The 57671-nt window shown below is 40.3% G+C and carries 42 protein-coding genes (2 of these 42 running past the window's edge); 23 read left to right on the top strand and 19 right to left on the bottom strand.

What is annotated here, in order from left to right; all coding sequences use genetic code 11:
• The 6 genes from ACHUE3_RS01250 to ACHUE3_RS01225 all read left to right on the top strand — a co-directional run.
• Positions 1–1291, top strand: the 3' portion of a protein-coding gene (locus ACHUE3_RS01250) for a TonB-dependent receptor plug domain-containing protein (RefSeq protein ID WP_394189383.1). Its footprint begins 1247 nt before the window's first position; 1291 of the gene's 2538 nt are visible here — the last part of the coding sequence; the start codon falls outside the window, past its left edge; the stop codon is at positions 1289–1291.
• Between the two features lie 170 nt (positions 1292–1461).
• Positions 1462–1650 carry an alternative ribosome-rescue factor A gene (locus ACHUE3_RS01245; protein ID WP_394189381.1) on the top strand — a complete coding sequence of 63 codons (189 nt, stop codon included), beginning with the start codon at positions 1462–1464 and terminating at the stop codon, positions 1648–1650.
• 421 nt (positions 1651–2071) lie between these two features.
• Positions 2072–5248: a glycosyl hydrolase family 18 protein gene (locus ACHUE3_RS01240; protein ID WP_394189379.1), complete on the top strand. Its 3177-nt coding sequence runs from the start codon at positions 2072–2074 to the stop codon at positions 5246–5248.
• A gap of 67 nt (positions 5249–5315) precedes the next feature.
• Positions 5316–6929 (top strand): lytic polysaccharide monooxygenase, encoded by a 1614-nt coding sequence (locus ACHUE3_RS01235; RefSeq protein WP_394189377.1) that lies wholly within the window; start codon positions 5316–5318, stop codon positions 6927–6929.
• A gap of 65 nt (positions 6930–6994) precedes the next feature.
• Positions 6995–9628: a glycosyl hydrolase family 18 protein gene (locus ACHUE3_RS01230; RefSeq protein ID WP_394189375.1), complete on the top strand. Its 2634-nt coding sequence runs from the start codon at positions 6995–6997 to the stop codon at positions 9626–9628.
• A 168-nt stretch (positions 9629–9796) separates the two neighbouring features.
• Positions 9797–10513: a substrate-binding periplasmic protein gene (locus ACHUE3_RS01225; RefSeq protein WP_394189374.1), complete on the top strand. Its 717-nt coding sequence runs from the start codon at positions 9797–9799 to the stop codon at positions 10511–10513.
• Positions 10514–10517: 4 nt separating this feature from the next.
• On the opposite strand, the gene ACHUE3_RS01220 is transcribed toward ACHUE3_RS01225, so the two are convergent.
• Positions 10518–12023 carry a phospholipase effector Tle1 domain-containing protein gene (locus tag ACHUE3_RS01220; RefSeq protein ID WP_394189372.1) on the bottom strand — a complete coding sequence of 502 codons (1506 nt, stop codon included), beginning with the start codon at positions 12021–12023 and terminating at the stop codon, positions 10518–10520.
• A 704-nt stretch (positions 12024–12727) separates the two neighbouring features.
• Here ACHUE3_RS01220 and hepT point away from each other — a divergent pair.
• A complete protein-coding gene (gene hepT, locus ACHUE3_RS01215; protein WP_394189370.1) occupies positions 12728–13507 on the top strand; it encodes a type VII toxin-antitoxin system HepT family RNase toxin in 780 nt (259 codons plus the stop codon).
• A 407-nt stretch (positions 13508–13914) separates the two neighbouring features.
• Here the strand turns inward: hepT and ACHUE3_RS01210 are convergent, their stop codons facing one another.
• Together ACHUE3_RS01210 and ACHUE3_RS01205 are read right to left on the bottom strand one after the other, a co-directional pair.
• Positions 13915–15120, bottom strand: coding sequence for a type II toxin-antitoxin system HipA family toxin (locus ACHUE3_RS01210; RefSeq protein WP_394189368.1), 1206 nt, complete (start codon positions 15118–15120; stop codon positions 13915–13917).
• Positions 15110–15409 carry a helix-turn-helix domain-containing protein gene (locus ACHUE3_RS01205; RefSeq protein WP_087534702.1) on the bottom strand — a complete coding sequence of 100 codons (300 nt, stop codon included), beginning with the start codon at positions 15407–15409 and terminating at the stop codon, positions 15110–15112. The genes ACHUE3_RS01210 and ACHUE3_RS01205 overlap by 11 nt, the downstream gene beginning before the upstream one ends.
• A 903-nt stretch (positions 15410–16312) precedes the next feature.
• Here ACHUE3_RS01205 and dptF point away from each other — a divergent pair.
• Genes dptF through ACHUE3_RS01185 form a run of 4 tightly spaced genes read left to right on the top strand, consistent with a single transcriptional unit; the run spans position 16313 to position 26061 of the window.
• Positions 16313–17905 (top strand): DNA phosphorothioation-dependent restriction protein DptF, encoded by a 1593-nt coding sequence (dptF, locus tag ACHUE3_RS01200; protein WP_394189365.1) that lies wholly within the window; start codon positions 16313–16315, stop codon positions 17903–17905.
• 3 nt (positions 17906–17908) lie between these two features.
• Positions 17909–19207, top strand: coding sequence for a DNA phosphorothioation-dependent restriction protein DptG (gene dptG, locus ACHUE3_RS01195; RefSeq protein WP_394189363.1), 1299 nt, complete (start codon positions 17909–17911; stop codon positions 19205–19207).
• Entirely contained in the window at positions 19188–24233 is a 5046-nt protein-coding gene (dptH, locus tag ACHUE3_RS01190; protein ID WP_394189361.1) for a DNA phosphorothioation-dependent restriction protein DptH, read from the top strand. The genes dptG and dptH overlap by 20 nt, the downstream gene beginning before the upstream one ends.
• A complete protein-coding gene (locus ACHUE3_RS01185) occupies positions 24226–26061 on the top strand; it encodes a DUF262 domain-containing protein (RefSeq protein WP_394189359.1) in 1836 nt (611 codons plus the stop codon). Before dptH ends, ACHUE3_RS01185 begins: the two co-directional genes overlap by 8 nt.
• 153 nt (positions 26062–26214) lie before the next feature.
• On the opposite strand, the gene dndE is transcribed toward ACHUE3_RS01185, so the two are convergent.
• The 6 genes from dndE to ACHUE3_RS01155 all read right to left on the bottom strand — a co-directional run bounded on the left by dndE (position 26215) and on the right by ACHUE3_RS01155 (position 33580).
• On the bottom strand, positions 26215–26565 hold the full coding sequence (dndE, locus tag ACHUE3_RS01180) for a DNA sulfur modification protein DndE (protein WP_394189357.1): 351 nt from the start codon (positions 26563–26565) through the stop codon (positions 26215–26217).
• A 1-nt stretch (position 26566) separates the two neighbouring features.
• Positions 26567–28558: a DNA sulfur modification protein DndD gene (dndD, locus tag ACHUE3_RS01175; protein ID WP_394189355.1), complete on the bottom strand. Its 1992-nt coding sequence runs from the start codon at positions 28556–28558 to the stop codon at positions 26567–26569.
• Positions 28555–30180 carry a DNA phosphorothioation system sulfurtransferase DndC gene (locus tag ACHUE3_RS01170; protein ID WP_394189353.1) on the bottom strand — a complete coding sequence of 542 codons (1626 nt, stop codon included), beginning with the start codon at positions 30178–30180 and terminating at the stop codon, positions 28555–28557. Before ACHUE3_RS01170 ends, dndD begins: the two co-directional genes overlap by 4 nt.
• A complete protein-coding gene (dndB, locus tag ACHUE3_RS01165; protein WP_394189351.1) occupies positions 30177–31262 on the bottom strand; it encodes a DNA sulfur modification protein DndB in 1086 nt (361 codons plus the stop codon). Before dndB ends, ACHUE3_RS01170 begins: the two co-directional genes overlap by 4 nt.
• A 114-nt stretch (positions 31263–31376) precedes the next feature.
• A complete protein-coding gene (locus ACHUE3_RS01160; protein WP_394189349.1) occupies positions 31377–33410 on the bottom strand; it encodes a DNA phosphorothioation-associated putative methyltransferase in 2034 nt (677 codons plus the stop codon).
• Positions 33407–33580 carry a hypothetical protein gene (locus ACHUE3_RS01155; RefSeq protein ID WP_394189347.1) on the bottom strand — a complete coding sequence of 58 codons (174 nt, stop codon included), beginning with the start codon at positions 33578–33580 and terminating at the stop codon, positions 33407–33409. Before ACHUE3_RS01155 ends, ACHUE3_RS01160 begins: the two co-directional genes overlap by 4 nt.
• A gap of 884 nt (positions 33581–34464) precedes the next feature.
• Between ACHUE3_RS01155 and ACHUE3_RS01150 the strand changes: the two genes are divergently transcribed.
• The 7 genes from ACHUE3_RS01150 to ACHUE3_RS01120 all read left to right on the top strand — a co-directional run bounded on the left by ACHUE3_RS01150 (position 34465) and on the right by ACHUE3_RS01120 (position 44223).
• Positions 34465–35562 carry a Fic family protein gene (locus ACHUE3_RS01150; protein ID WP_394189345.1) on the top strand — a complete coding sequence of 366 codons (1098 nt, stop codon included), beginning with the start codon at positions 34465–34467 and terminating at the stop codon, positions 35560–35562.
• A gap of 1457 nt (positions 35563–37019) precedes the next feature.
• Positions 37020–37340 (top strand): helix-turn-helix domain-containing protein, encoded by a 321-nt coding sequence (locus ACHUE3_RS01145; protein WP_394189343.1) that lies wholly within the window; start codon positions 37020–37022, stop codon positions 37338–37340.
• A complete protein-coding gene (locus ACHUE3_RS01140) occupies positions 37324–38712 on the top strand; it encodes a HipA domain-containing protein (RefSeq protein WP_394189341.1) in 1389 nt (462 codons plus the stop codon). The genes ACHUE3_RS01145 and ACHUE3_RS01140 overlap by 17 nt, the downstream gene beginning before the upstream one ends.
• A gap of 514 nt (positions 38713–39226) precedes the next feature.
• Positions 39227–39964: a hypothetical protein gene (locus ACHUE3_RS01135; protein WP_394189339.1), complete on the top strand. Its 738-nt coding sequence runs from the start codon at positions 39227–39229 to the stop codon at positions 39962–39964.
• A gap of 99 nt (positions 39965–40063) precedes the next feature.
• Positions 40064–40912: an MBL fold metallo-hydrolase gene (locus ACHUE3_RS01130; protein ID WP_394189337.1), complete on the top strand. Its 849-nt coding sequence runs from the start codon at positions 40064–40066 to the stop codon at positions 40910–40912.
• A gap of 204 nt (positions 40913–41116) precedes the next feature.
• A complete protein-coding gene (locus ACHUE3_RS01125; protein ID WP_394189335.1) occupies positions 41117–43000 on the top strand; it encodes a propionyl-CoA synthetase in 1884 nt (627 codons plus the stop codon).
• Positions 43001–43134: 134 nt separating this feature from the next.
• Positions 43135–44223: a hypothetical protein gene (locus ACHUE3_RS01120; RefSeq protein ID WP_394189333.1), complete on the top strand. Its 1089-nt coding sequence runs from the start codon at positions 43135–43137 to the stop codon at positions 44221–44223.
• Between the two features lie 22 nt (positions 44224–44245).
• Here ACHUE3_RS01120 and ACHUE3_RS01115 read toward each other — a convergent pair whose 3' ends face one another.
• The 4 genes from ACHUE3_RS01115 to ACHUE3_RS01100 all read right to left on the bottom strand — a co-directional run bounded on the left by ACHUE3_RS01115 (position 44246) and on the right by ACHUE3_RS01100 (position 46575).
• Positions 44246–45019: a substrate-binding periplasmic protein gene (locus ACHUE3_RS01115; RefSeq protein ID WP_394189331.1), complete on the bottom strand. Its 774-nt coding sequence runs from the start codon at positions 45017–45019 to the stop codon at positions 44246–44248.
• A 148-nt stretch (positions 45020–45167) separates the two neighbouring features.
• Entirely contained in the window at positions 45168–45551 is a 384-nt protein-coding gene (locus tag ACHUE3_RS01110; protein ID WP_394189329.1) for a response regulator, read from the bottom strand.
• Between the two features lie 35 nt (positions 45552–45586).
• Positions 45587–46129, bottom strand: a complete 543-nt coding sequence (locus ACHUE3_RS01105; RefSeq protein ID WP_394189327.1) for a DUF6942 family protein — start codon at positions 46127–46129, stop codon at positions 45587–45589.
• On the bottom strand, positions 46126–46575 hold the full coding sequence (locus tag ACHUE3_RS01100; RefSeq protein ID WP_394189325.1) for a YaiI/YqxD family protein: 450 nt from the start codon (positions 46573–46575) through the stop codon (positions 46126–46128). The genes ACHUE3_RS01105 and ACHUE3_RS01100 overlap by 4 nt, the downstream gene beginning before the upstream one ends.
• 154 nt (positions 46576–46729) lie before the next feature.
• Between ACHUE3_RS01100 and ACHUE3_RS01095 the strand changes: the two genes are divergently transcribed.
• Complete coding sequence (locus ACHUE3_RS01095; protein ID WP_394189323.1) at positions 46730–47272, top strand: lipocalin family protein; 543 nt, start codon at positions 46730–46732, stop codon at positions 47270–47272.
• Between the two features lie 483 nt (positions 47273–47755).
• Here the strand turns inward: ACHUE3_RS01095 and ACHUE3_RS01090 are convergent, their stop codons facing one another.
• From ACHUE3_RS01090 to ACHUE3_RS01080, 3 genes are read right to left on the bottom strand one after another with little or no spacing between them, the layout of a single operon-like run.
• The gene (locus ACHUE3_RS01090) at positions 47756–48091 is read right to left on the bottom strand and encodes a DUF3325 domain-containing protein (RefSeq protein WP_394189321.1); all 336 of its coding nucleotides are present in this window, start codon (positions 48089–48091) and stop codon (positions 47756–47758) included.
• Entirely contained in the window at positions 48088–49698 is a 1611-nt protein-coding gene (locus ACHUE3_RS01085) for a PepSY-associated TM helix domain-containing protein (protein ID WP_394189319.1), read from the bottom strand. Before ACHUE3_RS01085 ends, ACHUE3_RS01090 begins: the two co-directional genes overlap by 4 nt.
• On the bottom strand, positions 49695–50039 hold the full coding sequence (locus tag ACHUE3_RS01080; protein WP_394189317.1) for a hypothetical protein: 345 nt from the start codon (positions 50037–50039) through the stop codon (positions 49695–49697). The genes ACHUE3_RS01085 and ACHUE3_RS01080 overlap by 4 nt, the downstream gene beginning before the upstream one ends.
• A gap of 319 nt (positions 50040–50358) precedes the next feature.
• Here ACHUE3_RS01080 and ACHUE3_RS01075 point away from each other — a divergent pair, with 319 nt between their 5' ends.
• The 3 genes from ACHUE3_RS01075 (at position 50359) to ACHUE3_RS01065 (ending at position 52433) form a co-directional block, all read left to right on the top strand.
• Positions 50359–51099 (top strand): ferredoxin--NADP reductase, encoded by a 741-nt coding sequence (locus tag ACHUE3_RS01075; protein WP_394189315.1) that lies wholly within the window; start codon positions 50359–50361, stop codon positions 51097–51099.
• 80 nt (positions 51100–51179) lie between these two features.
• Positions 51180–51953, top strand: coding sequence for a nuclear transport factor 2 family protein (locus ACHUE3_RS01070; protein WP_394189313.1), 774 nt, complete (start codon positions 51180–51182; stop codon positions 51951–51953).
• A 159-nt stretch (positions 51954–52112) separates the two neighbouring features.
• Positions 52113–52433 carry a hypothetical protein gene (locus ACHUE3_RS01065; RefSeq protein ID WP_394189311.1) on the top strand — a complete coding sequence of 107 codons (321 nt, stop codon included), beginning with the start codon at positions 52113–52115 and terminating at the stop codon, positions 52431–52433.
• Here ACHUE3_RS01065 and ACHUE3_RS01060 read toward each other — a convergent pair.
• The 3 genes from ACHUE3_RS01060 to ACHUE3_RS01050 form a co-directional block, all read right to left on the bottom strand.
• Positions 52430–53320: a tetratricopeptide repeat protein gene (locus ACHUE3_RS01060; RefSeq protein WP_394189309.1), complete on the bottom strand. Its 891-nt coding sequence runs from the start codon at positions 53318–53320 to the stop codon at positions 52430–52432. The two genes, ACHUE3_RS01065 and ACHUE3_RS01060, sit on opposite strands and share 4 nt — an antisense overlap.
• Positions 53321–53769: 449 nt before the next feature.
• Positions 53770–54552, bottom strand: a complete 783-nt coding sequence (locus ACHUE3_RS01055; RefSeq protein ID WP_394189307.1) for an EAL domain-containing protein — start codon at positions 54550–54552, stop codon at positions 53770–53772.
• Between the two features lie 466 nt (positions 54553–55018).
• Positions 55019–56323 carry an NAD(P)/FAD-dependent oxidoreductase gene (locus ACHUE3_RS01050; protein ID WP_394189305.1) on the bottom strand — a complete coding sequence of 435 codons (1305 nt, stop codon included), beginning with the start codon at positions 56321–56323 and terminating at the stop codon, positions 55019–55021.
• A gap of 298 nt (positions 56324–56621) precedes the next feature.
• Here ACHUE3_RS01050 and ACHUE3_RS01045 point away from each other — a divergent pair, with 298 nt between their 5' ends.
• Positions 56622–57671, top strand: the 5' portion of a protein-coding gene (locus ACHUE3_RS01045; RefSeq protein WP_394189303.1) for a RecQ family ATP-dependent DNA helicase. 888 nt of this gene lie beyond the right edge of the window; only the first 1050 of its 1938 coding nucleotides appear in the window; the start codon lies at positions 56622–56624; its stop codon lies off the right edge, out of view.

Raw genomic sequence — 57671 nt, 5'->3', positions numbered from 1 at the left:
ATATTTAGCTGTAGGCGCAGAATACCGTAAAGAAAACTATCAAATAGTGCCAGGCGATGAAGCATCTTATGCCTGTGGATTAGCAAACACGGACACCTCTTATCCTGCGGTAAACGATGTAAGCCAATTTGCAGAATGTGGCTTCCAAGCTTACAACGGGCTTCGCCCAGAAGCATCAAATAAACAAGGGCGTGAAAGTTATGCCATTTATATTGATGCAGAAACCATGGTAACGGATGAGTGGAATATTAGTGCAGCGTTGCGCTATGAAGACTTTTCAGATGCGGGTGATGACTTAATTGGTAAAATAGCCTCACGCTATGAATTTTCAGATGACTTTGCAGTACGCGGTGCGCTTTCGACTGGCTTTAGAGCGCCGTCATTGCAACAAAGTGCATACACTGCTTACACCACTAACTTAGGTGCTGGCGGTGTACTTGAGCAATCATTTATTGCCACAGCAGGCTCTGAGTTTCCAGCAGCACTCGGGGTAGAGAGTTTAGCGTTAGAAAGCTCTGAAAATATCGGCTTTGGTTTTGTTTATGATGTAAGTAGTGAGCTGTCATTAACCGTTGATTTTTATCATACCGCCATAGAAGACCGCATTACTCTGGGGAGCTTCTTATCGGCAAGTGACGTAGCCTTTAGCCCTGATGCCGTGGCTGCTTTAGCAAAAACCGGTGCTGATCAAGCTGCTTACTTCTCAAACTCAGTGGATTCAACGACCAAAGGTGTGGATATTATTGCCTCATATCGAACTGATTTATATGACGGTAATTTTTCCGCAACGTTCGCAGGTAACTTAAACACAACTGAAATAGATAATGTAAATGCGCCTGCGGGAATACCACAAAGTATTGCCTTGGATGACATTCAACGCAGTTTTTTAACCAATGGACAACCGGGCGAGCGGGGTACTTTAACATTTGATTATCAACGAGATGCAATCAGCACCATGCTGCGCTTTAACTACTTTGGTGAAACAGATGTTAAATACTTTGGTAATGATCATATTGGTTTACCTAATGAGTTATCACCTACAGGTGAATTTAAAGCGACCAGTGTTGTGGAATCGGCGGTGTTAGTTGATGTTAATGTTGGCTATGAGTTAAATGAATCGCTGACGTTAAACATGGGTGTAGATAACTTATTTGATGTAACGCCAGATGAGTTAGGTCAAGACGAAGCGCTTGATTTTATTACCAACCAAGCGTTTAAATATCCTGTTAGAGCATTACCTTACGGCTTTGATGGCATGACCTATTACGCAAAAGTGAGCTTTAGTTTTTAATAACTAAGTTTTAATCATTCACCACATAATTTTAAGCGCAGTATTTACTGCGCTTTTTTCGTAAAATAAAGCGCTAAAACGTATTTAAAACACTTGCGCAGTTGAAAATTAAGCCTACAATCGCCATCTAAATCCCCTGGATTAATAGCCCTAATATTTAAAGGAACAGTATGAGTAAAAAAACCAAATCAAACAGCAAATTAGACACCGGTCGTGGGGTTATTCGTGACAACGCGTTAGCCGCATTAGTTACATCAAAAGTGTTTAAGCCACAAGTTGTTAAAGCTAAAAAAGGCAAAGGTTCTTACAGCCGCAACAACAAACACGTAGGACGAGAGTCTTATTTAATGGCTGCTTAAAAAAGCAGTAATCAAATAAGGCTTTTTGCCAAATAATAATAAAATTAAGCCCCGCTTAGATAACTTTTTTCTAATGTGGGGCTTTTTGGTTATATAAAGCACAATTTATCCCCAGAATGTGCTTTTTACGTTAGCGTAAACCTCAGCTCAAGCCCGCGCAAATACTCATAAAGTAAAGTTAATTTAATGTTAACTTAATGTTCAGTTAAGGTATGTCACATTATCTCAAATATAAGCTAATTACCTGCTAACTTAATACTTTGTAACTATAAAATTTAAAATTAAAAGTCCTTTTTTATTTGTTTTTAGCCTGTATTTGTACCTTTATTTTCGAATATTTAGTTGACGTATGTGTAAACTGTGTTAATTTTGAATGCAGTTGTAAAATAAATGTTATTTTAACCCCTGGGCGGAGGAGCAGATGAGCTCACGTAATATATTAATAAATGCCTTTAAGTTAAGTGCTCTATCACTTAGCGTTATTGGCCTAAGTGCGCATGCAGCAGTTGACTGTAGTGCGCTAACTTCATGGCAATCAGGTCAAATACATACTGGCGGAAGCCAAGTGCAGTCACAAGGAAGCGCGTATGAAGCCAAGTGGTGGACGCAATCAAACCCTGTGGAGAATGCAGGTGACTGGCAAGAGTGGAAATTATTGGGTCGATGTGACAGCGCTGTCACTGAAAATGAAAGCCCATCGATTTCAAGCTTAAGCCCTGCTGATGGATCTCAATTTGCTGATAAAGACAGCGTTGTCATATCGGCTTCAGCGACAGATCCAGACGGCACGGTCACAAATGTAGAATTTTTTGTTGATGGCACTTCAGTGCTCGTTGATACCACTGCACCGTTTAGTGCAAATTGGCAGGCTACCCCTGGTTCACACCAGATAAGTGCGGTTGCAACAGATGACCAAGGTGCAAAATCGCCACAAATTACACAAACAATTAGTGTGAGCGATGCCGTTGTAGTTGACCCTGTAAATCAGGCGCCTGTAGCCGCTATTTCGTTTAGTACGCTACCGGAGCAACTTATTGTTGGTTCGCAGGTTGTGTTCTCACTTTCTGGTACAGATAGTGATGGCCAAGTAACCGCCCTAAGCTTTGCTGCAAACGGGGTGGATGTTCATCAATCAAGCTCAGCTGCAAGTAGTTTTGCATGGCAAGCAACGGCGCTCGGTCAGGCAACTTTTACTCTAACAGTAACAGATAACGACGGTGCAACAGCGCAAGTAACAAAAGTATTAACGGTTGTTGACGAAAATACCGGTCCAGTTACGGGCAGCGATTGTCGTCCACAAGGTTTGTATCAAACACCTGGCGTAAACACGCCTTACTGTACGATTTATGATGCAGATGGTCGTGAGATCATGGGCCCAGATCACCCACGCCGTGTGATTGGATACTTTACTAGCTGGCGTAATGGCGCAAATGGTCAACCTAGCTATTTAGTTAACGATATTCCGTGGGATAAAATCACCCATATCAACTATGCATTTGCCCATGTTGATGCAAACAATAAAGTATCAATTGGCGATCCTGCGTCAGCAAATAACCCTGCCACTAATATGGAATGGCCAGGCGTAGTCGGTGCTGAAATGGACCCAGAGTTTAACTACAAAGGTCACTTTAACCTGTTAAACAAATACAAAAAACAACACCCAGATGTAAAAACACTCATATCTGTAGGCGGTTGGGCTGAAACCGGCGGTTACTTCGATGAAACAGGCCGTGTTGCCAGCGGTGGTTTTTACACTATGACCACCAATGCTGATGGTTCAGTTAACCATGCAGGTATTAACGCATTCGCGCAAAGTGCTGTTGAATTTATTGAAAAGTATGGCTTTGATGGGGTTGATATCGATTACGAATATCCATCATCAATGAACGACTCAGGCCATCCTGATGATTTCCCAATTTCAAACGCACGTCGTGGTGGTTTAAATGCCTCATATCAAGTGCTAATGAAAAAAGTACGTGAGGCTTTAGACCGTGCAGGTGAAGCTGCAGGCAAGCACTACTTATTGACAATTGCTTCTCCGTCATCAGGCTATTTACTTCGCGGTATGGAAACATTCCAAACTGTTAAATACCTCGATTACGTTAACATTATGTCGTACGACTTACATGGCGCATGGAACTCACACGTAGGCCATAACGCGGCATTATTTGATACCGGGTTAGACTCAGAGCTTACGCAATGGAATGTATACGGCACCAAAGAGTTTGAAGGTATTGGTTATTTAAATACTGATTGGGCAGTGCGTTACTTCCGTGGTGCGATGTCAGCAGGTCGTATCAATATTGGTTTACCGTATTACACCCGTGGCTTCAAAGATGTATCAGGCGGAACAAACGGTTTATGGGGCCAAGCGGCGTTACCAAACCAAGCTGATTGCGCTAAAGGTACTGGCGTAGGTGAGAAAAACAAATGCGGTAATGGTGCACTAGGCATTGATAACCTTTGGCATGATAAGAACGATGCAGGTCAAGAAATGCCAGCCGGTTCAAACCCATTATGGCATGTTAAAAATCTTGAAAATGGCATTGTTGGTTCGTATTTAGGCGTGTATGGCTTAACACCAGATACCGACGCAGATGATCGCTTAACGGGTACTTACACTCGTCACTATGACAGCGTTGCCGTTGCACCGTGGTTATGGAACGCAGATAAAAAAGTATTTTTATCAATTGAAGATGAAGAGTCGATGGCTACAAAAGTTGACTACGTTATCAACAATGGACTAGGCGGTATTATGTTCTGGGAGCTGGCAGGTGACTTTGACTATGACTCAGCCAAAGGTGAGTACTTCATGGGTTCTACATTAACCTCACTTGCTTACGATAAGTTTAATCAAAGCGGTGTTGCATATGATGTGCATGGCGGAAATCCAAACTTTACAGTGCCTGCTGAAGCAGTAGATGTAACATTTGCAGCAAAAGACTTCCCAATTGGCGATGATAACTACCCAATCAGCCCAACGTTTGCATTTACTAATAACTCTAGCCTTGATTTAAGTGGTGCAAAAATTTCATTTGATGTGCCGGTATCAACCTCAGCTATTTTTAAATCTAACTGGAATGCGCAAGAAAAATTGGGCATGGCAGTAGAGGTGAATGGGTCGAACGCAGCCGGTAATAATATTGGTGGTTTTGAGAACGAATTCCACCGTTTCTCAATCACATTGAACAATGAATGGGGCGGTCAACCTAAAGACTTTAGTGCTGGAACAACTGTTAATGCGCAAGTTATGTACTACATGCCAATTACAGGACCTAGCAACTTCACCATTGAAAAAGATGGCAAAACTTACGCATTCAAAGCTGAATACCCAATGCTACCAGATGCAACACCAGGTAATGGCGGTGGTGACACTGGCGGCGGTACAGGAGGTGGTGACACGTCAGGTACATGTGAAGGTGTAGCCATTGCTGATATTGCGGTTTATCCAAACTTCCCTCAAACCGACTGGGCAGGCAACCCAAGCCATGCTGCTGGCGGAGACCTAATGGTGCACAACAATGCTGTGTATAAAGCCAAATGGTGGACCAGCTCAGAGCCTGGCACTGCCGATTGGAGCAAAAGCTGTAGCCTGTAAATAATAACAATAAAAGAGGGTGAGCATTTACTCACCCTCGTACAGAGTCTTTTAAAAGGACAACACAATGACATCAATCAAATTAAATACACTGTCGCTATCTGCAATTGCAAGTACAGTACTTTTAAGTATAGCGCCAGCACATGTTAATGCGCATGGTTACATGGACAGCCCTAAAGCCCGCCAAGCATTTTGCCAAGCCGATGGCGGTTATTGGTGGCCTAAAGATGGCAGTAGTATTCCAAACTTAGCATGTCGTGCTGCGTACTTAGAATCAGGCACCGTACAGTTTGTACAAGAAATTGAGTTTTCAGTTAATACTCCTGATTACTTAAACCAAGCCGCCGTTGAGGCAAAAGTACCGAACGGGCTGTTATGTGCCGGTGGCGATAACGCAAAACGCGGTATGGATTTACCTTCACCACACTTTCAGCGCAGCGATGTTGTGCCCAATGCCAATGGTGATATTCAAATACGTTACCTTGCATCAACCCCGCACAACCCAAGCTTTTGGCAGTTTTACATCACCAAGCCAAGCTTCAACAGCGCAACTGATGTACTCACTTGGCAAGACCTACAGCTAGTGCAAGAGCACGACAATATTGAGGTTGTTAAAGACCCCGACGGTAAACGTTATTACGAAATGAATGTAGCCATACCGCAAGGTCGCAGCGGCGAAGCCATTTTATATAGCCGTTGGCAACGTAATGATGTGGTAGGTGAAGGTTTTTATAACTGTAGTGATATCAACATAGTAAATGACGCAGGCCCGACTGATCCAAATTCATGGACTAGCGTGGGTTACTTTGTTCGCCAAGGGCAAAACGCTATTGCAGGCGACACTGTATGGGCACGTTTATTTGACGAAACAGGTCAAGAGGTGATCAATCAACAGCTTAAAATCAATGCCGACAATCAAGCAAATTGGCAACAAGCATTGGCAGAGCAGCTTAACCTTGATTACGCGCATTTAGTGCAAGTTGGGGTGCAAAACCAAGCAGGCGACATTGCTTTTGATGCAACCGACGTACTGATTAACCAAGTGTACAGCAGCGATGCAAATTACACTTACGCCTTAAGTGTGCAAAATGCGCCAACAAACACCGCACCCATTGTACACACCCCAGATAACCTAGTGGTGGATGAAAACACCACAACAGCGATTCATCTGCATGCCTTTGATGATGAGCAAACTGAATTAACTTACAGCTGGACAGTACCTGCACCTCTTAGCTTTACAGGCTCTGGTGCCAATATCAATTTAACCACAGCAGAAGTTTCAGCAAATACCGATTACACCATTGCAGTATCAGTGTCGGATGGCCAATTAAGTACCCAAACGAGCTTTAGTGTCACGGTTAACGATGTATCTGTTGTAGATCCAATAGATCCTGTTGATCCAACAATCCCTGAATGGGACAGCACTCAGACCTATCAAGCAAACGACAAAGCACGTTTTGCTAACGTAATTTACACCGCTAAATGGTGGAATAAAGGCCAACAACCAGATAGCTCAGCGGCATGGGAGTCAGCCTCGCAAGCTGACACAACGGCCACTTGGAATACCAGCAAAGCCTACCAAGGTGGCGCAGAAGTAACGTATCAAGGACAGCGCTACCGCGCTAAATGGTGGACCCAGGGTGATACGCCAGGGCAAGCCAATGTATGGAGCAAACTTTAATAAAGCCTAAGTTTTGCAGTTCAAACTTATTAAATAATTACATAAATAATGGATAAGAGAGACTTATGAATATCAAACAACTAAGCGCAGCCATTGGTGTTGCTTTATTTGCAAGTACCGCAGCAGCAGCACCCTCTACACCAAGCATTAATTGGGAACCACAACAGTATTCATTTGTACAAGTGGATTTAGAGGGCACGGGTTCATATAAGCAACTTGTTTCACGCGTTGATGAAGTAACCATCAACATTGAGTGGAGTGCCTGGAGTGGTGACGGTGGCGACAGCTACAAAGTATACTTTGATGACATGCTAGTAAATGAAGGCGCACTTGCAGCAGGTAGCAAAAAAGGCACTATTTCATTCCCATATGATAAAGCAGGCCGTCATACAATGTATGTTGAGCTATGTGAAGGCGGCACAACGTGTGCGCGTAGTGCAGGCAAACCCATTGTTATTGCAGATACGGACGGCGGCCACTTAGCGCCACTACCAATGGATTATGATCCTAATAACCGCGACATTGGCACTAAAGAAGGCCTTGTAACAGGCGCTTACTTTGTCGAGTGGGGTATTTATGGCCGTGATTACGATGTAACGAATATGCCAGCCCAAAACTTAAGCCACATTTTATATGGTTTTATTCCAATTTGTGGTGAAAACGCATCATTAACTGGTGGCCCTAAGCGTGCACTTGATACAGCGTGTGCCGGCTCTGCTGATTACGAAGTGGTAATTCACGACCCATGGGCAGCAGTACAAAAAGCATTGCCAGGCGTTGATGCAAAAGACCCTATTCGCGGTACTTACTCACAATTAATGGCACTTAAACAGCGCTACCCAGATATTAAAATTTTACCATCAGTAGGTGGCTGGACATTATCAGACCCATTCGGTGGTTTTACCAACAAAGCTAACCGCGATACGTTTGTAGCCTCAATGGAAGAGTTTTTAAGAACATGGAAATTCTACGACGGTGTGGATATCGATTGGGAATTTCCTGGTGGCGATGGTCCTAACCCAGACATTGGCGACCCAGTGAACGATGGCCCAGCGTATGTAGCGCTAATGCAAGAGCTACGTGCCATGCTTGATAAACTTGAAGCTGAAACAGGGCGTACTTACGAACTCAGTTCGGCAATTGGAGCTGGTTATGACAAAATTGAAGACGTTGACTACCAAGCAGCAAGTCAATATATGGATTACATTTTTGCCATGACTTACGATTTTTACGGTGCATGGAGTGGCGTAACAGGACACCAAACGGCACTTTACTGTGGTGAACACATGAGTGTAGGCCAATGTAACGGCACTGGCTTAGATGAAAATGGCGAGCCACGTAAAGGCCCAGCTTATACAACAGATAACGCTGTTCAGTTGTTACTTGCACAGAACGTAGACTCGAAAAAAATTGTCGTAGGCGCAGCCATGTACGGCCGTGGTTGGGAAGGTGTTTACCCACAAAATACCACTATTGATGGTAACCCAATGACCGCACCAGGTAATGGTAAGCTAAAAGGCTCTACTGCTCAGGGTGTATGGGAAGACGGCGTAATAGACTATAAAGGCATTAAAACCTATATGCTAGGTGCTGATGAGCAAGGCGTTAATGGTTTTGAAGCGGGTTACGACGAGATGGCAGAAGCCGCTTATGTATGGAATCGTAGTAATGGTAAGTTGATCACATATGATAACCGCCGCTCGGTACTTGCTAAAGGTGCGTATGTTAAGCAATACAACCTAGGTGGTTTATTTGCATGGGAAATCGATGCCGATAATGGTGATATCCTTAACGCCATGCACGATGGTTTAGGCGGTGTGGTTAACCCACCAAGTAACAAAAAGCCAGTGCTTTCAGTGTCTTCAACCGTGTCTGTAAATGCAGGTGAAAGTGTAACTGTCGTGGCATCTGCAACCGATGCTGATAACGATCCACTAAGCTTTAGCTGGACGGCAGACAGCGCATTAGCTGTATCGGGTGACAACAGTGCATCTCTTGCGATTACCGCACCTGCTGTTACGGTTGACACGCAATACGTAGTGACGGTTAGTGTATCTGATGGCGAAGCAACAGTAAGCCGCGACGTAACCGTAAACGTGATTGCACCTACCACAGGTGGTGGTGATAACACCGCGCCAAGTGTTGACGCAATTGCCAATTTAAGTGTAGAAGAAGGCGCATCTGCTAACGTATCAGTTGTTGCAACCGATGCGCAAAACGATGCACTTTCATATACATGGACAGTGCCTGCAGGTTTAACCCTTGTAGGTAGCGGCGCAAACGTTAGTTTAGAGGCAGGCAATGTTGATGCTGATACTAATCTAACTGTATCGGTAGCTGTGAGCGATGGTGAGCTAAGCACAACACAAAGCTTTACTGTTAAGGTAACAAACACTGATATAACAGTACCACCAAAGGGTAACTGGGATGCGGCTGCGATTTACGTAGGTGGCGATTTAGTGACTTATAACGGCGTTGAATACAAAGCAAAATGGTGGACTCAAGGTAATCGTCCTGATTTAGGCGGCGTATGGGAAGCAACATCACAACCTGTAGACGGTTCTGGCAGTGTTGTTTGGCAGTCATCAGCTGTGTATAACAGCGGTGATGAAGTGTCTCACAACGGCAACAAATACCAAGCTAAGTGGTGGACTCAAGGAAACGAGCCAGGCTCAGCTGACGTATGGAAGTTACTTTAATTTAAACAAACGCCACCTGACCTACTCTCAGGTGGCAAATAAAGTGACTCACTCAGTCAAAGCAGCTTTTTAGCTGCTTTTTTTGTGTTTAGCTCAGATTGCTGCATACTTATACAATAGACGACGCAATGTAGAGAGTTCGTTATTAAATACCTATGCCTTATTGTTATGTTAATTGCCAATGCAAGCTTTGCGTGTGAACAAACACTCAAAGTGGGTATAGGGCAACCGTGGCCTCCTTATGTATTCAAAGGGGAGAGGACACTCAGTGGCATTGATATCGACATAACCCGGTTAGTGTTGGAAAAGGCGGGTTTTTGTAGTCAGTTTGTACTTTTACCTTCATCAATTAGAGGATTAGTCGAACTTAAAAAAGGCACAGTTGATGTGTTACCCGCAGCCAGTTATAGCGACGATAGAGCAAAGTACAGCCACTTTTCACTGCCCTACAGGCGAGAACGAATGCGCCTGTTTTGGTATGAAAATAGCGCTTTTATAAAACATGATCTGCAACACTTAATGCACAGCAGCAAAACCTTTGTGATTAACAGTGGAGGATATTATGGCGAGGAGTTTGCACAGTTAAGCCAGCAAGCAAACTATAAAAACCTCATCGTGCCAGTAAAAATGATTAACCAACGGCTCTTAATGCTTAAAGCAAAACGAGTCGACTTTATGATAGACGACGAAGTCTCAGGCTTATACTTAATGGCGCAAAAAAACATTACGGGGATTTCACTGCACCCCTATATTGTAAACGACAACCCCATTCACTTTATGTTTAGCAATAAAACGGTTAACACTGCACAAAGCCAAAAAATTGATGATGCAATTAAGCAGCTCGAAACACCTATTACAGAGATTATTGATAACTATACGCAGTAAAGGCTTACCCTAAACGCGTTACTTTTACTTTTATTTTTCCGGCATTTGCACCATAAAAACGCATTAAGTCATTGGCAAAAGGCGTAAACTCTCCTGAATGCAGCATTTTAAACTCGCCACCAACCGCAACCTCAAAAGCGTCGTTATCGGTGAAATCAATTGCACCAACTAGAGCAAACCAAGGCGATTGTGGCAAACGTCTAAAGGGTTCGAGTAGCGCCATAGGGATTTCTTTCACCCCTAGTTTAACGTTATTACGGTGCCAGCCAGCAGCTGTACATTTTACGCCATCATCAAACCAATGTTGATCAGGGTAGGGAGTAAAGCGATAAGTTGCGCCTTGCTCCAGCATTAAGCCCGTAGCATTATATTGCTCAGACGCAAACACCAACACATCGTGACTCTGGTCTATTTTTAACACCGCCATATTTTGATTCATCAGTCCAATATGGGCACTTAACCCAGTAAATTTAAGTGTCGTGTTATCGCTGTATAAAAGTTGGTAGCTTAAGCTTTTTAATGATTCTGGCCGATAGCTGGTTAAATGATGAATCCGTTTTGCCACACTGTGATGAACTAAAGGCGGTAAATCGCTTTCTCGTTCATTTACCAATACACAGCACTCCCGATCAACAAGTTTAAAAAATGGGTTAAACCAAAAGTAATTTTGCTGGTGGCTAAGCGCTAATGGATCTGGCGTCACGGTCATATCGTCTTGAGCGATCAGTGCATTTTTAACGCTTGGAAAGAGCAGTTCATAATCAATGTCATGGCTGGTATTAAAGCCCACAGGCAAGGGTTTTTCAAGCAGCCACTCAATAGCAAAACGCAAACAAATATCGGCAAGGCCATCACGATAATACCCGCCACCTACATCTGAGTGTGCCCCGGCAAACCACACTTCATCAACATTAGCTTGATGATTAATTAAAGTTGGCTCAAATGCGCGGCGTTTTTCATCAAGTGACACGCAATGCAAGGCAGCATTTACATTGTTAGCAAGAGTATGGTTTTCAAAAATAACATGTTCAGCACCACGGGTTGCCTTGGTGACTTTAGACAGGCCAATCGAGGCCACAGTGTCAAACACACACAGGTAAACTTGGTCGGTTATAAAGGGTTCAAGGCATTTGGCAAACCGGCGAGCCAGCGCCGCACCACGGCTAAAGCCAGTTAATAAAACACTATCACCTGGCTGATAATACGATTTAAAGTCACTCATGGCGTGGTTTAAAATACTGGCAACGTCATCATCACGCGGCGCTAATGTTTGATTTAATAAGCGCTTTAAACGACTGCCTTGTGTGCCAATACCTTGGTAGTAAAAGCTAAGTTGGTTATCTAATTGAGTTGTGGGTTCGTTATTAAGTGTGCCACCTAGTAGTAAATGCAGCTTGAGGATATTAGAAATACTGGCATCTTCTTTAAAGTGTTCAGAACTAAATTGCTCCGCATCACGGGGTTCGTTCCCTGTGCCATCAAAATTGAAAATCAGCGTTTTAACCGTCATAGCATCAATCCTTAAGTGGTTTGATACAAAATATAGCCTTTTTATTAAGCTTTAAAGACATTTTTTAAACACTGTGATGAATAATTAAATTGTATGCCCTTTAAAGAACAATGGTACTGAAACAATAGCAACCCATCACCAGGGCTAACCTTTATTCACTTGAGTAAGTATCACCAATTAAATATACAACCTAAAAGTGCGTTAAATGTGCAAAGTGATGCATTAAAAATCTGATGACAGGGTAGCGGAATAAACCATACGCTACGAGTCACAGGCTTCGAGCAGCAGGCCATAATTCAGCCTAGCACCTTTTATACACCGTAGGCGTTAAGCTTGCTGACGCGGTTTTAATATTATTCCTCTACAGCGCAGCGCCTCTTGACCTCTTTGTGAGTAAATCATTTAAAATCATTTGCACAAAGAGAAGACAATGAGGGTAAATGAGAAAACAAAGCTGCGGGCTTCGGTAATCATTCTAGAACCTAGTCACTTTCCTAGCGCATAGCACCTTTTATACACCGTAGGCGTTAAGCTTGCTGACGCGGTTTTCATATTTTTTCTCTAAAGCGCAGCGTCTCTTGACCTCTTTGTGAGTAAATCACTTAAAATCATTTGCACAAATAAAAGTGAATTATCAGTTTTTGTGTTCACTGTAAAACTGATAGGTTATGATTATCCCTGCGTTTTATTAATGGTTTTGTATTGTGGGAAATAATGTTTTTCAAAAAATAATCAAATATTTGCAACAAAATAGCGATATTGATGTTGTCTGGTTATATGGCTCCCACGCCAAAGGCACGGCGCAGCCCCATAGCGATATAGATCTTGCCATCGCCTTTAAAAATTTTGAGTTAAGCTCATTTGATAAACGACTCAGGCCAAAAGAGCTCGAGCTTGAAATCAGCAATGCACTTAGCTTGAACGAACAACTTATTTCAATTGTTGATATAAATTTGATCCCAAGTTACCTTGCATTCAATGTAGTAGAATACGGGCATGCCATTTTAGGCAAAAATAGTTTGAGAGCAATGAAAGAGCAGCAGCGTATTTATAGCCAATTTGAGTTTGAGACGATAGCGAGTAAGCATGACATTAGTGAAGTAACACGGCATACCGACGAATATATACTAGAACTCAATGAATTAAGCCAAATAGAACAACTTAATAATAGAGACTATCGTGCCGCAGAGCGTTTGTTACAGTTGATGACCGAAGTCAGTATTGGTTTGGCAAAACATTGGCTTAAAAGGCATAAAAGCAGCACCAGCAGTAACGCATATCAAACATTTAGTGAGTTAGCTCAACTCGGAGCTTTAACAGATACAGAGTTACTTTCATGGCGTAAAATAATTGGCTTACGCAACGCCCTTGTACATGATTATTTGAATATAGATCAAGATATTGTGAAAACGATTATCAAAAAACAACATTATGTGACTATGCATGAATTTAGCCTACGGGCCATTGCAGAATTAGCCAATTGAAATGATAAGATGCTGCGGGGGTCGAGCTACGAATACACCTAGCGCCTAGTACCTTTTAATACCGTAGGAACCAGCTTTAGCTGTGATTGTTTAAAAACAATTTTCACCACAGAGATCACCGAGGCGCTGCGCTATACAGAGAAGGTAAAAATAACTCGGGTTTCGGGCTGCGAGCATACCTAGCTCCTAGTCACTTTCCTAAAACCTTTTCGTCATTTCCTCTAAAGCGCAGTGTCTCTTGACCTCTTTGTGAGTAAATCACTTAAAGGCATTTTCACAAAGAGAAGACAATGAGGGTAAATGAGAAGACAAAAGCTGTGGGCTTCGAACAATCCTAGCTCCTAGTCACTTCGCTAGCTCCTAGTACCTTTACACACCTAGCCACTTCCCTAAAGCCTAGCACATTTCTATTCTATATCTGGTATAACACTTTCTAAGCGTTTTATATCTATATCGCTAATATCAGCAAAGTGCTTAAAGTGGCTCGGCCATTGCCGCGTGTAGTCTTTTATTTGGCTGATTGTTTCTGTCGCTTTTGCTCTCGTTAAACCAAAGCGTTTTGCTTGTGATAACAAATTATCGATACTGGCGTATCGGCCATCATCTCCAAGCCCAATGCCATGTTGTTTTGAGTTATTGATTGGGGTGATGTCGTAAGCTGGGCTCAAGCGCCATGTTTTATCTGCAAATTGGTACAAAAACGCATGATTACGACTGTGATCGTCAGTATTGCCAATCATCACATTAAACACCATTCGTTTGTAAAGCTCAGTTGCATCATTGGCAAATTCACCAGTATGGTGACGAATAAATTCAGCCAATTCAGCGTAACTATAATAAGTCGCTAAATCACTCATAGCCACTTTAGGTTTTTGTAGTAAGCTATTTGCGCTTAAAAAGTGATGAGTAGGTAAGCCCGCGCTTACATCAAAGCGCTCCACAAGGAGTACATCACCGTTTTCTGTTTCATGAATTTGATTATTCGCACAACGAATGCCTAATTCTTTAGCCATACACATAGCTGCGTGTTCAGCTCGTACTAAATTGAATAAATCATCATGACGATTAAACTTTGCTAAATAAAGTTTGCTGCCAATTTGCACAGAGGTTTTGGGCCGTGCGCCGCCCATACTTTGGCCAAACTCAAAGGCATTTTTAGCCTCATTTGAAATAGCTTTATTAGCTAAAAGATCATCTTTTGCTTGATCCAGTAAAGCTAAGTCTGCCAAGGTGTTTTTATTGGTTTTATGCTTCGATGCACTACGCGATAAGCTAAATACCAGTGCACCAACACCATAGCCAGAGCCTGCCAGTAGAAACTCCAACTCGTTTTGTGGTTTTGTATTATGCAACGATAAAATGAGCTTACGGCCCCACGAATCAGCACCAGCATCACTTAGCACTCCAAATACACCTTTGTTTGCACTATAGCTGACTATACCTGGCTGTAAAGGCAGATGAATTGGGTCAAGTGCAAAGGCATCAGTGCGAGCAAGATAACTTTTACCATAGTTAAACTCACCACGACCAGTTTTAGTATCTAACTTAAAATAGCCACAGATCACAGGTGTGCTTTCTAGCCCATCTATAAATACATAACACTCAGAAGTCATCGTTAATCACCTGCGCTTTATGAGTTTTACGTTGCCGTGCATTGTACCCACCCACATCAGCGGCCAGCTCGTTAATTTCGTCCAGCAGCGCCCCCTGTAATTGCAACACCACTAACGCTTCAAACAATATATCGCTTTTAACAACTTCACCTTGTTCAAGCTTTTGTACAGTAGAGCGCGACACTCCAATCATCTTGGCAAAAGTGCTCTGAGTGTAGTGCAAAGTGCGGTGTTGGCGAATTAGATCACCCAACCGCTGTGCCAGTTTTAATGCTTGTTCAGATCTCATAAATGAATGCTAAGTCAGTCAATAAGGTGTTAATGATTAGTTTAGCGGTATTTAATTTTTTTACAAGGTGATTTAAAAAAATCAGCGCCGAGATGCGGGCTAATCCTAGAACCTAGCACCTTTTATACAGCGTAGGCGTTAAGCTTGCTGACACGGTTTTAATATGATTCCTCTAAAGCACAGCGCCTCTTGACCTCTTTGTGAGTAAATCACTTAAAATCATTTGCACAAAGAGAAGTGAGGGTAAGGAGAAAACAAAGCCACTAGCGACGAATTAACCCTAGCGCTTAGTCACTTCCTTAGAACCTAGCACCTTCTCTTCAATGCAGGCGTTAAGATTGCTGACGCGGTTTTCATATTTTTCCTCTAAAGCGCAGCGCCTCTTGACCTCTTTGTGAGTAAATCACTTAAAATCATTTGCACAAAGAGAAGACAATGAGGGTAAATGAGAAAACAAAGCTGCGGGCTTCGGTAATCATTCTAGAACCTAGTCACTTCCCTAGAACCTAGTACCTTCTCTTCAATGCAGGCGTTAAGCTTGCTGACGCGGTTTTCATATTATTCCTCTAAAGCGCAGCGCCTCTTGACCTCTTTGTGAGTAAATCACTTAAAATCATTTGCACAAAGAGAAGACAATGAGGGTAAATGAGAAGAGCAATAAAGTTGCGCTAGAACCTATTCACTTCTCTAACTCCTAGTACCTAAATATCACCCAGACTAAATTCTTAATTTTCACTGTTTCTAAGCTATGTACTTGCTACCCATCGGAAAACCCTATGTTTTTAATACATTTTTATGTTAGGTTAGGATTAAACTTAATAAGAGCTTAACAAGCTAGTAGTTAAGTATTATTAATTAACCACGGAGCGGTTTACTTTTAAACCGCAGTAACGGGACTTATTTATGCGGTTGAAAGAAGCCCTCAGCGTCTTATCAAAGTCTTCACCTTACGCTGTTTCGACTGAAAGAAGTCAACAAAACCAGTCATTACTTGATGATATAAAGTCATATTTGTACATTCAAATGCCTATCGAAGAGGTGGTCAATAAAACTATTTCGAGTTTTGGGGCAAACGACAAAAAAGTACTTTTTTTATGTGGTAGTAGTGGCGATGGTAAATCAGAACTTTTAACAAAAGCTAAAGTCAATTTTGCCTCACGGATTAAGTTTCATTTAGATGCCACACATAGTTTTGATCCACATGGCAGTGCTATTCAGACATTAGATAAAGTATTTAACGAATTTGAATTTGCAAACACACCTTTAGTTGTTGGTATTAATGCCGGTATGTTAGGCAATTACGCTGAAGAAGGTCAAAATCAATTTATACGTAGCAAAATTAGTGCATACCTTCAAAATAGGGCCGTACAGGATAGCAATGTTATCTTTATAAACTTTGAAGATTATCCAAAGTTTGAAATAGGCGATGATGGCTATAAATGTGATTTTGCAAAGAAACTGTTTGAGCGAATCACTCAGCAAGATAACAATATTATTCGTCAACTACTTGAAAAAGAGAAGTTGCAACAAAACGATCCACTAACTTTACGCTTAATAGCAAACTTTGAATTACTCAGCCTACCTTCTGTACAAAAAGTTATTATAGATCTGTTATTTAAAGCACGCTTAATGCGAGATCAATTTTTAACTGCCCGCGCACTTCTTGATTTCGTCCATGAACTTTTATTTGGCGAAGGGTATTTGTTCGATAATTTATTTGCGGGTGGCGATAACGAACTTGCTAATAAAATTGAAGATTTTGACCCTGCTCACCTTCGCACTAAAGAAATAGACCGTTTTATACTTGCATATGATTTAGGTTTACCTGATGTAGATTTTGAAGCATTTAAAGGTGCATTGAATAAATTGGGTATCACGAATATTGAAAGTGGTGCACAGTACTTACGTTTATTTTATTTACTGAAATATGATGAATTTGCTAATAGCTATCATCATAAGTTTACTGATGACTTCAACGAATCACTGACCAAATCCTATATTTCTGTTTATCAGCTGCATAAGTCTTACAGCGGTGACAGCATACAAAAAAATAGTTTAAAAGAGTTCTACAGAGATACGCTAATTTCAGCTATTCGCGCTTATATAAACCGAAACGCACCGAAGCTAGGGAAGAAGTTCTTTTTACTTTCAGATTTTGGTGATTACCAAATTGCAGCGCCAGCTGATTTAACAATGGATGCTAAATCTATTTCTGCATCAACAACCAATAGTAGTGCATTTTTTAATGCACATTTAAAGCTGCAAGATAAGAAATTTACTCTGCCAATAAATATTAATCTATTGTCTCTACTCATCAATATAAACAATGGTTATCGCCCAAATAAGCATGATAAAAACTCAGTGATACTACTAGATGAGTTAGCTTCAGAAATAGTTCAGCAAGCAAAAGTTGCCACAGAAATAGTCATTACAGGTGTTGATGGTAAGTACCACCTAGAACTTGATGATGAAGACATTATGGTTAGTGAGGGTTAGTAAATGCCATTATTAGAACAATTAAAGCCAAAAAATAATAGTGCTGCTAGTTATTTCCCTGTTTCAGCGAATAGCGCTAACAATAAGTATGACTGGGAAACTGTAGTTGGCTTTTTCATTAAATCTTTACACAGCCTTAAACTTGAAAAAAACATAGAATCACTCGACGACTTTAAAAAACTATGTAAAACGCATTTTACTGATAAGTTAGACGGTGAACCGTTTTGGCATGTTATCGAAAAAATGTATTTTGATAATGAGCAAGTATTAAATATAGCCCCTGAGATGCAAGCCTTAAAAGTGCTAAACCCTGATACAAGTAACTCAGGTGACGAACGTCTAACGTCATTATTTAATAGTTTAATGGGGGATGTTGAAGTCACTAATGCACCAAAAGCTCAGCTTAATTTTTTAGAGCAAGAAGTAAAAAAGGTTTTTGACTCGCCACTTGTTACTAATAAAAATCAAAAGATACGTAAACAACATATTGCTTATCTCCCTTTCTTGTCAGAGCAATTTCAGCAAGATTTAACATTTTTAGTTAGTTACCCCGAGCATTTTTTACAAAATATTAAGGCCTTTTTAAAGCTATATGGTTTTTTATATACTGCGCAACTATCACTCAATATAAAAGGGTGGGCTCAAAGGCCTGAAATAAAGCCATGTTACTTTATTTTAGATAGCGAAAAAGCGAGTAAAGAGCGCACTAAATTGCAATTACACGGGCACAAGCAAGTTATTGAATCTAGTTATTCGTTATTTCCATACTTGGCTCTAAACGAAAGCCTACAAGATACAAAAACAACGGTAAGTCCTTTATGGCAATTATTTGAAGAGCTCACTGATAGTGATATCGACGCTTTAAACAATTATGCTGCCGAATTTCATATTGATAGAAACTTAACTAGCCAACAATCCCTAGCGGCGACGCCAAGTGAAGCAATTAGCAATTTAGCCAAACTTTTTATTGAGCAATTTAAAAAAGGTGCCACGCGTGAAACTGCTTTTAACAACTTTGTAAAAGCCACTCGCGAAACCTTAATTAAGCCTTTTGAACAAAACCGACGCCGAGCAGGCTCATTCTTAGTATTAAACCAAGACTACCTATTGTTGCTTACGAATTTGTGTATTGCTGAAAACGAAAAGTTAAGGCTCCATGAATTATTAATTGAGTTTCAAAAACGCGGTGTATTTTTCGATAAAAGCAGTGAAGAGTGCTTAATCGATTTGTTTGAAAGAATGGGTAACGTAGAAAGAATGAGTGACAGTGGAGATGCAGTTTATGTCAAAAAAACTATATGAAGACTTTTTAGTTGAGCACTTTTGCCACTGGGCAACTAAAGGTTTTGAAGGTGAAAGTCGCTTTCAATTTCGCTCGCCAGATAGCGATAATAGTTTAAAGCTTTATCAGGCAATGCTTGATAAGGCAGATACAAGTGTTGAATTGAAAACTAACGACATAGATCAAACACTGCCAGCTATTACTTTTGGTAATACTACATTAATACCTGTTGTACATAGCGAAAGCGCACAAGGCCTAAGTGAAAACTTTATCTCGCATTTACGCGATTTAGTATCAGCGCAAGATGGCCTTTTAAAAGACTGTGCATTACTCGTTATTCACAACTCTTATTTAGATACACTAATTAACTCAGCACGTGATTTAGGAAAAGCGGGTGAAGTGTGGCATCCCTCAACAATAAAAAAATCACTCAGTGAGCTTATTTCGTCAATTAGCGGCACTGACAAAGTGTCTCAGTGCCTGCTTGATCACCGTTTCAAACTAATTATTGAAGACGGTGCCACTATGTTTGGTTTTACTGAACTTTATGATGCTTTGGAAGACGGTGTTATTCAGTTTAATGAATTAGGCCTCTTTAACGACAACACTATTGTGAGCTGGGACGATACAGATCAAATAGATAAACGTTTGTCACAAAATCACCAGTTATATGGCAATATTAGTGAGATAGTCGAAAAGTACCCACAAGAGCTTGTAGAAAAACTAGGTGATTTAGATCTTAGCGAAAAGTTTGTGAATACGAATTTTGGTGACGATCAAAATTGGGAAGAGCTCGACTTTGGTGCAATTATAAAAGAACGCCGTGATAATAAAGACAACCTACTTGCGTTTGAAAGTGAAACAATTTTAGAGATTGATTTTATAGCACGCGAGAATAAAAAAGAGCGCCATTTAATAATTCAAATGCCAGCAGATAAAACTGACTTTAAAATTGAGGCTAGTTTTGTTGGCGGTAAAATTCAAAAAAATGAATTAAAACTACAGCACACTAAAGAAGAAGTTACCCTTGATGTAAACAACCGCTCGCAAAAGCGCAGCATCGCTGAGATTTCAGGCACCTTTAATAATCAGCCACTTTATTTTAGTGTTGATTTTAAACGAGAAAAACCACAAGAGCGCTTTAAGTACAGAGTGTTAGTTATACCGCAAGGTGCTTTTTATCTTGATGATTTAGCCGATAGCTTTCTGCTCGTACCACGTAAGCAGCTTATAACTTTGCAGACAAACGCAGGGGTTTTACAGATTGCAGAGCACGGGACTCCGGCTAAAGTTACGCAATCAAATCAAACCTTCCAAGTTAATCAAACACAGACTGTCGACTTCGCACAGTTTGCCAATGAAACAGACACATTAACTTTTGCAGTTCAAAGTGGTGCGCATGTACTTAATTTTGAAGTGGATGGCGCTGTTTCATCAGATACATTAAGCCTGCCATTAGTACTTGATACTAACCTGTTCAACCGTTTATATAATGATAACTTTAATGGCTTATATAACCGCGTTAAAGAAAAGGTGGTTATTGACGGAAAAGACTTAAACCCCACAGGTATGCGTAAAAATCTATTAAATTGGGAAGCAAAACTTCAAGATGAGCGAATCTTAGCTACACAAGTTGCAAATAGGCCTGAGGTTACTTTAGATAATCTTGAAAGCGTATTCCCAGATTTATATGCAGCTTACAAATCACTATTTGATTATCTAGATGAACGAAAAGCGCTTATAAGCACTTGCTCTTGGGGCGCTGACTTCTTGAGCTTGGCAAATAAAGTGGTTGAAAGCTATTTAGCTCACATTGCTAAGTTAGAAACCAAATCATTATTATCACCGCAATCTAATATGCTGGTAAATATAGGTATTGCTGAATTTGAAGAGCAAGAATACATAACTCCGCTTCACCCATTAACACTCGCTTATTTTGCGCAGTTGGTTACACGTGCTTGTGACGACAACGACAGTAGTTTTAATACCTTACCTAAAGCCACTATTAAACGTTTAAATGCAGAAGGTTTATTACCTTTTGTATGGCATGCAACAGACGGTTTTGCATACAACCAAGCTGTAGCTGATAACCGTATGTGGTGCAAACTAGTTTCTAATAAAAAAGCGGCGCTAGAATATGTACGACCGCTAGTTAGGCAAAAAACAAGTGAGTTTACAAAAGCGTTTGATGTTCTTTTTGATAAAGGCGGTAAAGAAACTGTTTATATTAACTCTATCAATAATGGCAACAACACCGCGCTATTTTTAGGCTTGGTTGATTACCTAAAAAAGAAATCACCCGACGAAGCAAACCGTATTCACGTAAATATTTACGATAAAGCACTACAACGTACTTATTTTGATGATTTTGCAGATGCGCCAAGTTACGACCAACTAAAAGACATAGCAGAGCTTAGTAGCGAAAAAGACAAAGCTGACGCTATTGCCGATATGCTTAAAAATCGCATAACGTACAGTAAGTTTAAATTAAATGCACAAGAGCCATCATTTAACTATGCACACATTAGCTTTGTACGTAACGATACAACAGTAGAGCCAGTCCCTGTTGATGTGCTTACCGAAAAAACAGGCGTTGCTTGCCATGGCTTATTAGCAGGCGAAACCGCGTATCAAGAGCAAAACACCTACTTTACAACCTTCGGTTTAAATAAACTCGATGTTGATAGTACCGCAACTTTAAAACTGAGTAGTCAGTTTAACAGTTTAGCTAAAGCTGCGTGGTGCGGGCAAAAGTATGAAACCAGTAATGGTTTAGGTTTAAAAGTAGCGGGGCAACTATCAGAGCTACTTGATGGGGTGTACGAAAGCTCAGTATGGACGGTGATTATTGACCCTAAAGTAACACTTGAGTTTTTTAAAGGCCAAAAAGATGCCGTACTGATTCACTACTCAGACAACTTTACTAATTCTGCAAATTACGATGCTATAACTGTTACCAAGCGCCGTGACTTATACGACCAAGTACTTTCGCAGGGAATTAAAGGCTTAATAGACGAGTTTAATGCGTTTAATGGTGAGTGGTTACTTAAAATGATCACCAGTAACGACAACGATCGCAAAGAGAAAAAAAGCATAATTGGAGCGTATAAATACGTAAACTGTTTGCTACATCAAAGCGATATTACTTGGGTTCCAATGAGTGTGGCCGAAATGCTGCGTGTAGCAGGTAATATTGGCTTAAAAATGAGTGATAGCGACTTCTCGCGTTATTCACAAAATATTAAAAGTGGCGCTATATCTGACGACGTTTTATTTGTTGGCTTTAAAGGCCGCAACATGTACTTGCTACCGCTTGAAGTTAAAATTGGTAAAAAGCGCACACACGGCAAAGGCATTCAACAAGCTAAAGAGCTTAAGCGTTACTTAGTTGAAAACTTATTTGGCCGTGACGACCTCGCGGGGCATTTATATCGAGGCCTGTTTATTCGCCAAGTATTAATGCAAGTTGATAAGTTTGAATTATACAAAGTATACGAGAATGACTACTTTAACGAGCTACAGAACAATCGTGAGTGGTGGTTACAAGGTGATTACCAAGTAGCCGATTTAGCCGACTACCCGCAAGGTTTTATGATGGCATTTTTTGAAAACGCCGATTTTGCCAAAGAAGAATACACCGTTGAAGACGATATTCTACAAATAATACTACCAAGCGCTAACTTAAATCGCTTTATAAGCACCCCACTACAAACATTACTTTCTAACATTCAAAGTAGTGAGCTTTGTTATATACCCGAGCAATACATTCTTGAAGGCGAAGTGGTAAATAAAAGTAGTGTTACACCAATAAAGACCATTGAAAAAATAGACCCAGATAAACCAAAACCTGCAGATGAGGTCTTACCTAAAGTTGCCGAAGAAGCTGCGCCGAGCATTGTGGCAAAGCCAACCTCAACAGACTCATTAAAAGTGCTTGTTGGGCATGTTATGCAAAATAATGAGCCTGTTTACTGGGAGCCAACAAATACCGCTAAATTCATGAATACCAATTCAGGCATCATAGGCACTATGGGTACAGGTAAAACACAGTGTACTAAATCGGTAGTGACGCAGCTTTATCGTAATCAGCATAATAATGTTGATGGCAAACCGATAGGCATACTTATTTTCGATTACAAATCGGATTATGTAGACGATAAGTTTATAAATGCCACTAATGGTAAAAAGTTTAACTTACATAAACTGCCATACAACCCGCTTAGTTTATTTGGTGATACACCCATGCTGCCTGTGCACACAGCGCGTGGTTTTTCAGAGACTATGGGCAAAGCATTTAACTTAGGCACTAAGCAGCAGCTTAAGTTACGTAAATTAATTGGTGATGCTTACGACTTGGCTGGTATTCATAAAGCGAATAAGTCTACATGGAGTAAAGCTGCACCGACTATGGCTGATTTGTGGTCATTGTTTTTAGATAGCGAGCCAGCGGAAGATTCATTATACGCAGCGCTTGAGAGCATCTGTGAGCTTGAGATATTTGAAGACGACACCAGCAAGTGCATGTCGCTTTACGATCTTGTTGATGGCATTACCGTCGTTGAGCTGGCAGGCTACCCAGGCGAAATACAAAACCTTGTTGTGGCGCTTACGCTCGATTTGTTTTACTCGCAAATGCAAAAGCAAGGTAAGCCAGAAGTGCAAGGTGACTTTAGGCAAGTTACTAAACTAGTGCTAGTTGATGAAGCCGATAATTTCATGTCGCAAAACTTCCCAAGCCTTCGAAAAATACTAAAAGAAGGCCGTGAATATGGCGTGGGCGTTATTTTATCAACGCAAGATATCACTCATTTTAAAACCAGTGAAAACGACTATTCAGCATATATATTAAGCTGGATTGTGCACCGCGTAGCGCAAATCAAAACGCAAGATATTAAAGGTATATTCAACAAAGATGATAAGTCAGAGCAAGAGCTGCTGATGAAAAACATTCGCGAACTTGAAAAACACACCAGCCTTTATATCGATGGTGAAAAACAAATTAAACGCATTAAAGATAAAGCATTTTGGGAGTTACTTAGTGAATAATTTAAATAAACTTTTGTCCGACGGTGTTTATGTCATTCCAAAAAATCAGCGTGGTTATAGTTGGACAAATAAAGAAATCGATGACTTATTTGTCGATATGGAGCTTATGGGAGATAAGTCTCATTATTTAGGTACTGTAATAGTAACTAAAAAAGAGCAATTTCAAACTGATGATGACAGAACACCTACTGTTAGATATATATTAGAAGATGGTCAGCAAAGGTTAACAACACTTCTTTTACTGCTGAATGCAGTCAGAGAGAGGTTAATAGAAATTGACGGAAAAGTAACGCCAGAGTCTGAGATTTTAGGGAAACTAATTGCTTTCAAAGAGGGTGATAAACGCTTACGTATTGAAAATGAAAATAAAATTTTAAATGACTGCTTAAGCCATCTAGTAAGAACAAACCCATCTTATGCTCCACATGAAAAAACACCTCCTATGAGGCTTATGGAAGGTGCTGTAAAACATATAAGTAAAAAATTAGAAAAATATAAAACACGAGAGGATGTTTTAAGCTTACGTAATAAGGTTAATCATCAAGTAATGTTAATACAAGTTGATTTAGGAGAAATGCAAATTGACCGTTATTTAACTTTTGATGCTATTAACTCTAGAGGATTACCTTTAACCGAGTTTGAGAAAATTAAGAACTTTTGTATTTTAGTTGCTGAGAGAAGATCATTAAATGTAAAACCAGAAAACCTTTGGTTCAAAGCAATTGAAAGCTTAGAAAAGTTTGGAGTTGGTAATAGAAGTAATGAAAATGGATTTATATCAGAGCTTTACTCTGTATTTCATGGAGTTAATGTCGGGGCAACAGATGTTCATAACCAATTTGTAAAAGAGTATAGGGTATTGCTTGAAGGTAGTAATGGAGGAAAAGAGGCTAGGCTAATTAGCTTTATTACTTATTGGGAAACTTATGCTAATGCATTTGGATTTATTAATAGCAATAATAAGGCTAGATATTATGGGAACTTGTGTTCGCATACATGCGGTAAATGGTTAGATGCTCTTGATCATTTAGGATTACAAACAATAACCAAAAAAATATTAACAGCTGCATATTTGAATTGTACCGCGGAGGAAGATGAGTTTGAGAGCATCGTCAATACTTGTGAAAAGTATACTTTTAGAATGCATGCGCTTAGCAAATATCGTGTGGATAAAAATTCAGCTGCCATTCTAGAGTTGGCAAACCAGGTCTTGTTGTCTACTAAAACTGCAACAGATATTCGTAAAAGACTTTCAGAATTGATGTTAAAGGATGATCCAGCTGGTGAAGTTTTTGTAAAATTAATTTCAGGTGAATTGAATTATAAGAATTGGAACTATATTTATTATTTTCTTTATGAATATGAATTAAGTCTTACCCCTTCTACATCTAGGCCTATTGATTACTTAGATAAAAAGGAAAGTATCGAGCATATCTTACCGCAGTCACATAGAGATAATGACAAATGGCAAAGCCATTGGCGTGATGGGTTAAAAGCAGAAAGGTGGGTGCATAGAATTGGCAACTTAGTATTAACCCTAGATAACCCAAGGCTAGGGAGAAAATTTATTGATAAAAAGTTATTTGATGAAGACTCTGACTACTACTATTCTCACGATACTAAATCAACGAACTCTGAACGTTATATAAAGAAGTATACAGATGGTTCAGAATGGCGAGAAAAGAATATTTTACAAAGAGAATTAGATTTAGTTAAGTTTGCAGTTAAACGTTGGACAATTGATTCTTATGAGCCTCCTTTTGAACTTATTGCTCCAAGTATATTTAAAGAGAATATACCTCAATACGAAGACTTAAATTTTAGCTGAAGTTAAAGGATATGTAGGCCAGTGAAAATAGCTACTGGCCTAGTTAATTTAAATGGCTAATCTAATAATTTACTACTGCTCTATTTGTAAGTTGTGACCATTTAAAAGATGTTATTTAAACCTAGTAATTACACTAAATCTGTAACATGGTCTTCATAAATCACCTACCAAAGGTAGTAGAGATTTATGATTTCTAATAGCAGAAACTCCATCCTCAACATGTGCTGCCCATGCTATTTGTAATTCTTTATCAGAATACTCAGGGTAGCGCTGTTTAAGTAATAACTCAGTCACCATTTGGGTTTTACCTAACCACGTAAATTTATCGAGTTTAAGGCTACCTGAAAGCTTATAGTCTTTTTCTTTATTAAAAATAAACCCCTTTTCGATAGAACGAAAGAATGCGATACGGGCGGCTACGTTTGGTGTAACGCCTGTTTTGCCTTTAAGGGTTTGGAGCTGTTCTTCAACGGTTTTGTTAAGCCACATAGTTTGTGGGAGCATGTTATATGGCCTCCTGTGCAAGCTCTGCCCAAAAGTAACCTTCTCGCAGGGTTGAACAATTAGTATGTTGGTTAAACTCAATCTCGAACGCGTGAGATACTTTATGCTCAATGGCTTTGTAAAAGTCTTCGTCTACTTCGGTATCAGTTGAAAGCAGTATTACTTGCTCGCTAGCCTCTGGGAAGTAGTGCCTAATTAGCTTATCGCGGTGCTTTGAATCTAAACGGCCAAGTGGCGTATCAACTACCACTGGCAATACTTTACCCGAAAGCTTGCCTAGTGCCTCTAATATCGCAAAGGCAAATATTTGTTTTTCGCCTGCCGACATTGATTTACGGTTAATAATAACGCCTTCGGCATCGACTAGGTTTACGTCAAAGCTGGTTGGGTCTATTTTAGCTGAAAGCTTTAAGTCTTCTTTACGGGCGAGCTTACGGTATGCTTTTACAAATAGCTCTTCTAGCTGGGTTACTCGCAGCTCTGTAAGTGCGTGTTTAAAGTCTTGCAATACATATTGGCTAAGCTCTACACGCTCAACGGCTTTATCGGCTGAGTGGTTGTTTTTAAGCTTGGCGTAGTCTTTTTCAAGGCGTTTAGCCAGCTCTAGCTCTTTAGCTTTAAACTCTTTAGCTTTTAATAGTTCGCTTATGTACTCTTTGCTTGTTGTATCGCGTTGTTTTTCAAGTTCACGCAGTGATGTATATAACTCATGTAAGTCGGCAGCATCGGGCGCTCGTTCAATATTAATTGACAGTGAGCTTAATTTATTTTGCGTTTGTGTAAGTGCTGTTGATAGCTCTTTTATTAGCGCTTGCGACTGCGAAGCCTCTGTTACTTGTGCGTTTATAAGTGCAAATTCAGAGTCTGAAATATCAAGTTTTGGCTCGGCAAGGGCAGTTTGGTTTACCAGCTGACCAAAGTAACTATTTACCGTTGCCATTATATCGCTGCTTTGGGCATCAAACTTTTGATTAAGCGCATTCTCAAGGTTTGGTAATGCTTGTACCAGCTCGTTACCAAATGCTTTGGCTTGTTTAATTTGCTGATCGCTGGTTAGCTGCTCAATTAAGTTTTGCATTGCCGTTGGCGCAAGTGCCATTGGTAGGCTGCCACTTAGCTCTTGGCGTATTTTAGCGGTTAGCTCTTTTTCAAGTTCAATAAGCTCAGAGGCTTTTGCTTGCTCTTGAACTTTGGTTTTAGCCCATGCGCCACCTTGGGCTTGTATTTCGTGCTCTTTAATAGCTATTTTATTTTTAAGCTCTATTAACTGCGCGCCAATACTGTCGGCTTTATCCCAAGTAGCATTTACTTGTTGGGTAATTTGCTTTTTTTGATCTTCAGCGGCTTTTATTTTTTTAAGTGTGTCTTTATCGGCAGTTACTGCGCCGAGGCCTTTTAAGTAAATATCAAGGTCGTTGCTTAGGCGGTTTATAATATCGATACCTAGCAGTTTTTGTACGGCCTCTTTTAAGTAAGAGCCGGTATCATCCTCTGCTAGCTCTGCTATTTTTTCGCCATCAAAAAAGAATAAATCACCGATACCTGGCGGAACTATTTCGTGTAAAAACGCTTGTACTTGCTCTGAGTTTAATGAGGTATCTTGCTCGCCATTAATAGTCAAAGAGACTTGCTCGTCACCTTCAAATTGCCATTTACGGGTTACTTCGTAAAGGTTATGTTTGCCCTGATGAGTATGCGAAAAGCTAAGCGTTATACTACCTTCGGCATCTTGCTGGGCTTTGGTAGCCGTTTTATTAGTTTGCTCGTTTAAGTAGGTTAGGTAATCTTTTTTAGTGATTACAGCACCCAAAGCGCGTTTACCTAACAAGGCTAAACGAATAGCGGTAAGAATAGAGGTTTTACCTGCACCGTTTAAACCACCAAATAAAATAATAGGGCGCTCAAACATGCCTTCTTTACGCGGGTCTAAGTCTATAGTGGTTTGGCCGTTAAAAACTCGAAAGTTATTTAGGGTCAGTGTTTTAAAAATCATTCTATGCCCTCAGCTTTGAGCAATGCAGTAATTTGTTTTAGGTCGTCTTCTAGCGCTTTTACTTCGTTACTTTGGCGCATTTGGCTCTGACGAATATCTAAATTAGAGGCAATAATAACGTCGGCGCTTTCCCAATCTTGCTGAATTAATCGGCCAATACGATTAAAAATACCCGTACGGCGAGCAAGGCCGCTCATTTGAGTTTCAACGTCTATTAGCTTTTTAACCATTTGCGGCGATACGCCATGCTTAGGTGCAATGTCGTTAAGCAACTGGCCTTCGGTTAAGCTAAATTGGTTTGAGTCGTCTATTGTCCAGTCGAGCTTTATGCCTAGCGCATCAAATACAATACCGGGTAGGGTATCGTCCCAATCTGGCTCGTTGGGATCGTTTAACCATTCGTGCCTTACGGCGTGTAATTCATCAACGGTAATTAGCTCTACATCACGGCCTTGGTCGTTAAATTGCTTTTGTATGTTAAGCAATAAACGCATTGCATGCTGGCGATATTTTAACTTGTAAGGGCCTGTTGTGTAGTCGTCTGTTAATACGCGCTCTTTATCTTCTTTTAGAGTTTTAAACGCTAAACGGCCATCGCGACGAATGTGGTTACGGTATTTCTTTTTAAGCTTAGGCGATGTACTGCGCGATAAAATATTGCGGTATTTAAGTAGTGGGGTCATCCACTGCTCGCCGTTTTGAATTAGGCTTTCCATTGCGCGGTCGCGCGTGACTACGGTACATGTCCAACAACCAAAACGTGAGTTACCACACGATGGCGTGGTTTCGTCAATAACCATTGGGCATTCGCCTTGGCCTGATGAATCTTTGTATAGGTTCCATAACACAAGGTTTTTACCACCCCATGGGTTTTCCCATTCTAGGTCGTACTTATCAAACCATTTGTTTTTAGTGCCGTATGGTGTTTCTTCGGTTTTTAAGTGACAAAGACGTAGGATTTTCCACACATCGTCAACACTCCATGTATCAATTGGCGTGTAAATAAAGGCGTTGCTTAAGGTGGTATGTACGGCTAAGTCTGAACCATCAATTTTGTGCTTTTTAATTACTTGCGCACGCGATGCGCTTTCTTGCGAGCGAGAGCCCAATACAACAATTACCTCGTCGTATTCACTTACGCGCTCTTTAATAAAAGTACTTACAGGGTCGATTTTCATTCGCTCTGTACACCAGCGAAAGTTACGCGTTGGTGCAGGGTAACCTTTACCCAGTAAGTTAGCCCAAAACGTATTGTTTGATTTTGGCACTACTTTATGTGAAGTAATTGGTAGACCTTCGCGCTTTGCACCTTCTTCAATCAGCTTTAGTGATTTTTCAACGTGATCAACCACCATTGGGGTTTCTACTAAAGTATCCGACGCAACTACAAAAACGGGCTTATGGCGGTCTTCTGGCTTTAAGCCTAGTAATGCAAAGTAAATTAGGGTCATTACGGCAGATGAATCTTTACCGCCACTGTAGCCTAATACCCATGGGCGTTTATCAGCCATGTAGACTCGTTGGGTGTCGGCTACAAAGTTATGTAGTTGGCTACCTGCAAACGATTCGTTTTCGATAAATTCGATGTAGTCTTCTAGATCGTACTGGTTTAATAATGTCATGTATTTAACAATTCTTTTTCTTTAGCTAGCTCTTCAACAGAGGGCTTTAAGCCAATTTGTTTTTTTATTTCTATGGCTGTTAAAAATATATTTGAAACGGCTTTAGAGAGTCGACCATGGTTCATTGCACGGTTTTTCCAAGCAGGGTTTGCTTTTCGCCAGTCAATTTTCTGCAGTTGAGTGTAACATTTACTTTGCTCAGACTCACTGAGTTTTAGTAGCTCGTAGCCAACTATAGCTAAAGCTTGGAGGCCTATTCCATGCGCACTGATATACTCTTGACGAAACTCAGCAGCTGAAAGCTGTTTATCTCTCACCTGTTGCCATTCAGGCATAAATTGATTCAGGTTACGCCAAAATGCAACCGCTACCTTTCTTTCTTCATCGCTATACCCTTCTTTTAAGCCTTTGCCAAACAAGGCTTTATTAGCTTGCTTTATGCCGCTAAGTGTAAAAAGCTTGCTACTTTTAGCTGCAATAGAAGAGCGTTCAAACTCTGTGAAACCTAAAAATGGCTCACATTCAAGTGCAAGGTAACGAGCTAACTCAGCAGCTTGATCCCTGTGATCGTAAAGTGTTGATAGCGATGCGCTCGGCCTTACTGCGTACTTATTTAAATCGGCAAACATTTGCTGACTGCGTTGCAGGCCTTCGTCAACAAAGAAAAGTACAGCGATGTTATCTTGGCAAAGCTCAGGTCGTTCTTTAATGGCTTCCTCAATGGCGGCACGTCTATGTTGGCCATCATTTATAAGTATTTGGGCATCCATAGGGACTTTTAAAGTACCAAGGTTGATACCATCACCAGAACCTATAAAGTCGACTTCAGAGCCAACAGAAGCTGTAATCGCAGAAAAAACATAGTCATTTGGTGAGTCAACTAAATAACGGGCCATTTCAGGGATACGATTTTTATTTAGAGTACGTTGAGCTCTTAATTCTACGGGGACTTCTTCTTCATCGTACATGAATATTTTAGGTATGAGCCTTAAAGGGCAAGTTGCTATATAAAAAGGTTTGCCTGCCTGTTGGCCACGAACAGCGGGGAAGCTGTAACAATAATTGCTTTCAAGGTCACTCATAATTTAATCTCATTACGTAAGGTATGTAATATTATTACGTACCTTACGTGATAAATACAGTTTTTATTGTTTTGTTAAATGCAACTTTCTACTAGTTCCTTGTTATGAAAGAATTTATTTTTTAAAAAACTTATCTCCCTTCAATTCAACACGCCAATAGTCAAACACCTTGAGCAAAATAGGCCAGTTGGGCCACTCTGCTTTGGCTACGCCTTTGAGCATGCCAGCTAGTCTTTTATCAAACCGTTGTTGGCTTTTGTATTCATTACTGCCTTTTTGTAGATAATCTATTTTGTTATAAAAGGGCTGGTAGGGGTAAATATCTCCGTAGTAAAAATAGTCGATATCTTGCTCTAGCATTTTTACTTTTATTCGCTCAGTAAGTAATGGCAGCTTTTTATTAAAGTCATCGTATTTTAAAAATGTCACTTTGCCTGATCGCATGTGTATTTTTACTAAATCTACGTCGTCAATATCGCCATACAACTGCACGGCACAGCCTATATAAACTCGCAATATTGCGGGGAGTTGGTTTAGATAACGAGTGGGCAAAATATATGAGTGGTTGTCGTGCAATTCACCGAGCTGAATTTGCTCGTAAGCTTGGTAACAGGCATTACCAATATTGGCAGGCTCTGCAATTGAGAATAGCAGTTTTTTTGCTTGCTCTAATGCTTGGTTGTAATCATCAAAATGTACTTTTAAATCTCGCGTTAATCTTGCTGGCATGTGGCTTTTAGCTTGGCGTTTACCAAATAAGCTAAGTGCAAAGTAAACGAGTAAATCGTGTTTACGTTTTTGTTGCGCTTGTTCAAACTCATTTTGCTCGTAGTAATTTTGTAGCAAGCTAAATGCTTTGTTATGGCTGGCGAAGTATTTGCGCAGTGTTGTACTTTGCTCAAACTCGTCATTTGCAGGTAAGCGGCCAAAGTGTAGGCAGTGTTGCCAAAAATCATCAAGCAGTGTTTGGTGCTTTTCAAACAAGGTTTTTTGTTGGGCTTTGGGTAATGCTTTTGGCTGTGGCCTTTGTGTTATATGTTGCCAATTATAATTTTGAAATTGTAGCTCTAGGTGATGGGCTTCTTCTAATTGTGGGCATTTAAAAATAGCAATTATGCCTTGCCCAAATGCCATTGTTTTAACGTTTAGGGTTTGCTCTATGTAAGCCCTTATTTGGGCTTGGCTATAGTATTTTTGAAACGTATTCCATTTTGTAATTACGCCATCTTTGTATTGTTTAAAGTGTTCTTGTTTGGCTTCATTGGCGAGCATTACTGATACTAAAAGCAATTTTTTAGTATGCTGGTAAGCTGCTGTTAAAGTGTCTTTTCGCTCTTGTTGCTCTTCAATAACATTGAGTACAAAACCTAAATTAACAATATCACTCGTTTGTTTATTTCCGTTTGGCCTGTGTACTGGATCCCATGCGTTAATATTGAGTCCGTGGGCTTCTAGCTCTGTCGCGTCATCTGCTAGGCCGCAGCCGTAATCTAGTATTGAGTAATCCCCATTTAAATAACCGTATTTTGCGAGCTTTTGAAAAGGCGCTGAAAGTCTATCGCGGTTTATTGCGGTTAAATGGCGCTGTATAGCTTGTGGTGTATGTTCAATTATAGGTTCTGGTAGCTCAGCTATTTTGTTTAACCTACCTTGTTCATCAAGCTCGTAGCCTTTGCGTTTAATTAAGTTTTGCCATTGCTGTTTAAAGCCAATGCTTTTGGTGTTTTGGTACAGACCAATTTGCTCTCCTTCCTTGGTAATATCTTTAAATAATGGGTAGTGAGGGTAATTAGGCAAAACAAAGGTTTCTTTACGGTGCAAGATAGGCGGGTTAGTTGAGTTACTGTAGTTAGTTGTTTTTATAGTTAGCTCATCAATATCAATCGTATAGCTGGTGTGAAGCGCTGGGTATGCATATTCATCAAAGTCAGGATAATTGAGTAAGGTAAATTTTAAGTCTCGTTTATAAAGCTTTATTAAGTTCCAGGGCTGTTTTACTTCAAGCTTTTTAATGGTGCTTTCTATGAAGCTGAATAGTTCAGGTGGCAGGGCTTCTTCTAATGAGCTTTTATGTAAATAAATGGCTGTTGGTAATGATTTACCATGTTTGAGCTTTTTTACTAAATCACGATACTCCGGGAAATTCATTTGGCTATGCTTTTGAGGTTTTTAATATAATAAAAATAAGTGCGTCCGCGCTTTTCAAACTTAAGATCACCACGTTCGCGACGGTGCATAAGCTCACAGCCCGTTATTTTTAGATGCGCCATCGCTTCTTTACTCGAAAGCCATTTACCTTTTTGATCTTGATTTGCCATTTAAGTCACTCAAACTAAGTATAAATTTAATATACATAACTCTTTGTATATCGACAAACTTTGCATAAACGCCGTCGCTAAGACAGTTCCCCGTGATCACACCCAAAATTGAATTAATGATGAGTAATTTACAGCATGGATGCTGTTAAAAAGCGTAGCTTCGCCATGGGTGAAAAACGCAGTTTTGAACGAGAGGGTAAGGATACCCGAACTGGGGAGCGTACAGGGATGTGAAAGTTGTGCCTATCTACGCTGGTTACGTTCATATCATTAATTTAAATTGAGGAAGCAGTGTGATCCTCGGGGCGCCGTGGGGTTCCAAGGGGCGTACGGCGCTATGCGCCCCTTGGTTGCCGTCGCCAACGCGGCATAACTCAAACTTGCAGTTAAAAACCAAGGCCGAATATAAACTCCTGCCTACAATTTAAAAGCTGCGCTTTTCGCGTCAGCAAGCTTAACGCCTGTGGTGGTAATGGTTCTAGGTTCTAGGTTAAAGGCGTTAGGTTTTAGGGAAGTGACTAGGTGATAGGGTTATTACCAAAGCCCGCGACTCGTAGCCCGCTGCTTTTGTCATCTCATTTACCCTTATTGTCTTCTCTTTGTGCAAACATGTTTTATTACTGCTTTATCGGTGTAGCGCAGCGCCTCGGTGAGCTCGATGGTAAAATTGGTTGCAGTAATCACATATGGAGCTGTTTATTTAACGCGATATAAAATCTAACGCGATATAAAATCGCTGCTACGTTTTTTGTTTTAACTCGCTAATTTTACCCTTTCAAACTTGCAAACTCACACAATGAGGCAATTAAGCTTATTAATTGCCTCATTGTGTGAGGCAAATGTTTGGCGTAGACTATCATTAATTAATTTCAGGGTTAACGCTTATGTGGATATGGCAGCAAAATAATTGGCCGAATTTTACTTGGGATGAAAAAAAGCTTGCTCCGTTGTTGAGAGAGCTTTGTTTTAACCAAGGTGTGTTGGTTGGTCGCATGGGAGCGCAAAGTGGGCAGCAAAAACAGCAAGCGCTTGATACTCTATTGGCTAATATTATTCATTCAAGCGCAATTGAGGGTGAAAAACTTAATGCGTTTTCTGTGCGTTCGTCACTTGCTAAAAAACTCCACATTGATGAGCACCCTTATCCAACCACAGTGCAAAGCGATAATCTTGCAGAAATCATGATGGATGCAATTAATAATATAAATACACCACTTGATTTAGATCGTGTGCTGAATTGGCATCGTTTATTGTTTGCAGGTGAACAAGGGCTATTTACTCAAATAGCTGGTGGCCAATTACGTGGCAACGAGCCAATGCAGGTTGTATCAGGACGATTAGATAAACCACTCTTACATTTTACTGCGCCACCGAGGGAAGTGATTGAAAATGAAATCACTGTTTTTTTTAATTGGTTTAATACTAGTTATAACGATCCGCAGATAGATCCTTTTATTCGCGCCGCTATCGCCCATTTATGGTTTGTGACTTTGCACCCGCTTGAAGATGGTAATGGGCGTATTACGCGTCTTATTACAGATTTAGCACTTGCTCAAGAGCACAAAGAGTCGATACGGTTTTATGCAATGTCGGTGGCTATTTTAGAGGATAGAAAAGGGTATTACGAGGTATTAGAAGCTACTCAGCGTGGTGACTTGTGCATTACCCAGTGGGTTATCTGGTTTATAAATACACTTAATAAAGCAGTTGAACAGAGCCTAAAAAATATAGAGCAAACAGTCTCTAAAACTAATTATTGGTTTACAAAAGATCAAACAAAACTAAATGAGCAACAAGTTAAAGTACTAAATAAATTACTTGATGGCCAATTTGAGCAGGGTATTAGTGCGAGTCAGTATCAAAAAGTGGCTAAAGTAAGCCGTGCAACGGCAACTCGCCATTTATCAGATTTACAAACACTGGATTATATAAAGAAAACTTCAGCTGGTGGACGCAGTACTCGTTACAAAATAGCTAAATGACTTTAAAAGGGCTAAGGTTGCAGGGCATTGGCTGTATTGTGTTCGCAGCTTGTCATTCTAAGCAGAGCAATTGGCGTTTAAAACAATCAAAGCTAAAACGTGTATCGAGTGTTGCTGTAACTCACAAGCCCTGCTATTTGTTCAAACACGATGAGACCAAGGTGAGGCAATTAAGTTGATTATTTGCCTCATTATGTGAGGTGAATAATGGCATGAAAGTAATTTAAAAGCATCGCTTTTCGCGTCAGCAAGCTTAACGCCTATGGTGGTAAAGGCGCTAGGTTTTAGGTATTAGGAGCTAGGGAAGTGACTAGGTGATAGGGTTATTGCCGAAGCCCGTGACTCGCAGCCCGCTGCTTTTGTCATCACATTTACCCTCATTTTTTCCTCTTTGTGCAAATATGTTTTTAAGTTATTTATTCACAAAGAGGTTATGAGGCGCTGCGCTTTAGAGGAAAAATACAAAGGCTCTAATGTAGGCCGTGCTTTAGCGCGTCAACTTTCAACATTAGACATTGTCGCCATAAATGACGACCTACAGGTGTGATCAAGTAAAACGCGTCAGCAAGCTTAACGCCTACGGTGTATAAAGTTGCTAGGTTTTAGGGAAGTGACTAGGTGCTAGGGTTATTACCAAAGCCCGCGACTCGCAGCCCGTCGCTTTTGCCTTCTCATTTACCCTCATTGTCTTCTCTTTGTGTAAACATGTTTTATCACTGCTTTATCGGTGTAGCGCAGCGCTTCGCTAAGCTCGGTGGTAAAATTAGTTGCAATAATCACAAATGAAGCTGTTTATTCAACGAGGTATAAAATCTAACGCGATATAAAATCGCTGCTACGTTTGTTGTCCCTACTCATAAACTCACTTTCCAAATTTAACATACCTCAATGAGGCAATTAAATTGGTTATTTGCCTCACCGTATGAGGCGAATAATGGCATGAAAGTAATTTAAATACTGCGCTTTTCGCGTCAGTAAGCTTAACGCCTGTGGTGGGAAAAGGTTCTAGGTTAAAGGCGCTAGGCTCTAGGGAAGTGCCTAGGTTCTAGGGTTATTGCTGAAGCCTGCGATTCGTAGCCCGCTGCTTTTATCATCTCATTTACCGTGACTATCTTCTCTTTGTGCATATTGATTTTAAGTGATTTATTTAACACAGAGGCTAAGAGGTGCTGCGCTGTAGAGGTAATACAAAAGGAACGAGGCGCTATAGGATCGCAGTACGCAGCCCGTTGCTATTTCAACTCACTAACTTCACTCTTTTATACTTGTCAGCTTTATTTTTATCTAGTCAATTTAAATTTACTTATGGGGTTTATTTTATTTTCAACTCCCCATAAGTAAAATATAATTTTCTTATGGTCTGGTTATTTATGCTTTAATCTAAAAGTAAAGTATTGTTGACTTTTGCTTTAGGTGTCCTAAAATCGGTTGTATAAGTAAATTATAGTTGACCAAATATGAGTGATACCCTTGGCAAAAAAACACTCGGAAGAGTTGTTAAGCGTACTGAAATGCCTGAGCTTTCTAAGCCATTTTCGCCCGTGCAGCTGGCTAAAGCCATTACTTCAAAACGAACAGGGATGAAGCTGACATTAATGGATGTATCACAAGCGCTTGCTATTTCTAAGCCTACACTGATAAAAATAGAAAAAGGCGATGTAACTGTGCAACTGCATAATGTACTTAAAGTAATGGAGTACTTAGGGTTGTCGTTTAGCCTTGTTAGCGATGATATGGCTCACAGCAATGAAGAGGTGAGCGATGAACAGTGGTACTAACACCAACCGCTTAGATGTGTTTATCGGTCAATCGCAAAAGGTGGCTGAGATTACATTAGCAGTAGGCTCTGAAAGTGAAATTTCATTTACTTATGAGGCTAATTGGATCAATGAGGGTTTTGCTGTTTCACCATACTTGCCACTCAATGGCGATTTTGACTCTCGTGCGGTGCGCAATTACCTACAAAATTTATTGCCGGAAGGCAAAGGCCTTGAAGAGATCATCAGTAGCACGACCATTTCGAAGAATAATACTTTTGGTTTAATAAAGGTAATTGGGGAAGAGACGTCAGGTGCTTTGTCGTTTAAGGCAAGTAATCGTGCAGTAAAGCAAACATCTTTTCGCGAAGTAACGAATGATCAGTTAAGTGAAAAGTTGCGCCGTTTCAAGCAAGCTGGCGAGGCCATTACACTGTGGGATGGGCGAACGAGGCTCTCTGTTGCTGGGGTTCAAGATAAGCTTAATCTACTCGAAATCGACGGCAAACTCGGGTTTGGTGAAGGCCTGTTATGCTCTAATAAAATCTTTAAGTTTGAAACGGGTGCAGCCCCTTTCATTGCCGTAAATGAGTTATTTACAATGTTACTGGCAAGAGGCGCAGGACTTGATGTACCTGATGTTGAATTACGTAGCTATGGTGAAATGCGGGCCTTTGTTATCGATCGTTTTGATAGGCGTGTTGTTAAAGAGCAAAACCGAGTGTTACGTCGTCATGTTATTGATGGGTGCCAAGCGACTAATTTACCGCCTTCTTACAAATACGAGCGCCAACACGGTGACGAAGGTGATGGTATTTACATTCGAGATGGTGTTTCTTTTCCTAAGCTGTTTAATATTGAAACAGCAAATGTGCAAGCGTATCAGGCGCAACTTATTCGTTGGATGACATTTAATATTTTAGTGCGTAATTATGATGCTCACGGCAAAAATATTAGTTTTTTTGTTGGTAAAAATGGCTTAGAGCTCACACCGTTTTATGACTTGGTGAATATAGAGGCGATTATTGAACAGACGAGCATTGATTATGCAAAAGGTGGTTCACAGCCAGCTATTTCAAGGAGTTATGCAATGTCGCTAGGTGACTATAACTCTCCAGGCGCGGGTAATTTTAGTAATGAAATAACGGCTTATATGTTAGCTGATTTTGCTGATGAATTTGATATTTCTCTTGCGCGTATGCAGCTACTGATGAGTCAAACAATTCAGTCAGTATTAGGGGCGATAAATATGGCCAAAGCGACTGCTATTGCAAATAACTTGTCTAATAGTGAACTAAAACACATTGGTTTATGTATTAAAATTATTAATAAAGCAGCTGGCGAACTGAGTGAGCAGGTTGAGCTGTTACCAAGTATGAAAGCGTTTATTTAAGTTTCTTCGTTGTAAGTAAAAGGCGCTAGGTTTTAGGCAAGTGACTAGGCGCTATGTTTAATCCGTAGCCTGTCGGTCGAAGTAAAACGCGTCAGCAAGCTTAACGCCTACGGTGGTAAAGGCGCTAGGCTCTAGGGAAGTGCCTAGGTGCTAGGGTTATGCCGAAGCCCGCGACTCGTAGCCGCTGCTTTTGTCTTCTCATTTACCCTCATTGTCTTCTCTTTGTGCAAACATGTTTTGTTAATGCTTTCTCGGTGTAGCGCAGCGCCTCAGTGAGCTCGGTGGTAAGGTTGGTTGCAATAATCACAAATGGAGCTGTTTTTTAAGCGCGATATAAAATCTAACGCGATATAAAATCGCTGCTACGTTTTTTGTTTTAACTCGTAAACTCATTTTCCAAATTTAACATACCTCAATGAGGCGAATAATAAGCCTCGAAAATCTCTAATAGAACGCCTTACTGTGAGTGTAAAAAATGATACGCTAATACTAATTTAACGAAAGTGGTGTAAATATGATTAAAAGGACTTTATTAGCTGCGTGCTTAGTTTTTAGTGCTGACATGGTGGCTGCAGAGCAATACTCCCAAACACAATGCAATCAAATAGAAGCAGAGCGAGAAAGAATTAGAGACAGAATGCGTTCCAGCTATACGTCACAGCAAGGAGAGCGGTTACGCCAGCGCTCTACTGAGTTATTTAAAATGCTAGGTAATCATTGCAAACGCCCAACTGAGGGCTACAGCCGACGTGTATATGCAGATACCTACGTGCCTCCTCCTGCTAATGAGTTATTAAATAAAAAAGTTCATGACTCAACAGTGTTTGGTAAAACCTATAACAGTGATGATAAACGACTTGAATGGGGTCGTTTTTATCAGCTTCCAGGGCGTTGTCGTGCTAAACAAATGGAACAAACTGATTTTGTTTGGTGCAGTGAAAATAGGGCGGAGCAAAGAGCAACGTTTGAAGCACAATGGCAAACAAAAATCGGATTAAATAATAGGGCTAATAGATCTGCGGCTATAAGAGCGCAAAAGCTACAATATAAAACACCATCCGCAACACTACCGCCAGAAACACCAAGCAAAGCAAACTCGATGACGTTAACTCCCGTATCAAAAGCAGACACTCGGTTAGTTGCTATTGCGCCGAACAAAGAAGAGCAAAGTTACAGTGCTTGGCATTTAATGGCTGTGGCCTGTTTTGCTTTTTTGCTTGTATTTGGCCTGTATCGCTGGTTTAAAAACTAAACCGTGCGTTCGGGTTAATTAGCTTTATATAAAGAGTGAACTAAAATATGAGTCATCACGTTCAATAATCATAATTTATTTATAAGAGCGATAACAATAATGAAAAAAATATTACCCGCAATCATCACTACTTTGTTTTTAAGCAATCATGCAATGGCGGATAAAAGCCCGGTAACGGCCACTAAACTGAGCGACAGTGTGTATGTGTTGTATGGTCAAGGTGGCAACATTGCTGCAAGCGTGGGTAATGATGGTATTTATATTATTGACGATCAGTTTGCCAAGCTCTCCGATGACATTAAAAAAACGATTAGCGATTTAAAACCTGGCAGTGCTGAGTTTGTAATTAACACGCATCATCATGGGGATCATACGGGCGGGAACGAAAACTTTGCTAAAGCGGGCGCACATGTGATTGCCCACGACAACGTGCATAAACGCTTAAAAGAAAAACACGGTGAAGGGTCTGATTATTTACCGCGAATTAGTTTTGGTCATGATTTAAAGTTGCATTTTAATGATGAACACGCTCATGTGGTGCATTACGCACACGCGCATACCGATGGTGATTCAGTGATCTTTTTCAGCAACGACAATATTGTGCATATGGGCGATATTTACTTTAATTTTGGTAGTTTACCCTTTGTTGATGTAGACAGTGGTGGCAGTGTTGATGGGGTACTAGCAGCCGTTGACGATGTTATTAAAAAGAGTGATGCCAATACCCAAGTTATTCCAGGTCACGGCCCAATGAGTGACCGCGCAGGCTTGATGAAATATCGTGAACTGGTGCAAAAAGCGAAAGATTTAATGCTCACAGCCATGCAAAATAATGCTTCGCTTGAGCAAGTACTTAAGGCAGATCCACTATCAGAGCTGGGCCTTAAATACGCTAATTGGTTACCAAAAGAAAAAGTAACCACCTTATTTTACCGTAGTTTAAAGTAGTTAACCCACGCTAAGTGAGGTCTGTATTGAAAAAGCTGAGCAATTGCTCGGCTTTTTTATTGCCCGCACACAGCCACAGGCCAAACGTTAGGGCATTATCGCGTTTTTTGCCACAGTGTGCCGACCAAGGTCGCATATTAATTAATCAATAAAAAACCTACATTTTATAAGGTCTCTCACACAATTATAGTTTTGGAGCCCTTTATGTCAGGCCAATACCAACAACAATATGAACATTTTAAAAATGATCCTGCTCAATTTTGGTTAGCTCAAAGTAAGCGAATCCCTTGGTTTACGCCTCCTTCAACAGCATACACCCAAGATGAAAATAATTTTTACCACTGGTTTGCTGATGGGCAACTTAATACTTGTTACTTAGCGCTTGATCAACATGTTGAGGCGGGGTTTGGTGAACAAACGGCGCTTATTTATGACTCGCCTGTAACCAATACTAAAAAACAATACACCTATGCTGAACTACAACACGAAGTGGCTAAATTTGCAGGTGTTATGCGCGATTTAGGGGTTGAGCAAGGCGATTGTGTGGTGATTTATATGCCCATGATCCCAGAGGCGGTAATTGGCATGTTAGCCTGTGCGCGTATTGGTGCTGTTCATTCTGTGGTGTTTGGTGGTTTTGCAGCTCATGAATTAGCGGTCAGAATTGATGATGCAAAACCTAAGTTAGTGCTCAGTGCATCATGCGGGGTTGAGGTAAATACGGTTATTGAATACAAGTCGCTGATTGATAATGCGCTTGAGCTTGCCAGTCATAAAATAGACCACTGTGTTATTTATCAGCGTGAATACGTTACGGCAAACCTAATGCCTGGGCGTGATATTAATTGGGCAGAGGCTATGCAAACAGCCCAGCCCGTTGCGCCTGTTGCCTTGCAAGGTGATCACCCGTTGTATATTTTGTATACGTCGGGCACAACAGGCACGCCAAAAGGGGTGGTAAGAGAAAATGCAGGCCATGCAGTGGCTATGCATTACAGCATGGAAACCGTATATGGTATGAAGCCCGGTGAAGTGTTTTGGGCAGCGTCAGATATTGGCTGGGTTGTTGGGCATTCGTATATTGTGTATGCCCCGCTGATTTACCGATGCACGACGGTGCTGTATGAAGGTAAACCTGTTCGCACGCCTGATGCCAGTGCATTTTGGCGGGTAGTAGCTGAGCATAAAGTAAACGCCTTATTTAGTGCGCCCACCGCATTTAGAGCCATCAAAAAAGAAGACCCAAAAGCACAGGGCTTTAAACAATACGACACGTCATCACTAAAGCGGTTATTTTTAGCAGGTGAGCGGTTAGATCCCCCCACTTACAATTGGCTAAAAGAGCATACAAATTTGCCCGTGCTTGATCATTGGTGGCAAACCGAAACCGGCTGGGCCATTGCGTGTAACCCTATTGGTATAGAAACCCTTGATACAAAACCCGGCAGCGCAACGGTGCCAACACCAGGGTTTGATGTGCAAATATTAAATATGGAAGGTCAGCAATGTGCCCCCAATGAAAGTGGAGCCGTGGTGATTAAACTGCCATTGCCGCCGGGTTGCTTACCTACTATTTGGCAAAATGACGAACGTTTTAAAACGGGTTACTTAAATGAATACCCCGGTTACTATTTGTCAGGCGATGGCGGTTATATCGACGACGATGGCTACTTGTTTATTATGGGCCGCACAGACGATGTGATTAATGTGGCTGGGCATCGTTTATCAACGGGTGAAATGGAAGAAATTGTAGCCTCTCACGATGCCGTTGCTGAATGCGCGGTATTTGGTGTAAACGATTCACTTAAAGGCCAGCTACCCATGGCGATGATCGTTTTAAAAGACGATTACACCGATGAAGCCAGCCTTGTTGAACAGCAGCTCGTTACGCTGGTAAGAGAGCAAATAGGGGCGATTGCCTGCTTAAAAACCATCGTACATGTTGCGCGTTTACCAAAAACACGCTCGGGCAAAATATTACGTAAAAACTTACGCCAGCTGGTGGATGGCGAAGAACTCAACGTGCCCTCAACAATTGACGATGCCAGTATTTTTGACGAGATAAAATCCACTTTAGTGGCACGTTAAGCTGCAAATTTAGCCGGCCATAGTTAGGCTGGCTTTTGCTTATTTTTTATATCTTATAAACTGTTTAGACCTCTTAATTGTTCTTTATTGTGGCTAAAGTCGCTACACTGATTTTTTACTTTTTGAGGTGAGTAATGGAGCAAAAGCCATCGTCGTTTCCAACCCGTATTATTTTAGTTGTGTTGTTAGGCTTTATTGCTTTTCGCTTGGGCTGGGTTGATGCTGTAATACAGTGGCTTAACCCTGCACAAACCTCACAGCAAGTAGCCGAAAAACCTGCCGAACAACCAATTAAACGTGTAAAAGAGCAGCGCACGCCCGAACGGCAAGTACGTGCAGCCCCCACATATAGAAAAGCAAAACCCACAGAGCCTGAAGTAGAAGACCAATGCCAATTGAATTGGCACAACGAAGCGGCTGTGGCCGATTCCAAAGAGCGTTTAGCGTTGTTGGATGACAACCTCGAGTTTGAAAAGTCACAATTTAGGCTAAGTAATTATGCGACGGTTAATTTAATTACCCCCAAATTGAGCGATGATTATCATCAAACTTTAAAAACGCGTTTAAGTACTGCTTACACTCAATATCGGCGGTTTTTTCAAGTGAGTGCTCCTGTGCCCTATAAAATTAACTTAGTGGTATTGCCACCGCGTTATTATCGGGATTACATATCGCAGTTTGGTTCCTCTTCATCCACCAATATTGGTGTTTATTTTGGCGCAAGTAACACGGCTTTTGTTAAATATAACAGCAGTTACCCTGAGCAAAGCTTAACCACCGCCGTGCATGAGGCATTACATGTATTTAATTATCGACTGGTTGGCGATATGCCAAAATGGCTAGATGAAGGATTAGCTGAAGTATTTGAAAATACGCTTCGTTTTGATAGCGATAAGGTCATTAATGTACCCAGTAGGTATTTTAAAGAACGTTTGTTTATGTTGTCGGTGTTAATTGATTCAGAAGGTAGTTGGCAGGGCGCAGATACGTTACTTATGTATAAAAATTCGGCCTTGTGGGTTGGGTTTTTAATGCAAAGCAGCCGGGGTAAACAGGTGTTAAAAGCATTACTGCAACACGAAGCGACTAATGCGTGTATTAAGTTGAGCGCTGAACAGGTTATCCATACGCTAATAGATTATTACCCACGATACGAAGAAGCTTTTAATAATTGGAGTAAAACTCACTTAAACACAGAGCATGAGTTTGTGCCTATTTTGTAAGTTATCACATGCTTTTAAGTTACTAATCGTGTGGGTTTTTAGCTGGTCGATAATCACCTCTATCTAGGCCATTGAAGTAGCTTTGGTAGCGACCATCTTTTTTAAACTCTGCTAAATTCTGGTTAAAAATATTTAAAAGCAGTTGGCTTTTTTCCGCTTCTTTAGGGAACAGTAAAAAACTTTGATTGATTAATAGTGGCTTTGGGTGATGCGTTATTGTATTTGCGATATCAGCGAGTTCGTTGTTTAAAACATGATAACCAACGCTTTGCTCTTCTGCGAATACGTCGATCCTATTCATGGTAAGGCGTTTAAAATTTTGCACGCTACTGTTTACTCGTGATATTTCAAATATTCCTGCTTCGAGTGCCTTATCAAATTCAGCCCCGTAGCTATAAGCAAGGCCGCCACCGAGTATTAGGCCTTTTAAATCATTGACCGACCGCCAATCGAAAGGGCGGCTTTGTAGGTGAAAAAACACGAACCGTTCATTAAGGACTGCTTCGCTGTACAAAAAACTATTTGCGCGTTCTTGTTCAAACATCCACACGGCGGTAGCTGCATATTTTTGTTTTTTTGTGTCGTGGAAGGCCCGCCCCCAGGGTAAAAAGGTAAAGTTTACTTTAATATTGGCTTGTGCAAATACATCACGAATAAGGTGAGCAATAACGCCTTGTTCAGGCAGTGATTCGCTTAAAAAAGGAGGCCATTCGCCTGCGCAGATTTCAATTGTGTTTACTTTGCTTGCTGCAAATGAAGGCACTGCGTGACTACTATAGCTTAAACAAAGCAGCATTATAGTGCTTAAATTAGCTAGGTAATGTCGTAATTTAACCAACAGTAATATATTCCCTTATCGTCTTTATAAAAATAGAATACCTGATTTTTTTTGCGTTATATACCGATGTTAAGAAGATGAGCTGTTTTTGTTGTTGGTTATATGATCAATTAGGCTTTACAGCAGGCACTGTATTTATTTTTTTTAATTGGTTTTCAAGGGTGTTTAAATTGAACGGTTTAATAATAAAGCCGTTGACTTTGGCGGCGATTATTTCTTTTATCGATTGTTTGTTGTCTTCGCAGGTGACCATTAATACTGGAGTATCGCTTAAAATAAGATCTTCGCGAATTTGCGTTAATAGCGTTTTACCATCCATTTTAGGCATGTGTAGGTCGGTTATCACTAAATCAAATTCTTGCTTTTGCATTAATGCTAGAGCTTGTTTTCCATCCGTGGCCTCAGTAATTTTGTCAAAATTGAGTTTGCGTAACATATTAATTAAAACATGGCGCATAAGAGGCATATCATCAACAACAAGTACTTTCATAGTATACGCAGTATAAAAATTAGTTAGTTCTAAGATTAGCTACTCTTTGAACAATTAGCTACTAATTGGCTTAATCGCGCTATTTTTATATTACTTAATTGTCGGTAATCAAAGTACGGGCATACAATTAGCTTGTGTTGCTCATTAATAGCAAACTCGTCATCGAGCCAATCTAAAGTTATATCGAGCAAACCTTGGTTTATAAGGCTTTTAGCATGAGTGCGCCCTGCAATTATATGCAAAGTGTTATCATCGTTTAATTGGGGTGGGCTAAATAATAGAGCGGTTTGACTGTTTGCTTGCAATAGCAATTCATCGCGATAGGTTTGCCATGTAACTACTTGCTTGGCAAAGCTGAAATGTTCGCTGGGCAGTGCAAATAATACTTTGGCGTACACATTAAATACTTTGCGCCAGCCATTACCACAGGCTTGGTTTATGGTGTCTATTTGGCCTTTTTTTAATGGGCTGAGGTTTGTTAAATTTTGATACTGAGGCATAGGCGGCGCTTTAGCAATATACACCGCTACGTTAAAATGTGGATCGCCTATGCCGTGGTTAGTCACAGCGTTTATCATTTATTTTGCGCTAAGATACGGTCTAAGTTGTTAGCAAAGTTTTGTCGGTCAGTTTGGCTAAGTGGCGGTGGACCGCCGTTCATCTCCACGCCACTTGAACGCATAGTATCCATAAAATCACGCACATTAAGGAGTGAGCGTATGTTTTCTGTCGTGTATAGCTCACCTCTTGGATTCAGTGCTTGCGCGCCTTTTTCAATTACTTCTGCCGCCAGTGGAATGTCACCGGTGATAACTAAATCGTTGGCTGATACACGTTTTACTATTTCATCGTCGGCTACATCAAAACCTGATGATACTTGCACGCGGCTAATGTATTTAGAAGGGGGAATGCGCATAGCGTGGTTAGCGACTAAAATAGTATCGGTGTGTGTACGATCGGCAGCACGAAATAAAATGTCTTTGATCACCACAGGACAGGCGTCAGCATCAACCCAAATCTTCATTTATTTATACATCTTGTTAGTAAAAAATTGATCCTAACCTACCCGTTCATCAACAACCAGTGTTTACTGATTTTTTTACCATTAAAATGCGTTAAACTTTGCTATATTGCCGTTAAGATGATGGTGCCTCTTTCAATAATAAGGATATAGCTTAATGAATAAATACCTGTTTACCGCGCTTACCATTCTATGTAGTGTGCTTTTTGTTGGTTGCAGCGGCTTGCCTGAAGGCGTAAAGCCTGTTGATGATTTTTCTCTCACGCGTTACCAAGGCACCTGGTACGAAGTCGCCAGACTAGATCACTCTTTTGAACGTGGCTTATCAAATGTAACGGCTACTTACAGCCTAAATGACGATGGCTCTGTTAAAGTTATAAATAAAGGCTTTAATGACGAAGAAGGCCAGTGGAGCGAAGCTGAGGGTAAAGCTAAATTTGTTGGCTCCAGTGATGTGGGGCACTTAGAAGTATCATTCTTTGGCCCGTTTTATAGCTCCTATGTGGTGTTTAAAATGGATCAGCAAGATTATCAGTATGCGTTTGTATCTGGCTTTAACACTGATTATTTATGGTTGTTATCGCGTACGCCTACCGTAAGCCAAGCAATTAAAGATGACTTTATTGCAACGGCAAAAAAGCATGGTTTTGATACCAACTCACTTATTTGGGTTACGCATACACCAACTCCAAAACGTTAAAAAGGGTTTTACGTCATTTACTTATGGTTTGTCATAAATATGCAATGATTAAGATTTATCATTTCAACCATAGCAAGTAAGGCCTAATGACCTTGATGTTGACATGCGTATCCCCCTTTATTTGATATACCCAAGCCACCTCAAGATGCAGAATTCAGCGTTTCACAGGGGCTTAATATCAAGGCGTTACTTTGCAAGAATGGCCATCCCTTTTAAGAAGTAACAACGATGAGAGTAAGTTCCTGTGAAGCGCCCGAAGGGTTGGTTTAAAAGCGATTTATACTGCGTTATTGATTTTAACAATAGAACCACTATTACTTGCAATCAATGCCTTGCCTAAATCGCTTTTAATTCCAACTGAGGCTCGCATCTTGAGGTGGTTTGGGTATAAAGGCAAGCTTTTATAGCTTGCCTTTTTTTTTTGCCTGATTGGCGGTAATAAATACCTCTATTTTATTCAGATCAAATTTTTACTAACTAAAGCTAATAAATGGCAATATAGCTCCCACTTATTACCAGTAATACAACGTTTACTGCACTCATATATTTTACCCATGTTGCTTTAAAACTATAAAAAATCATTAATAATAAAACACTTAAAGCCATATACCCGCAAAAGAGTAGGCCGCCATAGCCCTGATGTTCAACTATGCAAAGCAATAAACTTAGTAAAATACTGATCCATGCTGAGATTAAAAACCACTGACTTTGCTGTTGGCTAGGTCGCGTTTTAAATACATCGCGGTAATGATTAAATTTTGCTAGCGCAAAACAGTTAAATGCCAGCAAACATAGGCTAAATTGCAGAAGTTCGATCATCCTTTTTGCTCCACAAGGCTGTTTTTATTTACGCGATTTGAACGTGTGTTCGCCGCAGGGCTATTCAATTGAGTACGTAATTTTTTGGCTTGAAGCACAAATAGCAGGGCACACACTAAGCACACTAAATCAAAACTAAACAATGCCCATTGTGAGTTAAGTAAATAACTAACAATGCTACCTTTGGTGGTAAGTGCGTTGATCAGCGGCACGCTAACACAAGCCACTGCATTTACCCATGCTAATAAATACCACTGCATTTTTGCTCGTTTAAAAAGGCTAAACAAAGCAACAGCTAGCCACGTAATAAAGAACGCCAGTATTTCTTTGTCAGCTCGTTGAGTTATACCAATTGGTAGCAATCGGTTAGCAATAAAGAAGGCACAAGTTGCCAGCGGTAAACCCATGAGAGTGGCAAGGTTTAAGCCTTCAACAAGCTTGAGCCCAAACGATGCTTTTTGGTCTTTTTTCATTCGTTCGCGAATACGTTTTGCCCACATAATGCAGCCTGTGGCTATCATTATGCAGCCTGCAACGCCGCATAAAAAGTATAGCCAACGTAGTAATGGGTTTGCTAAACGCCCAGTATGCAAAGCCGTGAGTGAATCATAAAACACTTCTGTACTACTATATTCATCAACGCTTTTAGCAATTAAGCTGCCATCAACACCATTAAAAAGCATAGTCGGGGTTTGGTCGCGAACAAGTGTGCCTGTTGAGGCACGTACAGTAATTGTTGCAGACGCTTTATTTGGGTCTTTAATTGAAAATCGGGTGAGGTCTGCATTTGGCCAGTTGGTATAAATTTGATCCAATACATTATCAACCGCCGTTAACGGGGCTGGCACATCACTTGATTTAGTACGGACGTTGGTTGGAGTAACGTCGTTAAATAAGCCCCTAACACCGTCATCGTAAGCGGTCATAGCAGGGTATGGAAATAACATAAATATTAATGTTATCAGGCCTGTATACGTTATCATAATATGAAAAGGCAACGCTAATACTGACGACACATTGTGACCATCAAGCCAACTTCGGCTGCCTTTGTTTTTTCTAAAGCTAAACATATCTTTAAAAATACGCTTATGAATAACAACACCTGAAACAAGCGCTACCAACATAAATAAGCTCGCAAAGCAGACTATCCACCGTGCTGTTCGTACATCGATATAATGTAGGTCAAAATGCAGCCGATAAAAAAAGTTACCGCCTTTGGTTTCTCTGGGTTGTTGTAATGATTCACCAGTTTTTGGATTAATATAATAGTCTTGCCAACCACCAAAACGCTTTCCTTCTGGGCGAGGTTTTTCGAAGGCATAATTAAGTTGTGGCTCACGCTCTGTAGGTAAATAAATTCCCCAACGGCCTGATTCTGGTGCGGTTGCTTTTAAATAATCAACACCTGCAATAATTTGCTCTCGTTGTAGTGCAATACGCTCCTGTGGCGCTTGTAGGCTGTGCAGTGCAGGTTGATTCCATAAGGTAACTTCGTCACGAAAAAAGCTGATAGTGCCAGCAAAGAAGACTAAATACAGTAACCAGCATACCAGCAAGCCAACCCAAGTATGCATCCATGTCATGGAACGAAAAAAACTCTCTTTCATAACCAATCCTTTAATAAGGCAATGCTCAATCCGCATGCTGATGATGTTAGTAAAATAGTGATCCAAATAGTCTTTAAAGACTTAACTGCAAACGCCCAAATAAACACACAGCTATAAACAAAAATTGTCAGACTGATACTTAACAGAACGGCATCTGACTTTTTAAGCGGTAAAATAAGGCTCAATAATGAAGTAAATACAGCAGTGAAAATATAGCCACCAACAATGGCTGCGTTAAAGCGAGAAACTACACACAGTGCATAAACATTGGTTTTGCAGGCCATTTTAAGCTTAATTAATGGGTTACGAGTTGGCACTTTATTTACTGGTTGGGCATACATAGGTAATCCTTTGACCCGAGTGAAAGAATGGAGGCAGAGGATACTACATTATTAAGGTACGTAAAAGTGAGTGATTCGCATTTGTGTTACTTTGTGTGTTCAAAACGCTTAAAAGCCTAAATTAGACGTTTTTTATAACTTAGTAAAATAGTGATCTGAGAGTTGATGACGCCGTTAGGTTCATAGGTGGGTTATTAATGATGAGGGTGAGTCTATTTATTTTAAGTTCTGGTTGGTTAAAATTGACACCATTCTATTCCCTTGCCACTGTTATTACATAACGCAAAACACTTTAAATTCTATGCCGAAGGGGTTTGTTATGTCTAACTGGGTTGATGCATGCGTCAAAGATATTGTTTGGTACAGTGATACATTATTTAGCTTAATTGTTAATGCCGACGTTGAGCCTTTTAAGGCAGGCCAATTTACTAAGTTGTCGATGATGCAGGGTGATAAACGCATTGCCCGCGCTTATTCTTATGTAAACGCACCAAGCTCAGCTGATTTAGAGTTTTACTTAATTAACGTGCAAGATGGTTTACTATCGCAACAATTAGCCAAGCTGCAACCTGGCGATACAGTAATGATAGAGCGCCGCGCAAGTGGGTTCTTCACCTTAGATGAAGTCCCGCAAAGCGAACAGTTATGGATGCTCAGTACAGGTACGGCTATAGGGCCGTTTTTATCTATGCTCGAGCAAGGCGAGGTATGGCAGCAGTTTGAGCAAGTAATCTTAGTGCATGGTGTGCGTTTAAATACTGATTTAAGCTATCAAAACAGCATTGCTGCCTTATTGCAAAAATACTCAGGATTAAAGTATGTGCCAGTGGTGAGCCGTGAACACCCCGATATGGGATTACACGGGCGGATCACTGATCATATTAAGGCACAGTCATTGTTTTCGCATGTTGATTTAACACCTACACCAGACACCGCGCAGTTTATGATTTGCGGCAATCCTAACATGGTGAAAGACACTTCAGCGCTGCTGATTGAGCAAGGCTACAGCCGAAACCGCCGCAAAGAACCAGGAAATATAACAGTTGAACAATATTGGTAAATGAGCCGTACAATGATAACCACTATCTTGAAGGCACAATTTTTGCTATTTTATTGTTTCTTCAATTATTCAGGAACAGTATGAAATCGTTATTTTTTGCAATCAGTTTATTCTCTTCAGGGTCACTATTAGCGGTTGAGGCAGAGCAAAGTACAGAGCCTACTAAAGCGCCTCAAAAAAAGACTGAGATTAAAAAGAGCGACGCCGTTGAACAGCAAAAATCGTTAGATGATAGTTCTGCTGTTATTACCTTGACGCCAGAGAAAAAAGCAGTAGAAGCCGAAGCTGATATTGAACCTACGCAGCCTATTGTAAGCGACCCAAGTACGGCGAATATGGTTGATGTTGTTGATAGCAGTAAGGTGTTAGGAACGCAAAAAGTTAAGCCAGTTGATGCACCAAAAACTGAGCAAGAAAAAGAACAAGCCATTGCTAAAGCAGCACAAGTTGTTGAAAATGCTAAAGAGACCCTCACTCAAAAGCAGCAAGAAAAAGCCAAGCAATCTCGAGAAGCATTAGCGGTTGTTGAAAAGTTAATTAAGGCATATAACGCCCGTAACATTGATGCATTTGTCAATATGTACTCAGAGGATGTTGAGTTTTATGTGTTTCCAAATGAGCTGCTATTTAAAGGTAAAGAAAAGCTCATTGCACGTTATGGCATTATGTTTAAAAAGTTAAAGTGTGTTAAGTCGTCACCAATTAAACGTATCGTGACTGGTAATATTGTTATTGATCATGAACTCTCAGAGACCTGCACAACGGATCCAAACATTGTTGATAAGCGCTCTGAGTTTGTATCAAGTTACAAAGTTGAAAATGGCAAAGTAACCAAAGTATTATTTTTTAGATAATACCAACCAAATAAAGCATGTTGAATTAGTGGCCGTTACATCATTGCGCTAATTCAATTTACGCGTTTGCTTAAATGTATGAGTTAAATGCTTTATAACTAAATTAGTGATTTTTAGACTTGGCTTTACCACATAATTAATAAATATAGGAGGAAGGGCATGGAATTAGCAGATGATAAAAAACTGCATTTACTTTATCGTGTTGAGCCGGGTTGTTTAGGTCCTACGGGTGCAGACACTATTGAGCGTTTTTGTGAATACGCAAACGAGCAAATTGCTCCTCCCTATTTTGCCGGCTATCATTTTGTGCCACGTTTTGACAAAACAAAGCCAGAACGCCAGTACAGTATTAATCAAAGATCACTTTCAGAGCAGCAAGCTCAAGCGTATCTAGGTCACTTTAAAACAAGTATTAATGATTTTGAAGAGCAGCTCGATGAACTGCTCACTGAAGCTATTGAACGATTTCTAAACCGTTAAACGTTTTCACCTGATAAAATAATATTAAAGCTTGTATTGTCATGCAAGCTGGCAAATGCACTTTCGTGTAACAGTTCGTTACGTAGGTTTGGTGAATAATCCAGTGCCATTTTTATATCGGCTAATGCATCTGCATGTTTGTGAGTAAGTGCATACGCACATGCACGTTGCCAATAGGCATAGCCATAGTCACTGTCTATATCAATGGCTTGATTGCACAGCTCAATCGCTTGCTTGGTTTCGTTTAGTTCTAATAAAGCATCTGCTTTGTATGCGATTGCCTCAACATCTTCTGGTTTACGATTAAGGATCTCATCAAATATTTCGATTTTATTTGATACGTCGCTTTCTAAATTTGCACGCATCCATAATGAATGAACCTCGTTAGTAACCGATATTTTCTCTTGGTTTTTCAGAATTTCTTCAGAACGTTCACGCAGTTTTTCTTCAAAGGTGTTTAAGCGCGCTTCATACTCGTTGGTTATAACGCTTACACGTGTATTAACGATATCTTCTACTTTGTTTTTCACATCACGTAATGAGTTCCAACCCACTAGTACTAAGATAGATGCAGTTGCGGTGATAATAAAAAACACGTTGTTAATTGTATCAGTTGTGTATGTAAGCGCTCTATCTGCGGTATCCAGTTGCGCGTGAGTCACTTGTTTTGTGACATCTTCTCGTAATTTTTGCTGGTCTTGACGGACGGCTTTTAGCTCATCAAGAATGTAGCGCTCCATTAGTGGCTGAAACATTGGTTTTTGTACGTTTGCCAACGCTTGTTCTTGCTGCTGTTCTGTTGGTGCAGGACGAGACTCTTCTGCATTTATATGCAGTGAGCAAACAAACGCTAAAAGAAGTGTGATCAGTATAAAGTGTTGACGCATAGTGCTGCCTAGTAATTAAATTCAAACCAAGAATGGGCACAACATAAATACCCAGCAAATTATGCGAACTTTAACATGACTGCTTATGAGTAACTAGGCAAAAAAAAACCAGCTCAAAAGTGAGCTGGTTAAACTGCTTAAACAACAAATATGTCGTTAGGGGTATCAACAGGAGTGAGTCGATACAATAACGAAATTAACCTGAACAACTACTTAATCGTAAGGATGTAAGGAAAGGGAAAAAGAAAAAGCGTATTGGGCTTAACAATACGCTTTTATATCTGTGCTAAAAATACAATTATGGTGAAGGTGACTAAATTGTGCGACACCGCGGTGCCCACTTCCATACCCTTCACATACCATTACGCGGGTTAAAAACGAATCGATCAATGTGATTACTAATTTTATTAAAAAAACGATTCACTTTTTAGTCACTGTAAAAGTGAGAGTTAGGGGTATAGAGTATCCAGCGGTGAAAAATCTACTTCAGGCAAGGACTCAAATCCCGGTTTTGCAAATAAGTACCCTTGCATTAAGCTAATGCCCGCATTATGCAGCCATTGATACTCTTCTACAGTTTCAATACCTTCAGCAAGCGGTGTAATATTCATTTCTTTTAACATGGCAACATTGTGTTTTACTATCAATTGGCGTGCTTTGTTTAGGTGAATATTACGAACTAGTTCCATGTCAAATTTAACAATGTCAGTTTGAAAGTCAGCTAATAAATTTAAGCCTGAATACCCTGAGCCAAAGTCATCAGTGGCAGTTGTAAAGCCCAGAGATTGATAGTATTCAACAACGCGTTTTATATGTTGCGTGTCGTCAATTTTTTCGACTTCAGTGAACTCAAACATAATTTTTTCAGTGGGGAAATTATACTTTTTTGCCGCTTCCAATGTTGTTCGAATACAGCGCTCAGGCTTATAAATCGCATTTGGCAAAAAGTTTATACTTAATACAGAATCTAACTTAAGTTTGGCAGCTAAGGCGATGGCTCTAATACGACATTGTTGGTCAAAGGTATACCTATTGTGCTCATTCACTTGAGAAATAACACTGTAAGCTGATTCGTTGTTCATGCCGCGTACCAGCGCTTCATAACCAAATACACGGCGACGGTCGCAATCTACAATCGGTTGAAAAGCCATTGTAAAATCAAAATCTAATTGGTCTTCATCTGCGCATTGGTTACAAGTTAACTTTTCACAGTTAGCTGGTTTAGAGCTCATTATCTCACCTTAAAGTCTTCAAATTGTATTTTTATTACAGTCTTTTGTTTCTATAGCATTTCATGCACTTAAAGTGATTTTATTTAAATCTATTAATAAGTGTTTGTTACACCACAAATTTAAGCGTAGACAAGGTTGCTTACTTTTAAAAGGTAAAAGTAGATTCTTTACTACACCGTTATTTTTAATTAAGTTAATTTAACGCACTGATTATCAATGCTAAACAATGTGTTTTAGGGCTTTATAAAAAGCGTGTTCAAATGCAAAAAACACATATACTTTTGTTAAAGTATATACTCTATCAAAAACACAGCTGTCATGCTTGTTATTTGCTATTTAAAGTTGATAGTTACAGTATTGATTTAGAAACAAAAATATTGCAAAACGAACTTTTATTGTGATTAACTTACCGCACATGATTAGCTGCGGTAAGTAAGGTGAAAGGGGTAAAAAAGTTAACGTAGCATCAGTGCAGCTTCATTTTTGGCCTAACAACACGCAATACTTTTTCACTGATCCACAAAGCAAACGTTTTGGCACTGCCGTGTATAGCACGTTGATGCATACGATAAAGCGAAATATACATAAACCGTGCAATACGCCCTTCAATGAAAAAGCTGTTGCTGGTGAGGTTGCCCATCAAGCTACCTACCGTGCTGTATCGTGACAGGTTAACTAATGAACCATGGTCGTTGTATTCAAATTTTTTTAATGGCTGCTGGCGTAGCGTTGCGATAAGGTTTTTTTCAATACATTGTGCCATTTGGTGAGCTGATTGGGCTCGCGGTGGCACTTGTTGTCCGTTTTGTTGAGTAAACGCGCAGCAATCGCCCAATACATAAATATGCTCATCAGCGTTACTTTGTAGGTAATCATTTACCTTGATTTGATTATTGCGAGTCAGCTCAAATATACCGAGTTCTTTAATAAAGTCAGGTGCTTTAACACCGGCCGCCCAGAGCATGATATCAGCATTAATTTGCTGGCCGTCTTGGGTGATAAAACCTTGCTCATTTGCTTGTTTAACTTGAGTGTTCTCGCGTACAGTCACACCGAGTTTTAATAGCTCTCGTTTTGCTGAACTTGCAATACGTTCAGAGAGTGCTGGCAGTATGCGGGGTCCCGCTTCAATTAAGTGAATGTGTAGCCGTTTGGCTGTCATATTGGTGAGGCCATATATTTTTAATAAATCTGATACATGATAAAGCTCCGCGGAAAGTTCGACTCCTGTTGCGCCGCCACCGACTATTGCAATGTTTAACGCATGTTGAGGGTCGTCATCTTGGTGCAAGCGCGTAAAGTTATCTAGTAAGGCGTGCTGAAAGCGTTCAGCTTGCTGGTTTGAATCAAGGTAAAAGCAATGTTCTTTAATGCCTGGGGTGTTGAAGTCGTTACTAACACTACCAATAGCAATCACTAAGTAATCGTAATGTACTGTTCGCTGTGGCAGTATTTGATGACCAAGTTCATCATGTAGTGGGCTTAAAGTGAGGGTTTTTGTGGCATTATTTAGGCCGCAAAAACTGCCTAGTTGAAATTGGTAATGGTGTTTTGCTGCATGGGCTGAGTAAACAACACCATCTAAATCCGCATCAATAGAGCCCGTGGCTACTTCGTGTAGTAACGGCTTCCAAATATGGGTGCGGTTTTTATCTATAAGTAATATATCTGCGTGTTTTTTCTTTCCTAGTTTGTGTCCTAATTGTGTTGCTAGCTCTAAACCCCCAGCGCCACCACCGATTATCACGATTTTAGGATGTGTTGTTATCATTACGTTGCCCTCAAAAAGTAGAATACCTAAATAGTCTGGGGAAACTACTTAGGTATAGCGCCCATTAGGGCAATACCTTGGCAACGTGTTAATTGTGCGCCTTTTATAGGCAAATTACTACAGATTATGGAGCAAAACTTAATCTAAAAGCTTACTCTTGGCTATGTAATTTTTTAGCTGTAAGCGTAAGTAAAACATCAGTATCAGAGAATTTAATCGACAAAAAAGGTAACATGGCAGGTAATTAAATTTACGACTACTATTTCCTTTATTAGGGAATTTAATGCAAGGGAATATTATGAGTGAACAGTTACTTTCATCACTTGAGCAGTATTTTGGTTTTAATCAATTTCGCCAAGGCCAGCAGCAAACCATAGAGCAGTTGTTAAATAATCAATCATCGCTGGCTATCTTTCCAACGGGGTCGGGTAAATCATTGTGCTATCAATTAACCGCTTTGCATTTACCTAATTTAACTTTGGTTGTATCGCCTTTGTTGGCCTTGATGAAAGATCAAATCAGCTTTTTAAATAACAAAGGCATCTATGCCGCTAGTTTAGACTCAAGCCAAAGTAGTGAGCAAAGTCACACCGTGATGGGCGATGTACGCGCTGGTAAAGTGAAAATTTTAATGGTGTCGGTGGAGCGCTTTAAAAACGAACGGTTTCGTGAGTTTATTAATCAAGTGGCTATTTCCATGCTGGTGGTTGATGAAGCGCACTGTATCTCTGAGTGGGGGCATAACTTTAGGCCTGATTATTTAAAATTACCGCGCTACCGTGAAGAGCTAAACATTCCTTTAGTGTTGTTATTAACCGCCACGGCAACCAAAAAAGTAAAACGCGATATGAGCGAGCGCTTTGCGATTGAGCCCCAGTGCATTGTGCAAACAGGGTTTTATCGTAGTAATTTAGATTTGTCGGTGCTCAGTGTGAAAAGTGCTGATAAGAGCGAAACACTTGCTAATATTGTACGCGAGCAACAAGGCCCTGGGATTGTGTATGTAACCTTGCAGCACAGCGCTGAGCAAGTTGCTCAAACACTTAGCCAACAAGGCTTAAGTGCCGTAGCTTATCATGCGGGGCTTGAAGACACTCTTCGCTACGGTATTCAAGATGATTTTATGGCAGGGAAAATCAATGTCGTCGTGGCTACGATTGCCTTTGGTATGGGTATTGATAAATCAGATATTCGTTTTGTTATTCATTATGACTTACCTAAGTCGATTGAAAATTACAGCCAAGAGATTGGCCGCGCAGGGCGTGATGGTAACCCTTCAAACTGCTACACCTTGGCTAATTTAGATGGTTTAAATACGGTTGAAAATTTTGTTTATGGCGATACCCCA

Source organism: Pseudoalteromonas atlantica (assembly GCF_043641955.1).
GTDB lineage: Bacteria > Pseudomonadota > Gammaproteobacteria > Enterobacterales > Alteromonadaceae > Pseudoalteromonas > Pseudoalteromonas atlantica_A.
This window is presented reverse-complemented; position numbering and strand designations above follow the sequence as displayed.

Coding starts and splice junctions, on each gene's coding strand:
- ACHUE3_RS01145 (WP_394189343.1), top strand. CDS start 37,020: ATGAGTGATACCCTTGGCAAAAAAACACTCGGAAGAGTTGTTAAGCGT.
- ACHUE3_RS01130 (WP_394189337.1), top strand. CDS start 40,064: ATGAAAAAAATATTACCCGCAATCATCACTACTTTGTTTTTAAGCAAT.
- dptG (WP_394189363.1), top strand. CDS start 17,909: ATGCCATTATTAGAACAATTAAAGCCAAAAAATAATAGTGCTGCTAGT.
- ACHUE3_RS01235 (WP_394189377.1), top strand. CDS start 5,316: ATGACATCAATCAAATTAAATACACTGTCGCTATCTGCAATTGCAAGT.
- dptH (WP_394189361.1), top strand. CDS start 19,188: ATGTCAAAAAAACTATATGAAGACTTTTTAGTTGAGCACTTTTGCCAC.
- ACHUE3_RS01155 (WP_394189347.1), bottom strand. CDS start 33,580: ATGGCAAATCAAGATCAAAAAGGTAAATGGCTTTCGAGTAAAGAAGCG.
- ACHUE3_RS01080 (WP_394189317.1), bottom strand. CDS start 50,039: ATGTATGCCCAACCAGTAAATAAAGTGCCAACTCGTAACCCATTAATT.
- dndB (WP_394189351.1), bottom strand. CDS start 31,262: ATGAGTGACCTTGAAAGCAATTATTGTTACAGCTTCCCCGCTGTTCGT.
- ACHUE3_RS01055 (WP_394189307.1), bottom strand. CDS start 54,552: ATGAGCTCTAAACCAGCTAACTGTGAAAAGTTAACTTGTAACCAATGC.
- dptF (WP_394189365.1), top strand. CDS start 16,313: ATGCGGTTGAAAGAAGCCCTCAGCGTCTTATCAAAGTCTTCACCTTAC.
- ACHUE3_RS01140 (WP_394189341.1), top strand. CDS start 37,324: ATGAACAGTGGTACTAACACCAACCGCTTAGATGTGTTTATCGGTCAA.
- ACHUE3_RS01230 (WP_394189375.1), top strand. CDS start 6,995: ATGAATATCAAACAACTAAGCGCAGCCATTGGTGTTGCTTTATTTGCA.
- dndE (WP_394189357.1), bottom strand. CDS start 26,565: ATGCTCCCACAAACTATGTGGCTTAACAAAACCGTTGAAGAACAGCTC.
- ACHUE3_RS01205 (WP_087534702.1), bottom strand. CDS start 15,409: ATGAGATCTGAACAAGCATTAAAACTGGCACAGCGGTTGGGTGATCTA.
- ACHUE3_RS01110 (WP_394189329.1), bottom strand. CDS start 45,551: ATGAAAGTACTTGTTGTTGATGATATGCCTCTTATGCGCCATGTTTTA.
- ACHUE3_RS01120 (WP_394189333.1), top strand. CDS start 43,135: ATGGAGCAAAAGCCATCGTCGTTTCCAACCCGTATTATTTTAGTTGTG.
- ACHUE3_RS01225 (WP_394189374.1), top strand. CDS start 9,797: ATGTTAATTGCCAATGCAAGCTTTGCGTGTGAACAAACACTCAAAGTG.
- dndD (WP_394189355.1), bottom strand. CDS start 28,558: ATGATTTTTAAAACACTGACCCTAAATAACTTTCGAGTTTTTAACGGC.
- ACHUE3_RS01240 (WP_394189379.1), top strand. CDS start 2,072: ATGAGCTCACGTAATATATTAATAAATGCCTTTAAGTTAAGTGCTCTA.
- ACHUE3_RS01075 (WP_394189315.1), top strand. CDS start 50,359: ATGTCTAACTGGGTTGATGCATGCGTCAAAGATATTGTTTGGTACAGT.
- ACHUE3_RS01160 (WP_394189349.1), bottom strand. CDS start 33,410: ATGAATTTCCCGGAGTATCGTGATTTAGTAAAAAAGCTCAAACATGGT.
- ACHUE3_RS01170 (WP_394189353.1), bottom strand. CDS start 30,180: ATGACATTATTAAACCAGTACGATCTAGAAGACTACATCGAATTTATC.
- ACHUE3_RS01115 (WP_394189331.1), bottom strand. CDS start 45,019: ATGCTGCTTTGTTTAAGCTATAGTAGTCACGCAGTGCCTTCATTTGCA.
- ACHUE3_RS01125 (WP_394189335.1), top strand. CDS start 41,117: ATGTCAGGCCAATACCAACAACAATATGAACATTTTAAAAATGATCCT.
- ACHUE3_RS01150 (WP_394189345.1), top strand. CDS start 34,465: ATGTGGATATGGCAGCAAAATAATTGGCCGAATTTTACTTGGGATGAA.
- ACHUE3_RS01135 (WP_394189339.1), top strand. CDS start 39,227: ATGATTAAAAGGACTTTATTAGCTGCGTGCTTAGTTTTTAGTGCTGAC.
- ACHUE3_RS01245 (WP_394189381.1), top strand. CDS start 1,462: ATGAGTAAAAAAACCAAATCAAACAGCAAATTAGACACCGGTCGTGGG.
- ACHUE3_RS01220 (WP_394189372.1), bottom strand. CDS start 12,023: ATGACGGTTAAAACGCTGATTTTCAATTTTGATGGCACAGGGAACGAA.
- ACHUE3_RS01050 (WP_394189305.1), bottom strand. CDS start 56,323: ATGATAACAACACATCCTAAAATCGTGATAATCGGTGGTGGCGCTGGG.
- ACHUE3_RS01095 (WP_394189323.1), top strand. CDS start 46,730: ATGAATAAATACCTGTTTACCGCGCTTACCATTCTATGTAGTGTGCTT.
- ACHUE3_RS01070 (WP_394189313.1), top strand. CDS start 51,180: ATGAAATCGTTATTTTTTGCAATCAGTTTATTCTCTTCAGGGTCACTA.
- ACHUE3_RS01100 (WP_394189325.1), bottom strand. CDS start 46,575: ATGAAGATTTGGGTTGATGCTGACGCCTGTCCTGTGGTGATCAAAGAC.
- ACHUE3_RS01090 (WP_394189321.1), bottom strand. CDS start 48,091: ATGATCGAACTTCTGCAATTTAGCCTATGTTTGCTGGCATTTAACTGT.
- ACHUE3_RS01105 (WP_394189327.1), bottom strand. CDS start 46,129: ATGATAAACGCTGTGACTAACCACGGCATAGGCGATCCACATTTTAAC.
- ACHUE3_RS01065 (WP_394189311.1), top strand. CDS start 52,113: ATGGAATTAGCAGATGATAAAAAACTGCATTTACTTTATCGTGTTGAG.
- ACHUE3_RS01060 (WP_394189309.1), bottom strand. CDS start 53,320: ATGCGTCAACACTTTATACTGATCACACTTCTTTTAGCGTTTGTTTGC.
- ACHUE3_RS01210 (WP_394189368.1), bottom strand. CDS start 15,120: ATGACTTCTGAGTGTTATGTATTTATAGATGGGCTAGAAAGCACACCT.
- ACHUE3_RS01085 (WP_394189319.1), bottom strand. CDS start 49,698: ATGAAAGAGAGTTTTTTTCGTTCCATGACATGGATGCATACTTGGGTT.